The following is a 57,671-nucleotide window of genomic DNA, read 5'->3' as shown; positions in this document are numbered from 1 at the left end:
TTTCGGCGTCGGCTCCGCCCAGGGCCTGGGCCGTCGCGTCCTTCCACGCCATCCAGCTCAGGAGGGCGCACTTGACTCGGGCCGGGTACTTGGAGACGCCCGCGAACGCGACCGCGTCCTCCAGGACCTCCTCCATCGCGTCGTCGGGCTCGATCCTGCCCTTGGACTGCATCAGCTCCAGGAAGGTCTCCTGGATCCTCTGCGCCTCGGCCAGGTCCTTGCCGACGAGCAGCTCGTTCAGTACGGAGGCGGAGGCCTGGCTGATCGAGCAGCCCTGGCCCTCGTACGACACGTCCTCGATCTTCGTGCCGTCGTACTTCACGCGCAGCGTGATCTCGTCGCCGCACGTCGGGTTCACGTGGTGCACCTCGGCGTCACCCTCGCGAAGACCACGCCCGTGCGGGTGCTTGTAGTGGTCCAGGATGACTTCCTGGTACATCGAGTCCAGCTTCACGACCAGCCCTTCAGCCGAAGAAGTTCCGTACGTGCTCCAGGCCGTCGACCAGCGCATCGATCTCGGCCGACGTGGAGTACAGATAGAACGACGCTCGCGTGGTCGCAGGAATTCCGTACCTCAGGCAGACCGGCCGCGCGCAGTGGTGGCCGACACGGACCGCGATGCCCTGCTCGTCGAGGACCTGGCCCACGTCGTGCGGGTGGATGTCACCGAGCGTGAAGGAGATCGCCGCGCCCCGGTCCTCGGCCGTGCTCGGGCCGATGATGCGCAGGTCGGGGACCTCGCCCAGCTTCTTCACCGCGTACTCGGTGAGCGCGTGCTCGTGGGCGAGGATCTTGTCCATGCCGACCGAGTTCAGGTAGTCGATCGCCGCACCCAGGCCGACCGCCTGCGCGATCGGCGGCGTGCCCGCCTCGAACTTGTGCGGTGCCGGGGCGTACGTCGACGAGTGCATCGACACCGTCTCGATCATCTCGCCGCCGCCGAGGAAGGGGGGCAGGTCCTCCAGGAGTTCCTGGCGGCCCCACAGCACGCCGATGCCCGTCGGGCCGCACATCTTGTGGCCGGTGAAGGCCACGAAGTCGGCCTGGAGGGCCTGGACGTCCAGCGGCATGTGCGGCGCGGCCTGCGAGGCGTCGATGCAGACGAGCGCACCGACCTCCTGGGCGCGGCGCACTATCGCCTCGACCGGGTTGACGGTGCCCAGGATGTTGGACACCAGCACGAAGGAGACGATCTTCGTCTTCTCGGTGATGACCTCGTCGATGTTGGAGAGGTCGAGGCGGCCGTCGTCGGTCAGCCCGAACCACTTCAGCTTCGCGCCCGTGCGCTGCGCCAGCAGCTGCCACGGCACGATGTTGGAGTGGTGCTCCATCTCCGTGATGACGATCTCGGTCTCGGAGTCCACGCGGTAGGGCTCGTCGGCCCAGCCCAGCATGTTCGCGACGAGATTGAGCGACTCGGAGGCGTTCTTGGTGAAGATCACCTCGTCGCGGCTCGGCGCGTTGACGAAGGCGGCGACCTTGTCGCGCGCGCCCTCGTACAGCGCCGTGGCCTCCTCGGCGAGCACATGCACACCGCGGTGGACGTTGGCGTTGTAGCGCTCGTAGTACTCGCTCAGGGCGTCCAGTACCTGGCGCGGCTTCTGCGAGGTCGCCGCGTTGTCCAGATACACGAGCTTCCGGTCGTCGTGAACCAGTCGGTCCAGGATGGGGAAGTCCTTGCGGATCGCCTCGGTGTCGAGGAGGCCCGGCAGCTGTGTCACTCGGATGCGCCACCCTTCGTGTAAGCCTCGTAGCCCTCGTTCTCCAGCTTGTCCGCGAGCTCGGGGCCGCCGGACTCGGCGATCCGGCCGTCGGCGAAGACGTGGACGTGGTCGGGCTTGATGTAGCGCAGAATGCGCGTGTAGTGCGTGATCAGCAGGGTGCCGACCTCGCCGGTCTCACGGATGCGGTTGACACCCTCGGAGACGATCCGCAGGGCGTCGACATCCAGGCCGGAGTCCGTCTCGTCGAGGATCGCGACCTTCGGCTTGAGCAGCTCCAGCTGGAGGATCTCGTGGCGCTTCTTCTCACCGCCGGAGAAGCCCTCGTTGACGTTGCGCTCGGCGAAGGCCGGGTCCATGTTGAGGCGCTGCATGGCCTCCTTGACCTCCTTCACCCAGGTGCGCAGCTTGGGGGCCTCGCCGCGGATGGCGGTGGCGGAGGTGCGCAGGAAGTTGGAGACCGAGACGCCGGGGACCTCGACCGGGTACTGCATCGCCAGGAACAGGCCCGCGCGGGCGCGCTCGTCGACGGACATCTCCAGGACGTCCTCACCGTCGAGCAGCACGGTGCCGCTGGTGATCGTGTACTTCGGGTGACCCGCGAGCGAGTAGGCGAGGGTCGACTTGCCGGAGCCGTTGGGGCCCATGATGGCGTGCGTCTCGCCCTGCTTCACGGTGAGGTCGACGCCCTTGAGGATCTCCTTCGTGGCGTTGTCGGCCTCGACGGTGACGTGCAGGTCTCGGATTTCAAGCGTTGCCATGGGTGCCTCAGGACTCCTGGGTGAGGGAGACGAGCACGTCGTCCCCTTCGATCTTTACGGGGTATACGGGGACGGGGCGCGTGGCGGGAAGGCCGGACGGCTTGCCGGTGCGCAGGTCGAACGCGGAGCCGTGCAGCCAGCACTCGATCTGGCAGTCCTCCACCTCGCCCTCCGAGAGCGAGACGTTCGCGTGCGAGCAGATGTCGTGGATGGCGAACACCTCCCCTTCGGTCTGCACGACCGAGACCGGCGTGCCGTCGAGTTCCACCCGCTTCGGGGTGCCCTCCTCCAGCTCGCTCAGTCCGCAGGCGCGTACGAAGGCCATCAGACGGTGGCCTCCAGCTCGGTCTCGATCCTGGCGAGCAGGCGCTCCTCGATGTCCGGGACACCGATCTGCTGGACCAGTTCGGCGAAGAAGCCGCGGACCACCAGTCGGCGGGCCTCGTCGGCCGGGATGCCGCGGGCCATCAGGTAGAAGAGCTGCTCGTCGTCGAAGCGGCCGGTGGCGGAGGCGTGCCCGGCTCCGACGATCTCGCCGGTCTCGATCTCGAGGTTCGGCACCGAGTCGACGCGCGCGCCGTCCGTGAGGACCAGGTTGCGGTTCATCTCGTACGTGTCCGTGCCCTCGGCCTTGGCCTCGATGAGCACGTCACCGATCCACACGGCGTGCGCGTCGTCGCCCTGGAGCGCGCCCTTGTAGACGACGTTGGACTTGCAGTGCGGGACGTTGTGGTCGACCAGGAGGCGGTGCTCCTGGTGCTGGCCGGCGTCGGTGAAGTACAGGCCGAACAGCTCGGCCTCGCCGCCGGTGCCGGCGTAGGTCACGCGCGGGTGGAGCCGTACGACGTCCCCGCCGAAGGTCACGACGACCGACTTGAACGAAGCGTCCCGGCCGATCAGGGCGTTGTGCTGGGCCACGTGCACGGCCTTGTCGTCCCAGTCCTGGACGGAGACGACGGTCAGCTTGGCGCCGTCGCCCAGGACGTAGTCGACGTTGGCCGCGACGACGGCGTCACCGGTGTGGTCGATGACGACGACGGCCTCGGCGAAGGCTCCCAGCTCGATCACCTGGTGACCGAAGGAGGTGCCGCCCTCGCCGTGCACCGCGATCCGGATCGGCTCGGTGAGGACCGTCTCCCTGGGGACGGTGACCACGCCGGCCTTCTCGAACACGGAGTAGGCCTGGGCGGCGACGCGGTCCGCGGGGATGCCCGCCCTGCCGAGGCGCGCGTCGTCACGGTCCACCAGTTCGACGGTGACGCCCTCGGGGGCCTCCACCGTGACCTTCACACCGTCGCCGGTCGCGGTGGCGGTGCCGTCGTGCAGCCCGCGCAGGCGCTCCAGCGGGGTGAACCGCCACTCTTCCTCGCGGCCGTGCGGGACCGGGAAGTCCGCCACGTCGTAGGACGGGGGCGCACTCATGCGCGTGGCGACGGTCGACTCGGCGGCGACCGCGATCGCGCCCGCGGTGGTCGACCCCACGGGGATGTTCTGAGCCTCAGCCATGGCTGTCGTAATGCTCGCTTTCCGTTTACGTAAAGGGCTTGATGGGGGCGAGGACCGGAGTTAACCGACCGCGCCCTCCATCTGCAGCTCGATCAGCCGGTTGAGCTCGAGGGCGTACTCCATCGGCAGCTCCTTCGCGATGGGCTCGACGAAGCCGCGCACGATCATCGCCATCGCCTCGAACTCGCTCAGACCACGGCTCATCAGGTAGAAGAGCTGGTCCTCGGAGACCTTGGAGACGGTCGCCTCGTGGCCCATGGACACGTCGTCCTCGCGGACGTCCACGTAGGGGTACGTGTCCGAGCGGGAGATGGTGTCGACGAGCAGCGCATCGCACAGCACATTGGACTTCGAGCCGTGGGCGCCCTCGCCGATCTCGACGAGACCGCGGTAGGACGTACGACCGCCACCGCGCGCCACGGACTTCGAGACGATGTTGGAGGAGGTGTTCGGCGCCATGTGGACCATCTTGGAGCCGGCGTCCTGGTGCTGGCCCTCGCCCGCGAAGGCGATGGAGAGGGTCTCGCCCTTGGCGTGCTCGCCCATCAGGTAGACGGCCGGGTACTTCATCGTCACCTTGGAGCCGATGTTGCCGTCGATCCACTCCATGGTCGCGCCCTCGTAGGCGACGGCGCGCTTGGTGACCAGGTTGTAGACGTTGTTCGACCAGTTCTGGATGGTCGTGTAGCGGCAGCGGGCGTTCTTCTTGACGATGATCTCGACCACGGCGCTGTGCAGCGAGTCCGACTTGTAGATCGGGGCCGTACAACCCTCGACGTAGTGCACGTAGGCGCCCTCGTCGACGATGATCAGGGTCCGCTCGAACTGGCCCATGTTCTCCGTGTTGATGCGGAAGTAGGCCTGGAGCGGGATCTCCACGTGCACGCCCTTCGGCACGTAGATGAAGGAGCCGCCCGACCACACGGCGGTGTTCAGGGCCGCGAACTTGTTGTCACCGGCGGGGATGACGGTCCCGAAGTACTCCTTGAAGAGCTCCGGGTGCTCCTTCAGCGCGGTGTCGGTGTCGAGGAAGATGACGCCCTGCTCCTCCAGGTCCTCGCGGATCTGGTGGTAGACGACCTCCGACTCGTACTGGGCGGCGACGCCGGCGACGAGGCGCTGCTTCTCCGCCTCCGGGATGCCGAGCTTGTCGTACGTGTTCTTGATGTCCTCGGGCAGGTCCTCCCAGGACTCCGCCTGCTTCTCCGTGGAGCGCACGAAGTACTTGATGTTGTCGAAGTCGATGCCCGACAGGTCCGAGCCCCAGTTCGGCATGGGCTTCTTCTCGAAGAGCTTGAGGCCCTTGAGGCGGAGCTTGGTCATCCACTCGGGCTCGGACTTCTTCGACGAGATGTCCTTGACGACGTCGTCATTGATGCCGCGCTTGGCAGAGGCACCCGCCGTGTCGGAGTCGGCCCAGCCGTATTCGTACTTGCCCAGACCCTCGAGCTCAGGGTGGGCAGTCTCCGTGGGGAGAGTCATGCGGGGTTCCTCCCGGCCGTGCTTGCAGATGCGTTGTGGGAAATCCTGGGGATGAACGTCGTGCAGACGCCGTCGCCGTGGGCGATGGTCGCCAGTCGCTGGACGTGCGTTCCGAGCAGCTCGGCGAAGATCTCCGTCTCCGCCTCGCACAGCTGGGGGAACTGCTCCGCCACATGGGCGACCGGGCAGTGGTGCTGGCAGAGCTGCTCACCCTGTTGCGGGAGGGGCGCGCTGCGCGCCGCAGCAGCGTACCCGTCGACGCTGAGGGCCTTGGCCAGGGCTTCGGCCCGCTTGTCCGGGGTGACGGCCTCGATCGCCTTGCGGTACGCGCTCGCCTGGGCGGCGATCCTGGCGCGGGCGAAGGCGACGACCGCCTCGCTCCCGCCCTCCTGGTCGGCGATCCAGCGCATGGCGTCCGCGGCGAGCTTGTCGTAGGACTGGTCGAAGGCGTCTCGGCCGCAGTCCGTCAGGGCGAAGACCTTGGCGGGCCGACCGCGCGTGCGCGCGCCATAGACGCGCTGCTCACGGGCCTCCACGACATCGTCGGCGACCAGTGCGTCGAGGTGCCGGCGTACGGCGGCCTGGGTGAGACCCAGCCGCGCGGCGAGTTCGGCGACGGTCGAGGGGCCGTGGTCCAGGATGGACCGCGCGACCCGGTTGCGTGTGGAACGCTCTCCGGTCGCGAGCTCCTCCTGCGGGGTCCCTGTAGGGGTCTCCCGAGCCGCTCCGACGTTTTTCACAACGCCATTGTTGCGTAATTCATCTGGGGCGGGCAAGCCGCGCACCGGCCACCCGGCGGTGCGCTGCGTCACTTAGGCAAACCTAATCTGACCTGCGGATACGATCTTTGATCGATCAGAACGGCGGCAGCGCTCACGCGCGGCTCACGCGCGCGTGACCTCAAATCGGTGGCGCCGCCGCACCGCATCCGCGACACTCCCGAACCATGCCCACACCGCCTCCGACCGGCCCTCTTGTCACCCGCGACACCATCGCCGCGCAGCTGCGCGAGGTGGGGGTCCGCAGCGGTGAGACCCTCCTCGCGCACTCCTCGCTCAGCTCACTCGGCTGGGTCTGTGGAGGGGCCGTCGCGGTCGTCCAGGGACTGCTCGACGCCCTCGGTCCCGACGGCACCCTCGTGGTGCCCACCCAGACCGGCGACCTGTCCGACCCGGCGCTGTGGAGCAATCCGCCGGTGCCCGAGGAGTGGTGGGAGCGGATCCGCTCGTCCATGCCCGCCTACGACCCGCTGATCACCCCCAGCCGCGGGGTCGGCGTGATACCCGAGACCGTACGGCGCTGGCCGGGCGCCCTGCGCAGCGCGCACCCGCACACCTCGTTCGCGGCCGTCGGCCCGCGCGCGGCGGAGATCGTCGAGGGCCACGCGCCCGACTGCCGCCTCGGCGAGCGCAGCCCGCTGGGCCGCTTGGAGCGGCTGGACGCCCGGGTGCTGCTGCTGGGCGCGGGCTACGACACCTGCACCAGCTTCCACCTCGCCGAGTACCGCGTCGCGGCCCCCCGCGTCGAGGTGGGGCGGCCGGTTCCCGGCGGCGGCTGGGAGGTGCTGACCGAGGTGTCGATCGACTCCGAGGGCTTCGACGTGCTGGGACACGACTTCGAGCGGGACCGCCCGGTCGTCCGCGGGAAGGTCGGCGCGGCGGACGTACGGCTGTTTCCGGTCAGGGCCGCGGTGGCCTACGCGGAGCGGTGGCTGACGCTGCACCGCCCCCGTGCGGAGGAGATCCTGCACCCGCCCGCCTGAGACGCCCGGCGCGTACCTAGACTCTGGACCCATGCGAACAGAGCCCGTCGTCCAGGCCAGTGCCCTGGTGAAGCGGTACGGCGCGAAGACCGCGGTGGACGGCCTCGACCTGGTGGCCCAGCCGGGCGTCACCGCCGTGCTCGGCCCCAACGGCGCCGGCAAGACGACCACGGTCGAGACCTGCGAGGGGTACCGCAGGCCGGACTCCGGCACGGTACGCGTCCTGGGCCTCGACCCGGTCAGACAGGCCGGCGCGCTGCGCCCCCGGATCGGCGTCATGCTGCAGTCCGGCGGGGTCTACTCCGGCGCCCGGGCCGACGAGATGCTGCGGCACGTGGCCAAGCTGCACGCACGCCCGCTCGACGTGGACGCGCTCATCGAGCGCCTCGGGCTCGGCTCCTGCGGACGCACCACGTACCGGCGCCTCTCCGGCGGCCAGCAGCAGCGGCTCGCGCTGGCGATGGCCGTGGTGGGACGCCCGGAGCTGGTGTTCCTCGACGAGCCGACCGCCGGCCTCGACCCGCAAGCCCGCAGGGCCACCTGGGATCTGGTCCGGGACCTACGCGCCGACGGGGTCTCGGTGATCCTCACCACCCACTACATGGACGAGGCCGAGCAGCTCGCCGACGACGTCGCGATCATCGACGCGGGCCGGGTCATCGCCCAGGGCTCCCCGGAGGAGCTGTGCCGCGGCGGCGCCGAGAACACCCTGCGCTTCACCGGCCGACCGGGCCTGGACGTGGGCTCCCTCCTCAAGGCCCTCCCCGCCGACTCCTCGGCCGCCGAACTGACCCCGGGCTCGTACCGGGTCATGGGCAAGGTCAATCCGCAACTGCTCGCGACGGTCACGTCCTGGTGCGCGCAGCACGGGGTGATGCCGGACCGGATATCGGTGGAACGGCACACCCTGGAGGACGTTTTTCTTGAGCTCACGGGCAGGGAGTTGCGCTCATGATTCCGGTCGGCACATGCCTCTGCCGGGGGCCCGGGGGTTGCCCCCCGGAAGGACACAGCCTCGAGCTCACGGGCAAGGAGTTGCGCTCATGACCGCCACTGGCATCTACACCCCCGAGCCGGGCGCGGCGCCCCTCCCCCGCATGATCGCGGCCCAGGCGGCGCTGGAGACGAAGATGCTCCTGCGCAACGGCGAGCAGCTGCTGCTCACCGTCGTGATCCCGACGCTGCTGCTGGTCCTGTTCAGCACGGTGGACATCGTCGACACCGGATCGGGCGAGGCCGTCGACTTCCTCGCCCCGGGCATCCTCGCCCTCGCCGTGATGTCGACGGCGTTCACGGGTCAGGCCATCGCGACGGGCTTCGAGCGCCGGTACGGCGTCCTGAAGCGGCTGGCCTCGTCACCGCTGCCCCGCTGGGGCCTGATGACGGCCAAAACGGCGTCCGTGCTGGTCACGGAAATCCTCCAGGTCGTCCTGCTCACGGTGATCGCCTTCGCGCTGGGCTGGTCGCCGCACGGCAACCCGGCGGCCGTCCTGCTCCTGCTGATCCTCGGCACGGCCGCCTTCTCGGGGCTCGGGCTGCTGATGGCGGGCACCCTGAAGGCGGAGGCCACGCTGGCCGCCGCCAACCTGGTCTTCCTGCTGCTGCTCGTCGGTGGCGGCGTGATCATTCCGCTGGACAAGTTCCCCCCCGGCGTCCAGGACGGGCTGGCGCTGCTGCCCGTCTCGGCCCTGTCGGACGGGCTGCGGGACGTGCTCCAGCACGGGGCCGGCACACCGTGGGGCGACCTCGGGATCCTCGCCGTGTGGGCGGTCGTGGGGCTCGCGGCCGCCGGGAAGTTCTTCCGCTGGGAGTAGGCATTCCATGGATGAACCCGACCCTCGTGAAAGCATGCACAAGCGGCGGCCTACGATGGACGGCGTGCCAAAGCTGACCCGCGCCGACGCCACAGCCGCCGTGCGCAACCCCCTCGCCTTCATCGCCGCACGCTGGACCCCGGAACCCCGGACGGTCCGACGGGCGGCCCTCGCCGCGCTCCTCATGTCGGTGATCATCGTGGTCACCGGCGGTGCCGTACGACTGACCGGCTCGGGCCTCGGCTGCCCGACCTGGCCCAAGTGCACGGACGACTCGCTGACCGCCACCGGCGCGATGGGCTTCCACGGCGCCATCGAGTTCGGCAACCGCATGCTGACGTACGTGCTGTGCGCGGCCGTCGGCTGGGCGATCATCGCCGCGCGCTCCGAGAAGCCGTACCGGCGCGGTCTGACCCGCCTCGGCTGGGCCCAGTTCTGGATCGTGATGAGCAACGCGATCCTCGGCGGCATCGTGGTGCTCGTGGGCCTCAACCCGTACACGGTCGCGGCGCACTTCGTGGCGACGTCCGCGCTGATCGCGGTCGCCACGGTGATGTGGCAGCGCACGCGGGAGGGCGACGCCGAGCCGCGTGCGCTGGTCAGCAGGTCCGTGCAGCAGCTGGTCTGGTTCCTGGTCGCGGCCGCCGTCCTGCTGATCCTGGTCGGCACGGTCGTCACCGGCGCCGGACCGCACGCGGGCGACTCCAGCGAGGTCGACCGGATGCCGCTGGACTGGGAGACCGTCAGCAAGCTGCACGCCGTCCTGGCGTGGATCGTGGTGACGCTGACCTTCGCCCTGTGGTTCGTCCTCAAGGCGGTCGACGCGCCGAAGGAGCCGCTGGCCCGGACGCGGGAGCTGTTCCTGGTGCTGCTCGCCCAGGGCGTCATCGGCTATGTCCAGTACTTCACCGACCTCCCCGAGGCGCTGGTGGGCCTGCACATGCTGGGCTCCGCCGTGATGTGGATCTGGGTGGTGCGGGTGCTGCTGTCGCTGCGCGAACGCGCGGAGACCACGACGGCCGACCTGCCGAACTCTTCGGCGGAGCCCGCAGTGGCCACGCGCGCGTGAGTCATCCGTACGTCGCCACGAGCCCGTCGATGGCCGGCCCCAGGTAGGTCCGCGCCAGCTCGCCCCTGCGCGCCGTCCACTCCGCCGTGGGCGGCGCCGGATCCGCGTACCGCCGCCTTCGTATGTCGTCGACCACCTCGGCGGGCGCGCCGAGCCCGGGCAGCAGGTCCAGTGCCTCCCGCTTGGAGATGAGGCCGGCGTGGCGCAGGGTGGCGGTGGCGCGGGCGAAGGTCATCAGGCCCAGATCGACCCAGATGTCCTGGCGCCACAGCCGTGCCTTGTCCACGGCGGGCCGCCAGAAGTCCCGCTGATCGCGTACGACGAACTCCTCGAGCTCACGGTCCGGCACGGGCGGGAGCAGCCGGTCCGGGGGCTCACCGTGCAGCACCCGGCCAAAGACGTGCAGCTCGCGCCGGGTGACGGGAGTGACCGGCCGACGCATCACATGCGCGTGCGCCCAGGTCAGGTGCGAGCGCCCCGCGTCGTCCCAAGTGGCCGGCGTGAGGTAGCTGCAGTGCAACGTGGCGGCGAGCGGCTCGGCACGAAGTTCGCGGTGCAGCGCGACCACACGCCGCACGGTGCTCAGGCCCACGGGGCCGGGCAGTACCGCGATCAGGTCCAGATCACTGCGGCCTTCCTGGTAGTCGCCCCCGGCGAGCGAGCCGTGGGCCCATACGGCGACGGGGTCCAGGGCCGCCAGCTCACCGAGGAAACGCGTCAATAAGGCGTCGGTCTTCTGCATACGGCCAGTCTGTACACCTCACTCCAGGCCGTACACCCTGCGCGCGTTCCCCGCCGCGATCAGCCCCGCCACGCGCTGCGCGTCCGCCAGCGACCACGCCCCCTCGGCGACCCAGGTGCCGAGCACCCTGGCGAGGGCCTCGCGGAACAGGCGGGCGCCCACCACGTGCAGCTCCGGCAGCCCCTGGGCGCCGCTGGAGAAGAGGATCTTGCCGAAGGGGGCCAGCTCCAGGATCTCGGCGAGGACGGTGGCCGCGCGGGCGCCGGTGCGCACCAGGGCGGCGCCGGAGTCGGCGTACACGTGCGGGAAGACGCCGGCGAGGTGGGCGGCGTGGCGGTGGTACGGGTAGCCGTGCAGCAGGACCAGGTCCGTGCCGAGGCCCGCCGTCGCGCGGACGAAGTCCGTCAGCAGCACCGGGTCCGTACGGTCGATGCGCAGGCCCGGTGCTCCCAGCCCCGCGTGCAGTTGCAGGGGCAGTCCCGAGGCCACCGCGATCCACAGCAGGTGCCGCAGCAGCACCGGGTCGCTCAGCTCACCGCCGACCCCGCGCCCGGCCAGCCACCGCCCCGCGGCACCGCGCACCTCTCCCGGGCCCGGCGGCTCGGGCGCGAGAGCGAGTCCGTGCCGTACGCCCGCGACGGAGGTGAAGGCCACGGCGTTCGCGGCGGCCCCGTGCACCGACTCGGCGAGGTTGGCGAGGAACGACTCGACGGTGCCGGAGGTGTCGGCGACCTGTTCGGCGAGGAGTTCCAGGCGGACGATCTCGTGAGCCCTCGCGTTCGCGGTGGCCGCGATCTCTGGGGGGCCGGTGAGGTCGCCGGGCAGTCCGGTGTCGACCAGATAGGTCGTGATCCCGCTTCCGCGCAGCAGTCGGCGGCCCGCTTCCAGTACGCCGAGTTCACGACGCCGGGCGAGATAGCGGGCGGGTGGGCAGTGCGGATCCAGGCCGAGGAGTGGGGGGCACCAACGGCGTACGGCGAAGCCCGTCTGGGTGTCGAAGAGGGTGGTGCCGGGTGCGGGTGGGCCCTCGGTGCGGGCCAGCTGGGCCTCGAAGGTGCCGAGGCCCAGCTCTGTTCTCAGTACGCCGTGGCAGTACTGGTCCACGAGGGACGGCGTTTCGATCATCCGGGCTCCCCGTGTCGGACCGTGTTGTTCTAAGGGTCCTAACGGGTGAACCGGGCTGTAGGTGTTGCGTTGCGGTAGTTCTGTGACTGCGGGTCAGTTGCTGGGGCCGCCGATCTGAATGCCGGCCATCCTCGTCCACTCGTACGGGCCCGTCTTCACCTTCGCCGCGAACTCGCCGTCGAAGGACTCGTGGACCGTGATCCCGGACTTCTCCACGGCCTTCTCGGCGATGGCGTGGGAGGGGGCCACGAGGTCGCCCCAGGTGCCGTCCTCGGCGACGAGGACGATGCGGGCGCCGCGCTCCCCGATGTACGCGATCTGGCCCTCGGCCCCGCCGTGCGCCTTGGCGAAGGTGTTGATCTGCTTGGTGAGGCGGGCCACCTTGCGCTCGGCCTTCGCGTCAACCTGCTGCGTGTCTGCCATGGCCAGAATGCTACCGACGGGTAGATCAAACGGCGACGGGCGGGGTGCGTGGCCTTGACCACGCACCCCGCCCGTCGGCGGACGAAAAGAGCGTCAGCGCAGGAAGGGATCCACCGCCACCGCCACGAAGAGCAGCGACACATAGGTGATCGACCAGTGGAACAGGCGCATCTCCTTGAGCTTCACGCCCGTCGCCTCGGCCTTCGCCCGGGCCTGCAGCGCGTGCGCCTCCCACAGCCACCAGCCGCCGGAGACCAGGGCGACCGCGGTGTAGAACCAGCCGGTGTAGCCGAGCGGGGTGAGCAGCAGGGAGACCGCCACCATCACCCAGCTGTAGATGACGATCTGCTTGGCGACCACCTTGTTGGAGGCGATGACCGGCAGCATCGGCACACCCACGCGCGCGTAGTCGTCCCGCACCTTCATGGACAGCGGCCAGTAGTGCGGCGGCGTCCAGAAGAACATCACCAGGAAGAGGACGACCGGCGCCCACGAGAGGGAGTTCGTGACCGAGGACCAGCCGATGAGCACCGGCATGCAGCCCGCGATGCCGCCCCAGACGATGTTCTGCGAGGTACGGCGCTTGAGGATCATCGTGTAGACGACGACGTAGAAGAGGAGCGCGCCGAGGGCGAGCCAGGCCGACAGCCAGTTGACCGTGAGGCCGAACAGCAGCGTCGAGACCACCGCGAGCGCGATGCCGAAGGCGAGGCACTCGCGCGGGCTGACCATGCCGGTGACCAGGGGGCGCTGCGAGGTGCGGTCCATGAGCGCGTCGATGTCACGGTCGATGTACATGTTCAGCGCGTTGGCGCCGCCGGCGGAGAGGTAGCCGCCGACGCAGGTGAGCAGGACCAGACCGAGGTCCGGCACGCCCTGCTGCGCGAGGAACATCACCGGAACCGTGGTGATGAGCAGCAGCTCGATGATCCGCGGCTTGGTCAGCGCCACGAACGCCTTGACACGGGCCCCGAACGGCCGGTCGATCCGGTTCTGGCTCGCACCGAGCACCCCCGCTGGACGGGATTCGACGGCCGTCACGCACACCCCTGACAGAGAACATCCCAGCGAGCCTCCCCTGTGAAGTCCCGGTAAAGGCCCGCGCGTACCACGCCACTGTAGACGTTGCCCAGACCCGGACATTCGCGGGGGTCGGGTCGTGTTGAAAGGCGCACTCCGGGGGGCGTCCGACGTGCGTTCGGGGGCTCGATTGAGCAGTCGGATGAGCGGCTCCGTATTCAGATGCCGAATGCGATCCGTCCCAGTCGGGAGGCGGATCGCGCGTACTCCCGCCAGTCTGGAATGGCTCGAAAAAACGCACGTACTCGCGGGGGTAGGCTCGACAGCGGCCGGTGGGCATCCAGTGCACCGGCAGCCGGTGGGCGCGCGCCCAGAACACCGGTACCCGACATGTGGAGAGGAGCCCTGACCCAGGGTGAGCACCAAGCCGACCACCACAGACCTCGAGTGGACCGAGCTGGACCAGCGGGCCGTCGACACCGCCCGCGTCCTGGCCGCCGATGCCGTACAGAAGGTCGGTAACGGCCATCCGGGTACGGCGATGAGCCTGGCGCCTGTCGCCTACACCCTCTTCCAGAAGGTGATGCGGCACGACCCGGCGGACGCCGACTGGGTCGCGCGCGACCGTTTCGTGCTGTCCGCGGGCCACTCGTCCCTGACCCTCTACACCCAGCTGTACCTGGCCGGTTTCGGCCTGGAGCTGGACGATCTGAAGGCCTTCCGCACGTGGGGTTCGAAGACCCCGGGTCACCCGGAGTACGGCCACACGGTGGGCGTGGAGACGACGACCGGTCCGCTGGGCCAGGGCGTCGCCAACGCCGTCGGCATGGCGATGGCCGCCCGTTACGAGCGCGGCCTGTTCGACCCCGAGACCCCGCAGGGCGAGTCGCCCTTCGACCACTTCGTGTACGTGATCGCGGGTGACGGCTGTCTGCAGGAGGGCATCTCCGCGGAGGCGTCCTCGCTGGCGGGTCACCAGAAGCTGGGCAACCTGGTCCTGCTGTGGGACGACAACCACATCTCGATCGAGGGTGACACGGAGACGGCCGTCTCCGAGGACACCGCCAAGCGGTACGAGGCGTACGGCTGGCACGTGCAGCGCGTGGCGCCGAAGCCGGACGGCGACCTCGACCCGCACGCGATCCACAACGCGATCGAGGAGGCGAAGAAGGTCACGGACAAGCCGTCCTTCATCGCGATGCGCTCGATCATCGCCTGGCCCGCCCCCAACGCCCAGAACACCGAGGCCGCGCACGGCTCGGCGCTGGGCGACGACGAGGTCGCGGCCACCAAGCGCGTGCTGGGCTTCGACCCGGAGCAGAGCTTCGAGGTCGCGGACGAGGTCATCGAGCACACCCGCAAGGCGCTGGAGCGGGGCCGTCAGGCGAAGGCCGAGTGGGAGAAGTCCTTCCAGGAGTGGCGCAACAGCAACCCGCAGCGCGCTGCGGACTTCGACCGCGTCGCCGCCGGTGAGCTGCCCGCGGGCTGGGAGGAGAAGCTCCCGGTCTTCGAGCCCGGCAAGGGCGTCGCGACGCGCGCCGCGTCCGGCAAGGTGCTCCAGGCGCTCGGCGAGGTGATCCCCGAGCTGTGGGGCGGTTCGGCGGACCTGGCCGGTTCGAACAACACGACGATCGACAAGACGTCGTCGTTCCTGCCGGCGGACAACCCGCTGCCGGAGGCGAACCCCTACGGGCGCACCATCCACTTCGGTATCCGCGAGCACTCCATGGCCGCGGAGATGAACGGCATCGCCCTGCACGGCAACACCCGTATCTACGGCGGTACGTTCCTCGTCTTCTCCGACTACATGCGCAACGCCGTGCGGCTGTCGGCGCTGATGCACCTGCCGGTGACGTACGTATGGACGCACGACTCCATCGGTCTCGGCGAGGACGGCCCCACCCACCAGCCGGTCGAGCACATCGCCGCGCTGCGCGCGATCCCGGGTCTGAACGTGGTGCGTCCGGCGGACGCCAACGAGACCGCGATCGCCTGGCGGGAGATCCTCAGGCGCTGGACGAAGGAGTTCGGCAAGGGCGCGCCGCACGGCCTCGCACTGACCCGTCAGGGCGTGCCGACGTACGAGCCCAACGACGATGCCGCCAAGGGTGGTTACGTCCTGTTCGAGGCAGAGGGCGGCGAGGCCCAGGTGGTCCTGATCGCCACCGGCTCCGAGGTGCACGTCGCCGTGGAGGCGCGTGAGCAGCTCCAGGCCGACGGAGTACCCACGCGCGTGGTGTCCATGCCGTCCGTGGAGTGGTTCGAGGAGCAGGACCAGGGGTACCGGGACAGCGTCCTGCCGCCCTCGGTGAAGGCACGTGTGGCAGTGGAGGCCGGTATCGGGCTGACCTGGCACAAGTACGTGGGGGACGCCGGTCGCATCGTCTCCCTGGAGCACTTCGGTGCTTCGGCCGACGGCAAGGTGCTCTTCCGCGAGTTCGGCTTCACTGCCGAGAACGTGGCCGCCCAGGCCCGGGCTGTGCTTGATTCGACTACTGGCCTCGCCGCCGCCCAGCGCTGACGCTCACATACGACACGTAGGAGATGCATTTTCCATGACAGACGCACTCAAGCGCCTCTCCGATGAAGGCGTCGCGATCTGGCTGGACGACCTGTCGCGCAAGCGGATCACGTCCGGCAACCTCGCCGAGCTGATCGACCAGCAGCACGTCGTGGGCGTCACCACCAACCCGACGATCTTCCAGAAGGCCATCAGCAGCGGCGACGGCTACGAGCAGCAGCTCGAGGACCTCGCCGCCCGCAAGGTGACCGTGGAAGAGGCCGTCCGGATGATCACGACGGCGGACGTCCGTGACGCCGCCGACATCCTGCGCCCGGTCTTCGACGCCACCGACGGCCAGGACGGCCGGGTCTCGATCGAGGTCGACCCGCGCCTCGCGCACAACACCCGCGCGACCGTCGCCGAGGCCAGGCAGCTGGCCTGGCTCGTCGACCGGCCGAACACGCTCATCAAGATCCCCGCGACCCGGGCCGGCCTTCCGGCCATCACCGAGGTCATCGGCCACGGCATCAGCGTCAACGTCACGCTGATCTTCTCGCTGGAGCGCTACCGCGAGGTCATGGACGCCTACCTCAGCGGCCTGGAGAAGGCGCGTGAGAAGGGCCTGGACCTCTCCAAGATCCGCTCGGTGGCGTCCTTCTTCGTGTCCCGCGTGGACACCGAGATCGACAAGCGGCTCGAGGCGCTCGGCACCCCCGAGGCCAAGGCGCTGCGCGGCAAGGCCGCCGTCGCCAACGCGCGCCTCGCCTACCAGGCGTACGAGGAGGTCTTCTCCTCCGACCGCTGGAGCGCGCTGGAGAAGGCGGGCGCCAACAAGCAGCGTCCGCTGTGGGCGTCGACCGGCGTGAAGGACCCGGCGTACAAGGACACCCTGTACGTCGACGACCTGGTGGCGCCGAACACGGTGAACACCATGCCGGAGGCCACCCTGCTGGCCACGGAGGACCACGGTCGGATCACCGGCAACACCGTCGCCGGCACCTACGAGCAGGCCCGCGCCGACCTCGACGCTCTCGAGAAGCTCGGGATCTCGTACGACGACGTGGTCCAGGTCCTGGAGGACGAGGGCGTCGAGAAGTTCGAGGCGTCCTGGAACGACCTGCTGAAGTCGACCGAGGCCGTTCTCGAGCGCCTCGCCCCCTCGGAGGGCTGAAATCTTGTCAAGCAGCAACCCGCTGCGTGACCCCGCAGACCGACGGCTCCCGCGTATCGCGGGGCCGTCGGGTCTGGTCATCTTCGGCGTCACGGGTGATTTGTCACGCAAAAAGCTGATGCCCGCGGTGTACGACCTGGCCAACCGGGGACTGCTGCCGCCGGGCTTCTCGCTGGTCGGTTTCGCCCGCCGCGAGTGGGCGCACGAGGACTTCGCCCAGGAGGTGCACGACGCCGTCAAGGAGCACGCCCGCACCCCCTTCCGCGAGGAGGTCTGGCAGCAGCTCATCCAGGGCATGCGCTTCGTGCAGGGCACCTTCGACGACGACGACGCGTTCGAGCGGCTGCGCTCGACGATCGAGGAGCTGGACAAGGCGCAGGGCACGGGCGGCAACTTCGCCTTCTACCTGTCGGTGCCGCCGTCGGCCTTCCCTGTCGTCATCCAGCAGCTGAAGAAGCACAACCTGGCCGACCAGACGGGCGGCTCCTGGCGGCGCGCGGTCATCGAGAAGCCCTTCGGGCACAACCTGAAGTCGGCCGAGGAACTCAACGCGATCGTGCACGAGGTCTTCGCGCCGGACCAGGTCTTCCGCATCGACCACTACCTCGGCAAGGAGACCGTCCAGAACATCCTGGCGCTCCGCTTCGCCAACACCATGTTCGAGCCGATCTGGAACCGGTCCTTCGTCGACCACGTGCAGATCACCATGGCCGAGGACATCGGCATCGGCGGCCGCGCCGGCTACTACGACGGTATCGGCGCCGCCCGTGACGTCATCCAGAACCACCTGCTCCAGCTGATGGCCCTCACGGCCATGGAGGAGCCCGCCTCATTCGACGCCGACGCGCTCGCCGCGGAGAAGACCAAGGTGCTCGGCGCGGTCCGGCTCCCCAAGGACCTGGGCCGCGACACCGTGCGCGCCCAGTACGCGGCCGGCTGGCAGGGCGGCGAGAAGGCCGTCGGCTATCTCCAGGAAGACGGCATCAACGGCAAGTCGAAGACCGACACCTACGCCGCGATCAAGCTGGAGGTCGACAACCGCCGCTGGGCGGGCGTCCCCTTCTACCTGCGCACCGGCAAGCGCCTGGGCCGCCGCGTCACGGAGATCGCGGTGGTCTTCCAGCGGGCCCCGCACTCCCCCTTCGACCACACGGCGACGGAGGAGCTCGGCAAGAACGCGATCGTCATCCGCGTCCAGCCCGACGAGGGCGTCACGGTCCGCTTCGGCTCCAAGGTGCCGGGCACCTCGATGGAGATCCGGGACGTGTCGATGGACTTCGCCTACGGCGAGTCCTTCACCGAGTCCAGCCCGGAGGCGTACGAACGCCTGATCCTCGACGTGCTGCTGGGCGACTCGAACCTCTTCCCGCGCACCGAGGAGGTCGAGCTGTCCTGGAAGATCCTCGACCCGATCGAGGAGTTCTGGGACAAGAACGGCAAACCCGCGCAGTACCCGGCCGGTACATGGGGGCCCGTCGAGGCCGACGAGATGCTCGAGCGAGACGGACGGAGCTGGCGCCGGCCATGAAGATAGACCTCACGGACACCACCGCCAGCAAGATCAACAAGGCGCTGGTCCAGGGGCGGCGCGCCATCGGCACGCCCGCCGTCGGCATGGTGCTGACCCTCGTCGTCGTGACGGACGAGGAGAACGCCTACGACGCTCTCAAGGCCGCGGGCGACGCGTCGCACGAGCACCCCTCGCGCACGCTCGTCGTCATCAAGCGCGTCTCACGCTCGCCCCGGGACCGTACGCAGTCCCGCCTCGACGCCGAGGTGCGGTTGGGCGCGGACGCGGGCACCGGCGAGACGGTCATCCTGCGGCTGTACGGCGAGGTCGCCGACCACGCCCAGTCGGTCGTCCTGCCGTTGCTGTTGCCGGACGCGCCGGTGGTGGTCTGGTGGTCGGTGGACGCCCCGCGCGACCCGGCGGGCGACCCGCTGGGCGCTCTGGGCCAGCGCCGTGTCACCGACAGCTACGCCTCGGAGAAGCCCATCGACGAACTGCGGGGCCGCGCCGAGAGCTACGAGCCGGGCGACACCGACCTGGCATGGGCCCGGATCACCCCGTGGCGCTCGATGCTGGCCGCTGCCCTGGACCAGGTCAGCTGCGAGATCGTCTCCGCCGAGGTGGCGGGCGAGGAGTCCAACCCGAGCGTCGAACTGCTCGCCATGTGGCTCGCCGACCGGCTCCATGTGCACGTCCGGCGCGCGATCTCCGCCGGTCCCGGCCTGACCCAGGTCCGGATGGAGACGACCGGCGGCCCCATCACGCTGCACCGGTCGGACGGGGCGATGGCCACGCTGGCGCTGCCGGGCCAGCCGGACCGCGCGGTGGCGCTCAAGCGCCGCGAGACGTCCGAGTTGCTCGCGGAGGAGCTGCGCAGGCTCGATCCCGACGACACGTACGCGTCCGCCCTGCGGTTCGGCGTGGACCGGCTGGGCGGCATCCAGTCGGCCGCGGAGCGGGCCGAGGCCGCCGCGGCGGCGGCCGCTCAGCCCGTGCCGTCCCTCCCGGTCCGCTCGGTACCGGACGCGGCAGCCGCGGACCGGCCGTCCACGCCGGCGCCGTCGGCCGCGGCCCCCTCGGGCCAGGGCGACGCCGACCGGCCCTCTCCGGCGCAGATGCCCCCGGTCAGGAAAGCGGATCCGCAGTGAGCACTCCCCAGCTGGTCGTGCATCACGACAAGGAACTGATGGCGCAGGCCGCGGCGGCCCGGCTGATCACCAGGATCGTGGACGCCCAGGCCTCCCGGGGCCAGGCGTCCGTGGTCCTGACCGGCGGCCGCAACGGCAACGGCCTGCTGGCCGCACTGGCCGCGGCGCCCGCCCGGGACGCCGTCGACTGGGGCCGCCTGGACCTGTGGTGGGGCGACGAGCGGTTCCTGCCCGAGGGCGACCCCGAGCGCAACGTCACCCAGGCCCGCGAGGCACTGCTGGACTCGGTTCCGCTGGACCCGAAGCGCGTGCACGCCATGCCCGCGTCGGACGGCCCGTTCGGCAGTGACGTGGACGCGGCGGCCGCCGCCTACGCCGAGGAGCTGGCCCGGGCGGCCGGCCCCGAGAACCACGGCGCCGTGCCCACCTTCGACGTCCTGATGCTGGGCGTCGGGCCGGACACCCATGTGGCGTCGCTCTTCCCGGAGCTGCCCGCCGTACGGGAGACCGAGCGCACGGTGGTCGGTGTCCACGGCGCACCGAAGCCGCCGCCGACCCGCGTGACCCTCACCCTCCCGGCGATCCGGGCGGCCCGTGAGGTGTGGCTGCTGGCCGCCGGCGAGGACAAGGCCCAGGCCGCGGCGATCGGGCTCTCGGGCGCGGGTGAGATCCAGGCCCCGGTGGCCGGAGCCCGCGGCCGGGCCCGCACCCTGTGGCTCCTGGACACGGCCGCGGCGTCGCAGCTCCCGCGGTCGCTGTATCCACCGGCGTCACCGTGACGGCGCGGGGCCCGGGGCGTGCATGAAGCCCCGGGCCCCGCTCGTCTCACTTCACCGACCCCGCCATCACGCCCTGCACGAAGTGCCGCTGGAACGCGAAGAACACCGCCACCGGCACGATCAGCGACAGGAACGCCCCCGGCGCCAGTACGTCGATGTTGCTGCCGAACTGCCGTATCTGTGACTGGAGTTGGACGGTCAGCGGCTGGGAGGAGCTGTCGGCGAAGAGCAGGGCCACCAGCATGTCGTTCCAGACCCAGAGGAACTGGAAGATGGCCAGGCTGGCGATCGCGGGGCGCCCCACCGGCAGAACGAGCCGGGTGAAGATGCGCCACTCGCTGCCGCCGTCCATCCGGGCCGCCTCCAGCATCTCCTTCGGCAGCTCGGCGAAGTAGTTGCGCAGCAGGAACACCGCGAACGGCAGCCCGTAGGCCACGTGGAAGAGCACGACACCGGGGATCGTGCCGAACAGGCCCAGCTGCCCGAAGAGTTTGGCGACCGGCAGCAGCCCGATCTGTACGGGCACCACCAGCAGCGCCACCACGCCGAGGAAGATCGCCTCGCGGCCCGGGAAGTCCAGCCACGCGAAGGCGTACCCGGCGAGTGCCGCGACGACGACCACGAGCACCGTCGTCGGGACCGAGATCAGCACCGTGTTCCAGAACGCCTGCGTGATGCCCGCGTTCTTCAGCAGCGCCGCGTAGTTGTCGAAGGACAGCTGCCCCGGGCTGGCGAACACCGTCCACCAGCCGCCCTTCGCGGTGTCCTCGGCGGACCGCAGGGAGGACAGGAAGAGTCCGGCCAGCGGTGTCATCCACACCAGGCCGACGACCACGAGGAAGGCCTGGACGAGCCCGTTGCCCAGCCCGCGCCTGACGGCGTTCATCGCTGACTCCTTCGGAAACGACGGACGTTGAAGACCATGGCGGGGATCACCAGCAGCAGGAGCAGCACACCCAGCGCGCTGCCGAGCCCCTGGTTGTTGCCGCCGCCGAAGGACACCAGCCACATCTGCGTGGCGAGCACGGTCGCGTCCTCCTGCACCGGCCCGGGCGCGATGATGTAGACGAGGTCGAAGACCTTCATCACGTTGATCACCAGGGTCACGAAGACGACCGTCAGGACCGGGGCCAACAGAGGGACCGTGATCCTGCGGAAGATCTGCCATTCGTTCGCGCCGTCGATCCGCGCCGCCTCCAGCGCGTCCCGCGGCAGCGCCGCGAGCCCGGCCCCGATCAGCACCATCGAGAACCCGGTCCAGATCCACAGGTACGCCCCGATGATCGCCGGTGTGACGAGCGCGGGCCCGAGCCAGGAGATCCCCTCGTAGGGCGGGGCGAAGTTCGAGGCGGGCAGCTGCACGGCGTACGAGCCGGCGGCCAGCCCCTCGAAGCGGAAGGAGCCGTCGGAGGCGGTGGTGGCCGTGGCGACCGTCTTCCCGCCGCGCACCGCCTCGACCTTCATCTCCGGCAGTCCGCTCTCCCGCCGGTCGACCCTGCCCTGTTCCCCTCCCCCGCCGGGTGTGAAGTCCAGGTAGACGACCCCGCGGAGCTCATCCGCCGCCGCCTTGTGTCCGGCGGCCGCGTACGCGGGCCGGGCGTCGCCCGGCAGGTCCTGGGGCAGCACCCCGACCAGGCCGAGCGCCACCGCGTCCCCCGGCGCCACGCGCGCGCTCGTCCGGTACGAGCCGTCCGCCCCCTTGGTCAGGCCCTGGCCGTCCCTCGCCCGGGCGGACGGGTAGGACGACGTGCCCTCGAAGGCGTCGTGCACGGAGACGACGGCCGCGTTCAGCACGCCCTTGTCGGGGTCCTCGTCGTAGGCGAGCCGGAAGATGATGCCCGCGGCGAGGAAGGACACCGCCATCGGCATGAACAGCAGCAGCTTGAAGGCCGTCGCCCAGCGGACCTTCTCCACCAGCACGGCGAGGACCAGGCCGAGGCCGGTCAGCAGGGCCGGCGCCACGACCACCCAGATCGCGGTGTTGCGGACCGCGTTGAGCGTGGCCGGGTCGCGGAACATCTCCGTGTAGTTCTCGCCGCCCACGAAGCGGGTGCCGGAGGCGTCGAAGAAGCTGCGGCCGACGGAGAACAGGACGGGGTAGACGACGAGCGCGCCCAGCAGGAGCAGCGCCGGGAAGACGAACAGCAGGGCGACGGTCCGGCCCCGCCGCCGGGTGCGCCGGGCGGGCGCGGCACCGGCGGCCGGGGGGCTCGTCTCTTTCACCAGGGTCGAGGTCATGGTCAGCCCTGGTACGCCTTGGCCGCCGCGGTCTCCAGTGCGGCCGCGGTCCGCTTCGGGTCGGACGGGTCGCGCAGGAAGTCCTGCAGCAGCTTCCACTCGCCCGCGCCCTTGGTGCCACCGAAGGCCGCCGGGGCCTGGTCGGACATGTCGAAGCGGACGGAGTCCCCGGCCGTCACGAGGGACTTGGCGGTCGCGCGGGTGACGTCGTCGCCGTACGAGGCGAGGTCGAGCTTCTTGTTCGGGGACAGGAAGCCGCCCGCCTCGGCCCACACGGCCGCGGCCTCGGGCGTCGCCAGGTACTCCAGGAGCGCCTGGGCGGCCTTCTGGTTCTTGCCGTCCTTCAGGACGACGGCCGCGTCACCGCCGCTGACCACCGGTGCCTTGCCGCCGCCGACCGCGGGGAAGGGGAAGAAGTTCGCGTCCTCGCCGATCTTCCTTCCGAACTGGTCCCCCGCGACCCCGGCCACGAAGTCGCCCTCGTAGACCATGCCCGCCTCCGGCTTGGGCCCGAACACCTTCTCCACCGAGCCGGGGAAGTCGGTGTTCAGGGCCCCCTTCTGGCCGCCCGCGACGAGCTGCTTGTCCTTGAAGAGCTTGCCGAGGGTGGTGAGCGCGTCGACCACGCTCGGGTCGGTCCACTTCAGCTGGTGGGCGGCGAGGGCGTCGTACTTCTCGGGTCCGGCCTGGGAGAGGTAGATGTTCTCGAACCAGTCGGTGAGGGTCCAGCCGTCCTGTCCGGCGACCGAGAAGGCGGCGAGTCCGGAGTCGGAGACGGTGTGTCCGGCCTTCAGCATGTCGTCGTAGGTCTTCGGCGGCTGGACCCCGGCCTGGGTGAGGGCGTCGGGGCTGTACCAGACGGTCGACTTGTGGGCGGCCTTGAAGTACAGGCCGTAGAGGGTGTTGTCGACGCTGCCGTAGTTCTTCCAGACGGGCGCGTAGTTGGCGTCCACGGCCTGCCGGGTCTTCGTGGACAGCGGCTTGAGCCAGCCCTTCTGCGCGAACTGCTTCAGCACACCGACCTGCGGGACCATCACCACGTCGGGGGCGTTGCCGCCCTCGATCTTGCTGCCGACGACAGTGGAGACGTTGTCCCCGGTGGACACGAACTGGGTCTTGGCGCCGGTCTTCTCGCCGAACGCGTCCAGGACCTTCTGGAAGTTCTTCTGCTCGCTGCCGGACCAGACACCGGCGACGGTGATCGTCTGGCCGTCGAGCGCCTTGTCGCCGCCGCCGGCCGTGACGGGTCCGCCGCCGCAGGCGGTCGCGCCGAGCGCCAGGGCGAGGGCCGTGCAGCTCGTGAGGAGGGTGGTACGTCGTCGCATCATCGTTGATGTCCCTTCGAGGGGTCGGAAGTTGACGGGCATGTCAGCGGTCGTTGATCCACCAGGCCGCCGTCGAGCCGGGGAGCACCCCGGCCGGGCAGGGGCCGCTGGACAGCAGGGGGGTGCCGGAGACCGGCGCGGGCGTGGGTGCCGTACCGAAGTTGACGGCGCATACGAAGCCGTCACCGTCGTCGCCGCGGACGAAGGCGAGGACTCCGGGCGGGGCGTCCAGCCAGCGGAGCGGGCCCTCGCCCAACTGGGGCAGGGCGGTGCGCAGTTGGAGGCCGTCGCGGTACAGGTGCCAGAAGGAGCGGGTGTCGGCGAGGGCCCGGTCGGTGGCGTGCTCGGCGAACCACTCGGGTTGCGGCAGCCACGGCTTGGCGCTTTCCGCGCCGGAAGTGAAGCCGAACGGGGATGCCTGACCGGACCACGGCAGCGGCACCCGGCAGCCGTCGCGGATGCGGGCGCGGCTTCCGGTGCGACGGAAGATCGGGTCGGTGAGCACATCATCGGGCAGGTCGACGACCTCGGGCAGGCCCAACTCCTCGCCCTGGTAGATGTACGCGGCTCCGGGCAGCGCCAGCATCAGCAGCGCGGCGGCGCGGGCGCGGGCGGCGCCGAGGCCGCTGCCGCCGGGGGCGGGTTCGCCGTAGCGGGTGACGGTGCGGACCTGGTCGTGGTTGTTGAGGACCCAGGTGACCGTCGAGCCGGTGCCGGCGATGTCCTGCATGGCCTCGGAGATGACCTTGTGGAAGGCGTCGGGGTCCCAGGGGGCGCTGAGCAGGTCGAAGAAGAAGGCCTGGTGGAGCTCGTCCGGGCGGACGTACCGCGCGTGTTCGCGTGCGGTGGGGACGGACACCTCGCCGACCAGGAGCCGCTCGCGGCCGTCGCGTGCCGTGTACTCCTCGCACATCGCGCGCCAGTGCCGCCACACGTCGTGGACCTCGGGCTGGTTCCAGGCGAGCGGGTTGACGGAGTCGCGGGTGCGGGCGTCGGCCTCGGGGTCCGGGGAGTCGGGCAGGTCCGGGTGCTTGAAGAGGCCGGCGGCGACGTCGATGCGGAAGCCGTCGACGCCCCGGTCGAGCCAGAAGCGCAGGGTCCGGTCGAACTCCGCCGCCACCTGGGGGTTGCGCCAGTTCCAGTCCGGCTGTTCGGGCGTGAACATGTGCAGGTACCACTGGCCGGGACGGCCGTCCGCCTCGGTGACCCTGGTCCAGGCCGGGCCGCCGAACATGGCGTGCCAGTTGTTGGGTGGCTCGCAGCCGTCCGGGCCGCGGCCGTCGGCGAACTGGAAGCGGGCGCGGGCCGCGCCGCCGGGGGCCGAGTCGAGCGCCTCCCTGAACCACGGGTGCTCGCTGGAGCAGTGGTTGGGGACGATGTCGAGCAGCACCCTGATGCCGAGCCGCCGGGCGGCCGCCACCAGCAGGTCGAACTCGGCGAGGTCGCCGAAGAGCGGGTCCACGTCGCAGTAGTCGGCCACGTCGTAGCCGTGGTCGTGCTGCGGTGAGAGATAGAAGGGGCTCAGCCAGATCCCGTCGACGCCCAGCTTCTTCAGGTACGGCAGTCCGGCCCTGGCCCCGGCGAGATCGCCGATGCCGTCGCCGGTGCTGTCCAGAAAGCTGCGGACGTACACCTGGTAGATCACCGCGTCGCGCCACCAGTGGTACTTACTCAACATGCATGCATGTTAGGTAGGCGTGTCGCGAGGGTGTCAACGAAAAGAACGCCCATCAAGGCCAGATGAGACCTAGGCGTTACTTAACAGGTAACTAGGAGAATTAGCGGTGAGAGATGGCGGCGAGCTCCCGCGCCAGCCGTCGCACCGCTGCCGCGGGCGTCTCGCGCCCCGTCATCGCGTCGTGCACGACCGCCTGCACCACCAGGCTGACCTGGTCGTAGCGCGGGCTCTTGGGGCGCGGGGCGGCCGCGAGCACGCCGGAGCGCAGGGTCGGCAGGTACGGGAACTCCCGCACCAGCTCGGGGTCCTCGTACAGCGCGGCGCGCACGGGCGGCAGCGCGCCCCGGGTGAGGACCTGCCGCTGGACGGGCTCACTGGTGAGATACGCGATCAGGCGCGCGGCCGAGTCGGGGTGCCGCGCATGGGTGTTCACGGCGAGGTCGGAGCCGCCGAGGACGCTCGTGCCGGGCCCGTCGGGGCCGGGCAGTGGCACGGCCCCGATCCTCCCGGCGACCGGTGAGCCCTTGGCGGAGGCGCCGACGTACGCGTACGGCCAGTTGCGCAGGAAGAGCAGGTGGCCGTCCTGGAAGGCCTGCTTGGACTCTTCTTCCTTGTACGTCAGCGCCGCCTTCGGGATCCAGCCCTCCCGCACTCCGCGCGCGAGGAATCCGATGCCTTCGCGGGCGGCTGCCGAGTTCACGGTGACGCGCGCGCCCTCGTCGCCGAGGATCGAGCCGCCCGCCGAGTAGACCGCCTCGGCCGCGTTGACGGTGAGGCCCTCGTACGGCAGGAACTGGCCCGCGTAGCCGTCGAGCCCGTACTTCGGCGCGATGGTCCTCGCGTCGTGCTCCAGCTCGGCCCAGGTGCGCGGCGGCGGGACGCCCTCCTTGGCGAGGATGTCCTTGCGGTAGAGGAGCAGGCCGGCGTTGGTGACGTACGGGACGGCGTACAGCCGGCCGTCGTAGGTCGCCGTGTCCACGACCGGGGGCAGGAAGGTGTCGAGCGGGAAGCGGTCGCGGGGCAGCGGCCGTATCCAGCCGGCGGCCGCGAACTCCGAGGTCCAGTTGACGTCGATGTTGAGGACGTCGAAGCGGCTCCGGTCGCCGCCGCGCAGGTCGGTGGTCATCTGCGCGTGTGTCTCGTCGGCGGAGTCCGGGAGTTCGACGAGGGTGACCTTCTCACCGGGGTGGGTGCGGTTCCAGCCCTCCAGGAGGGGGCCGAGATAGCCGGTGAGGTCGCCGGCGGTGGCGAGCGTCAGAGGACCCCGGCCGCCTGCCGTCTGCTCGTCGGCGCGGGCGCCCGAGGCGACGTAGCCGGTCATGACCACGACGAGGACGAGAAGGCCCCTACCGGCGGCGCGTATCCACCGCATAGGTTCCTCCCTGTACACCTGGCGCCGAGCACCTTCGCCCGGGACCGCAGCCGGCCAGAGGCCATGTATACCTGTTAGGTATGGGCGATACTAGGGCCTGGAGCACATTACGCAGACTAGGAGGACAGCACGAGTGCGCCTGCCCCTCCTGGCTCTCCTCGCGCGCGGCCCGGCCCATGGCTACGAGCTCAAGCAGGACCTTGAGCAACTGCTGGGCTCCGCGTACCCTCAGCCGAATGTCGGCCAGGTCTACGTGACCCTCGGCCGCCTCGAGAAGCAGGGACTGATCGAGGGCGAGGACGTCGAGCAGTCCAGCCGGCCCAACAAGAAGGTCTACCACCTCACCGACACCGGGCGGGAGGCGCTGCGCGCCTGGTTCGAGGATCCCGAGGACGAGCCGCGGGTGCGGGACGAGTTCTTCATGAAACTGGCCCTCGCTCCGCAGACCGGTCTCGCCGAGCAGATCGCCCTCATCAACAGACAGCGGCGCCAGTACCTCAACACCATGCGGCACCTGTCGAAGCTGGCCGCCGCCGAAGACCGCGACAACCGCATCGCCCAGCTCCTGATCGAGGGCGCGATGCTGCACCTGCAGGCCGACCTCGACTGGCTGGAACGGTGCCAGGAAGAGCTGGAGGAGCTGGAGTGAGCGACGAGCGTCCCACTCCTGTGCTGCGCGCCGCCGGGCTGGTCAAGACCCACTACGGCGAGGGCGCGCCCGCCCATGCCGTGCGCGGCGTCGACCTGGCTGTGGCGCCGGGCGAGTTCGTGGCGATCACCGGCCCGTCCGGCGCCGGAAAGTCGACGCTGCTGCATCTGCTGGGCGGCTTGCAGCGGCCGGACGGCGGCAGCATCTGGCTGGACGGCGAGTGCACGGACGCCTACGGCGAGGCACGCTGGGCGGTGGAGCGCCGCAAGCGCATCGGAATCGTCTTCCAGTTCTTCAACCTGGTCTCGAACCTGTCGGTCGCCGACAACGTGGAGCTGCCCGCCCTGCTCGCCGGGGTCTCTCCCCGGCAGGCGCGCGCCGAGCGGCAGGAGCTGCTGGCCGAGCTGGGCCTGACCGGCAAGGAGCGGAGCATGCCGGGCGAGCTGTCCGGCGGTGAACAGCAGCGGGTCGCGCTGGCCCGGGCCCTGGTCAACCACCCGCCGCTGCTGCTGGCCGACGAGCCCGCGGGCAGCCTGGACAGCAAGGGCACCCGCGAGGTGATGCGGCTGCTGTCCCGCTTCCACCACCGCGGGCAGACGATCGTACTGGTCACCCATGACGCACGGCTGGCGAGCGCCGCGGACCGGGTGATCAGCTTCTTCGACGGGCGGATCGCCGACGACGCGGAACTGGACGGCACGCCGACCCGCGGGACCGGGATATCCGGGGTGCTGGAGCTCAGGGACTGACATGCGGTTCCACGACGTCTTCGGGAAGGGCTGACACGGTGCGGGCCACCCTGCGCTGGGCGCACTCCGATCTGCGCACGCACCGCGGCGAGGCGCTGTTCCTCGTCCTCGCCACCGCGGGCATCGTCGTCTCGCTGCTGCTGGCCACGGCGCTCTTCGGATACGCCACCAACCCCTGGCAACGCGTCTTCACGCAGGCGCGCGGCGCGCACGTGTGGATCCACACCGACCCGTCCGCCCAGGTGCGGAAGCTGGCGGAGCTGGACGGCGTCGAGTCCGTCGCGGGCCCCTACCCCACCGCCTCCGCCACCCTCGCCGCCCGCGGCACCCGCGCCTCGGTCGAACTGCGCGGCACGCCCGAGCGGCCCGTCGTCGGCCGCCCGTTGATCACGTCCGGGCACTGGCTGGACCCGGCGACCCCCGACGGCGTGGTCCTGGAGAGCCGCCTCGCCCGCGCCCTGCTCGCCGAACCCGGCGACCCCCTCACCCTGCCCGGCACCACCCGGAAACTCACCGTCCTCGGCATCGCCGACAGCGCCGAACCCCGCTACCGCGCGGGTGAACAGCCGGGCCTCGTGTGGGCGCTCCCGTCCGCCGTGGGCGCCCCCGGCGGCCAGGTCATCGGCCTGCGCCTGACCGACCCCGCCGACACGGACTACGTCGTCCAGCGCGCCGTCACCCTCCTCGGTGCCGGCGCCATCGGCGAGGTCTCCACCTGGCAGCAGGCGCGCGCCGAGGCCCAGGGCGACAACCGGCTGCTGGGGCAGGTGCTGGGTCTGTTCGGGCTGGGCGCGCTGGTCGCCGCCGGGCTCGCCGTGCACGGGGCGATCGCCACCCGCATCCGCGGCCACCTGCGGGACATCTCCGTGCTGAAGGCGATCGGCTTCACCCCGGGCCAGGTCGTGCGTGTCTTCCTGCTCCAGCACACCGCGTACGCGCTGCTGGGCGCCGTGGCCGCGGCTGCGTTCACGCAGGCGGTGGGCAGCCGGATCCCGGGGCGGCTCGGGGACGCGGTCGGCGTCTGGCAGGGGCTGCCCGGGCACACGGTGGCGCTGTTCGCGGTGCCGGTGTGCGCGGTGCTGTTCATCGGCGCGACCACCGGGCTCGCGGCCTGGCGGGCGGGGCGCGTGCCCCCGGTTCCCGTGCCGCGACCCGCGCTCTCGCCCGGGGGGCGGCTGTCGGGCGTGACGCGCCGGGCGCTCGGACTGCGGTTGCCGCCCGGCCTGGTGCTGGGCTGTCACACGGTCGTCACCCGCCGCCTGCGGTCGCTGTCGACGGTGGCCCGGCTCGCGCTGCCCCTGCTGCTGATCGTGGTCGCGATGAGCGCCTGGACCACCATGGACCGCTTCCACAGCAGGCCCGAACAGGTCGGTCTCCCGACCGCCCTCACCGTCCACGCGGACGCGGGCCTGAGCACCCGGGACGTCCGGGCCCTGCTGGAGCGCGACCCGCAGGTCGCCGCCGCCTACCCGGGTGTCGAGGTGGCCGCCCTGGTCCCGGGGCAGACGGCCACGATCGCCCTGCGCGGCCTCGGCACCCGCCAGGAGCCGTACCCGTACGCCCTGGCCGAGGGGCGCCTCGCCCGCGATCGCGACGAGGCGGTCGCCGGACAGGGGCTGCTCGACCTGCTGGACGTACGCGTCGGCGACTGGGTGCGGATGACGGTGGGCGACCAGCCGCAGATCCTGCACATCGTGGGCCGCAGCATCGAGCCCGAGAACGCCGGCCGGGTCATCTCCACCTCGCTCGACACCCTCCGCGAGAACGACCCGCGCCTGACGCCCGGCCTCTACCAGCTGCGGCTGCGCCCCGGCGCCGACCCGCACGCGGTCGCCGGCCGGCTGGCCACCGCCGGGCACGGACACCTGGACGTGCACACCGTGACCAACCCGGCCGACGGGCTCTCGCCACTGCGCGGGGTCGTCGTCGGCCTGATCGCCGTGCTGGCCCTCATCGGGCTGATCGAGCTGCTCACGGCGATCGGCGCCACCGTGCGCGAGGGTGAGCGGGACCTGCTCGCGCTCAAGGCCATCGGCCTGTCCCCGCGCCAGATCACAACCGTCACCGTCACGGCCACCGGCTGCACCGCCCTGGCCGCGGTCCTCGCCGGTATGGCACTGGGCCTGCCCCTCGCGCACTGGCTGATCGACGCCCAGGGCAGGTCCAGCGGCATCGGCCCGGGCATCGCCCAGGGGCCGTCGCCGGCCCTGCTGGTGCTGTTCGGCGCGGCCGCGGTGCTGGGCGCGGCCGCGCTCGCCGCCCTCCCCGCGGCCCGTGCGGCACGGCGTCGGCTCGCCGACACGCTGAGCGCGGTGACCTGACGGGTGCCGGGGGACTCCCGGAGAACTCGGGGCGGGCTCGCGGCGGGCTCCGGGAGCTTCCCGGGGTCACTGCCTGCCGCGCAGCTCCCGGTACGTGGCGACCAGGGCCTTCGTCGACGCGTCCAGGCCGGGGACGTCGGCGCCCTCGGTGAGCGCGGGCTCGACGCGCTTGGCAAGGACCTTGCCGAGCTCGACGCCCCACTGGTCGAAGGAGTCGATGTTCCAGACGGCTCCCTGGACGAACACCTTGTGCTCGTAGAGGGCGATGAGCTGGCCGAGGACCGACGGGGTCAGCTCCCGCGCGAGGATGGTGGTCGTCGGGTGGTTGCCCTTGAACGTCTTGTGCGCGACCAGTTCCTGCGGCACCCCCTCCGCGCGTACCTCGTCGGGCGTCTTGCCGAAGGCCAGCGCCTGGGTCTGGGCGAAGAAGTTGGCCATCAACAGGTCGTGCTGCGCCTTGAGTTCGTCGCTCAGCTCGGCGACCGGCTCGGCGAAGCCGATGAAGTCCGCCGGGATCAGCTTCGTGCCCTGGTGGATGAGCTGGTAGTAGGCGTGCTGGCCGTTGGTGCCCGGGGTGCCCCACACGATGGGCCCGGTCTGCCAGTCGACCTCGCGCCCGTCCCGGCCGACGTACTTGCCGTTGGACTCCATGTCCAACTGCTGGAGGTACGCGGCGAACTTGGACAGGTAGTGCGAGTACGGCAGCACCGCGTGCGACTGGGCGTCGTGGAAGTTGCCGTACCAGATGCCCAACAGGCCGAGCAGAAGGGGAGCGTTGGACTCGGCGGGCGCGGTCCGGAAGTGCTCGTCGACGAGCCGGAAACCGTCGAGCATCTCGCGGAAGCCGTCCGGGCCGATGGCGATCATCAGGGACAGGCCGATGGCGGAGTCGAAGGAGTAACGTCCGCCTACCCAGTCCCAGAACTCGAACATGTTCGCCGTGTCGATGCCGAACTCGGAGACCTTCTCGGCATTCGTCGACAGCGCCACGAAGTGCCGGGCGACGGCGGCCTCGTCACCGAGCGCGTCCACCAGCCAGGTGCGGGCCGAGGTGGCGTTGGTGATCGTCTCGATCGTGGTGAACGTCTTGGAGGCGATGATGAACAGCGTCTCGGCCGGGTCGAGGTCACGGATGGCCTCGTGCAGGTCGGCGCCGTCCACGTTGGAGACGAAGCGGACCGTGAGGCCGCGGTCGGTGTAGCTGCGCAGCACCTCGTACGCCATCGCCGGGCCGAGGTCGGAGCCGCCGATGCCGACATTGATCACGTTCCTGATGCGCCGGCCGGTGTGGCCGGTCCAGGCGCCGGAGCGGACGCGGTCCGCGAAGTCGGCCATCTTGTCCAGGACGGCGTGCACGGCGGGGACGACGTTCTCCCCGTCGACCTCGATCACCGCGTCGCGCGGGGCGCGCAACGCGGTGTGCAGCACGGCGCGGTTCTCGGTGGTGTTGATCTTCTCGCCGCGGAACATGGCGTCCCTGAGGCCGAAGACGTCGGTGGCGGCGGCGAGCTCGCGCAGGAGCCGCAGCGTCTCGTCGGTGACGAGGTGCTTGGAGTAGTCGATGTGCAGGTCCCCGACCTGCAGGGTGTACCCGCCGCCGCGTCCGGGGTCGGCGGCGAACAGCGCACGCAGCCGCACCTCCCCCAGTTCCTCACGGTGCTTGGCCAGAGCGGTCCACTCGGGCGTCTGGTTGAGCCTGGCACGGCCGTCTGCGTTCATCTCGGACTTCAGCCCTCTTTCCTAGCTGTCCCTGCTGCGTACCTTGCCCCGCTGCCCGTCCCAACCTAGTTGATCAGCGCGTGACATGAGCTGGCGTGGCGTCGTCGTGCGGTGCAACAACAGGTACGTCGGAGCGGCGCGCGGGTATCAGCGCGGCGACGGCGAGAACGAAGAAGGCGGCCGTGAGCAGCGGAGGGGTGTTGAGGCCCCACGCGGTGGCCACCGCCCCGCCCAGCAGGGCACCGAGGGGCACTCCGGCGTAGGCCAGGGTCCGGAAGGCCGAGCTGACCCGGCCGAGCAGTTCCACGGGGCTGCGCTGCTGCATCAGGGTCGTCGTGTTGACGTTCCACACCATGCCCATGAGCCCGAAGACGGCGAGGGCGGCGACCAGCGCGGCAAGGCTGCGTACGGTGCCCATGACGACGAGCGTTGCGGTCTGCACCGTGCCGGCGAGAAGCACGGCCCGGATGGAGCCGATGCGTTGGACGAGCCGGCCGTTCAGCAGTCCCCCCGCCAGGTTGCCGAGGGTGACCGCGGTGCCCGCCGCCGCGTACCCCACGGGGCCCGCGTCCAGCCAGCCGGTCACCAGGACGACCAGCGTGGCGAGCTGGGCGCCCATGCCGATGTTGCACAGGGCCGTGGCGGCACACAGGCCCCGCAGGGGACCGTCCCGCCACAGGTGGCGCAGCCCGTCCGCGATCTCTCGGCGCAGGGTGCTGCCCGCCGCTCTCGGCTCCCGCTCGGGCCCGGCGGTCCGCAGCGAGGCCACCAGCGCGGCCGCCACCAGGAAGGTCGCCGCGTCGACGGCGAAGGGGAGGGCCGCGCCGGCGGCGATCAGCAGCGGCACGACCGGCGCGCCCACCAGACCGCCGGCGATCCGCTGGCCGGTCATGAGGCGTGCGTTCGCGCTGCTCAGCGCCTCGCGGTCCACCAGGGCGGGCAGCAGAGCCGTGGAGGCGTTGTCGAACAGGGTCTGGAGTGCGGTCAGGGCGAAGGCCAGCACGATCAGCAGGGCGATCGAGGCGTGGCCGAGCGCTACGGCCACCGCGAAGCCCGCGACGAGCAGTCCTCGTGCCGCGTCCACCGTCCACATGGCGCGCCGCTGGTCCACGCGGTCGGCGACGGCACCGCCGAGCAGCCCGAAGGCGATCCAGGGCAGATAGCCACAGGCGGTCACCGAGGCGATGAGCAGGGGCTCGTCGGTCAGCGAGGCAGCCAGCAGCGGCAGCGCCGCCGCACGCAGGGCGTCACCGAAGCTGGACAGCACAGCGGCGCTCCACAGCCGTCCGAATCCCCCACGCCACGCGGGCGCGCCCCCGCCCGCCGCGTCGACCGTCGTCACAACTCCCCCTCCCGGTCTGCCATTCACAAACCGTAGAGGGCGCCACTGACAACCGGTCCGCGTGCGGCCGCACGTCTGCCGGGAAAACAGCTCCGGCCAGGCACCCTCAGGCGCCCGGCCGGTCCTCACTTCCTAGATTTCGCCCCGCAGTTTGGCGAGCGCCTCGGCGAGGATCGCCTCGCCGTCCGCGTCGCTGCGCCGCTCCCGTACGTACGCCAGGTGCGTCTTGTAGGGCTCGGTACGCGGCGGGTCCGGCGGGTTGTCCCGGTCCTGTCCGGCCGGGAAGCCGCAGCGCGGGCAGTCCCAGGTATCGGGCACCTGTGCGTCGCTGGCGAAGCTCGGCTGCGTCTCATGCCCGTTGGAGCACCAGAAGGAGATGCGCAGACGCGGCGCGGACTCGCCGCGCTCGGCCTCGCCCATCGGCCCCGCCCCGACCCGGCTTCCTCGGATCGCGTTGCCACTTGCCACGGTCGTAACTCCCTGCGTGATGGTGCCGCGAAGCGAGTCGGCGTTTCGCTTCGTTGCGAGCGCCTCAGTCTACGTAAGGCCCAACGCGCGTCCAGTGATTGGAGTTACAACCCTCACACCTAGACGCAAGCCCCATGATAGGCCGCGCTCAGCTGCGCGTACCGAACATGGGGCCTTACGTACGGAATGTGCGTATGTGCGAACCGTGGATCAGCTGTTCGTCTTCATCAGGAGACCGAGGACGATGATGCACGCGAACCACAGCAGACCGATCACCACGGTGATGCGGTCGAGGTTGCGCTCGGCGACCGAGGAGCCGCCGACCGAGGACTGCATGCCGCCACCGAACATGTCGGAGAGGCCGCCGCCCTTCCCCTTGTGCATCAGCACCAGAAGCATCATCAGCAGGCTGAAGACGATCAGGGCGATCGAGAACCCCAAAACCACGGCTGGACCAACTTCCTCGGATCTGGATGGACGACGGGGCCCAGCAGACACTGCTGGACCCCGCAAGGGTACGACGGATCGCCGCTACCGCATACTCACAGCTCGGCTCACTGGTCGCGGAAGCGCACGATCTTGACGAACTCGTCGGCGTCCAGGGAGGCGCCGCCGACCAGGGCGCCGTCGATGTCGGCCTTGGCCATGATCTCGGCGACGTTTCCGGCCTTGACGGAGCCGCCGTACTGGATGCGGACCTGGTCGGCCAGCTCCTGCGTGTACAGCTCGGCGATCTTGCCGCGGATGGCGGCGCAGACCTCCTGGGCGTCCTCGGCGCCGCAGACCTTGCCGGTGCCGATGGCCCACACCGGCTCGTAGGCGATCACGACGGTCTCGGCCTGCTCGGCCGGGAGGTCCTTCAGACCGCCCTCGACCTGGGCGAGGGTGTGGGAGACGTGGTTGCCCGCCTCACGGACCTCCAGCTCCTCACCGACGCACAGGATCGGGGTCAGGCCGTGCTTGTAGGCGGCCTTGACCTTGGCGTTGACCAGCTCGTCGGACTCGTTGTGGTATTGCCTGCGCTCGGAGTGGCCGATCGCCACGTACGTGCACTTCAGCTTGGCGAGCATCGAGCCGGAGATCTCGCCGGTGTACGCGCCGGAGTCGTGCGCCGACACGTCCTGGGCGCCGTACTTGATCTTGAGCTTGTCGCCGTCGACCAGGGTCTGCACGGAGCGCAGGTCGGTGAAGGGCGGCAGGACGGCGACCTCGACGGCATCGTAGTCCTTGTCGGACAGGGCGAAGGCGAGCTTCTGGACGTGGGCGATGGCCTCGAGGTGGTTGAGGTTCATCTTCCAGTTGCCGGCCATCAGCGGCGTGCGCGTGCTCATAAAGGGTCAGTCCTCCAGTGCGGCGAGGCCGGGGAGCGTCTTGCCCTCGAGGTATTCGAGGGAGGCGCCGCCGCCGGTCGAGATGTGGCCGAATGCGTTCTCGTCGAAGCCCAGGATGCGGACGGCCGCGGCGGAGTCGCCGCCGCCGACCACCGTGAAGCCCGGGGAGTCGAGGAGGGCCTGGGCGACCGCCTTGGTGCCCTCGGCGTAGTCGGGGTGTTCGAAGACGCCCATGGGGCCGTTCCAGAAGACGGTGGCGGCGTCGGTGAGCTTCGAGACGTAGAGCTGGCGGGACTCCGGACCGATGTCCAGGCCCATCTGGTCGCCCGGGATCGCGTCCGCGGCAACGGTGGCGGGGTTCGCCGGAGCCTTGGTCTTCAGGTCCGGGAACTCGGGGCCGACCAGCGCGTCGACGGGCAGCACCAGCTCGACACCGGTCTTCTCGGCGCGCTCGATGTACTCCAGGACCGCCGGGATCTGGTCCTCCTGAAGGAGGGACTTGCCGATCTCGTACCCCTTGGCCTTGAGGAACGTGTAGGCCATGCCGCCGCCGATCAGGATGCGGTCGGCCTTGCCGAGCAGCTGGTCGATGACGGCGAGCTTGTCGGAGACCTTCGCGCCGCCGAGGGCGACGACGTAGGGGCGCTTGACGTCCTCGGTGAGCTTCTTGAGGACGGCGACCTCGGCGGCGATGAGGTAGCCGGCGGCGTGCGGCAGCCGGGCCGGGAGGTCGAAGACCGAGGCGTGCTTGCGGTGGACGGCGCCGAAACCGTCGCTCACGTACACGTCCGCGAGGGCGGCGAGCTGGTCGGCGAAGGCACCGCGCTCGGCGTCGTCCTTGGAGGTCTCGCCGGCGTTGAAGCGCAGGTTCTCGATGACGGCGACCTGGCCGTCGGCGAGGCCGCCGACGGTGGACTTGGCGGACTCGCCGACCGTGTCGGTCGCGAACGCCACCTCACCGCCGAGGAGTTCACCGAGGCGCGCGGCGGCCGACGCGAGCGAGAAGGCGGGGTCCGGGGCACCCTTGGGGCGGCCCAGATGCGAGGCGACGACCACCCGGGCGCCCGCTTCGGCGAGGGCCTTGACGGTGGGCAGGACGGCGCGGATACGGCCGTCGTCCGTGATGGTGGTGCCGTCCAGCGGCACGTTCAGGTCGGCGCGGACAAAGACCCGCTTGCCGCCCACACCTTCGGCGAGAAGTTCGTCGATCGTCTTCATGGAGGGAACTCCTGGAGAGTGCTCGTGAGGCTCGTGATCGTGAGAGGGCTGATCTGTACGCGAGTCAGGGCTCGGGCAGCGCGTCCCTGCGCTGCCCGAGCCCTGACTCACACCGAAGTGCCTGCTCTGTCGATCAGAGCTGGTTGCCGACGAAGACCGTCAGGTCGACGAGGCGGTTGGAGTAGCCCCACTCGTTGTCGTACCAGCCGATGATCTTCACGCTGTTGCCCTGCACCATGGTCAGGGAGGAGTCGAAGGTGCAGGAGGCCGGCCAGTTGACGATGTCCGAGGAGACGATCGCGTCCTCGGTGTAGTCCAGGTAGCCCTTCAGCTCGCCCTGGGCGGCCTTCTGGAACGCCGCGTTGACCTCTTCCTTGGTCACCACGCGCTCCGTCTCGACGACCAGGTCGGTGACGGATCCCGTCGGGACCGGCACCCGCATCGCCATGCCGTTGAGCTTGCCCGCCAGCTCCGGGATGACCAGGCCGAGGGCCTTGGCCGCGCCGGTGCTCGCCGGAATGATGTTCTCGGCGGCGGCGCGGGCGCGGCGCAGGTCCTTGTGCGGGAAGTCCTGGAGACGCTGGTCGCTGGTGTAGGCGTGGACCGTGGTCATCAGGCCCGAGACGATGCCGAAGTTCTCCAGGAGAACCTTGGCCATCGGCGCCACACAGTTGGTGGTGCAGGAGGCGTTGGAGATGATGTGGTGGTTCGCCGCGTCGTACTTCTCTTCGTTGACGCCAAGCACGATCGTGATGTCCTCGTCCGAGGCCGGAGCCGAGATGAGGACCTTCTTGGCGCCGCCGGTGATGTGCTTCTCGGCGTCGGCCTTCTTCGTGAAGATGCCGGTCGACTCGATGACGATGTCGACGCCCAGCTCGCCCCACGGGATGTCGGCCGGGTTGCGCTCGGAGAGGACCTTGATGGTCTTGCCGTCGACGGTGATCGTGTCGGCGGTGTGCGACACCTCGGCCTTGAGGCGGCCCAGGATGGTGTCGTACTTGAGCAGGTGAGCGGTGGTCGCGGTGTCACCCAGGTCGTTGACAGCCACGATCTCGATGTCAGCACCCTGCTCCAGCAGCGCGCGGAAGTAGTTACGACCGATGCGGCCAAAGCCGTTGATGCCTACGCGGATCGTCACGAACCGATCTCCTCGTTGGTACGCCGGCTGTGAGACCGGCGAGCTGTATTGGGATGTCCCCGACCGCCTACGACCCTACCTCCCTGAAGCCTCCGGGGTGACATTGAGTCGCCCCATACACGGCACGGCGGTCCGTACCCGCCAGTAGGGGTACGGACCGCCCGGACCGGAAGGCCCTCTCACTCGATCCGGTTACAGAACGCCAGTTGCCGTTGACCGCGTGTCACTCGTGGAGGGCGGCGAGCGCCTTCCTGACCAGGGCCGTGCGGTCGGCCGCCGTCGCGAGGTGCTCCAGACCGAAGCCCAGCAGCACGGTGTCGTCCGTCGTGACGGCGCCGTACGTCTGGAACAGCGCTCCGGAGCGCCCCCAGTCCGTGACGACCGCGGGGCTGCCCGCGGGCGGGCCCGGAGTGCTCCACGCGCCGAGCGACGTCTCGAAGCCCTCGGTCTCGACGGCGTTGCCGCCGATGACGACGGACGCGTTGTCGGCGAGGACGCCACGGCCGCCGGAACCGGGGTCGGTGATGTAGCTGAGGGAGACCTCGACCTTCTTGCCTGCGTACGCGGAGAGGTCGAAGGAGACCTCCTGCCAGCCGGCCGACGCCCCGGTGAAGCTGTTCCAGGAGCCGCTGGTGCCGGTGGCGGTGCAGGCGTTGCCGGAGAACGTCAGGTACCGCGTGAGGGCGGGGTGCGCCTGGACGAAGAACCCGGCCTCACAGTCGGCGGGCACGGCCGTGCTCGTGGCGCCGCCCTTCTCGGGGAGCGTGGTCCAGTCGTCGGCGCCTGCGGTGCGCGCCTCCAGGACCGCGTGGTCGTAGCCCTTCTCGGTGTCCCACAGCAGCCGGGTGCGCAGCGTGGGCGTGTCGGAAGCGCTCACCGAGGTGAGGTCGACGGTGCGGGTGAGGCGGTTCCAGGCGAAGTCGCTGTGGGTGACCGCCGCCATGGAGGCTCCCTCGTACGGACCGTAGGGATTGGCGGTGCCGGGGTAGCGGCCCGCTCCCGCGCTCGCGAACTGCGGGTGGGTCCGCGGTGACAGGGTGTCCGAGGTGACGCTGTAGGACCCGGCGGCGTCCAGCGGGTTGCCGGGCGCGGCGCCGAGCGCTCCGGTGGCTCCGGCGAGGTCGCCGGTGCCCTCGAAGGCGGTGGTGCCGGGCAGCGACGTACGGGTGTAGGCGCCCAGGTAGTACTGGCTGAAGTCGTCCGACGGGGTGCCGTCGCCGAGGTCGACGCTGCCGCCTGCCCGCTCGCCCGCCTCGATGAGCTTGCCGCCCTCGTTGAGGTGGGCGCGCAGCTGGAGCTGGGTGGGATTGCCGGGGACACCCGCGCCCGTGTAGTGGACGACGGTCCTGAAGTGCTTGAGCACGCCGAGCGCGTCGGGGGCGCCCTGGGTGGCGACGTCCCAGACCACTGCCTTGCGGCCGTTGGCCTTCAGCGCGTCCACGTACTTCTGGGCCTGGGTGGCCTTCACGCCCTCCTCGGCGACCACGAGGGTGTCCGCGCGCGGGCGTTCGGCGACGGTGTAGGTGAAGTGCTCGCTGGAGACCTTCTTGCCGCCCCTGGCCCTCCCGGTGAACCACACCTCGACCTTGTCGCCCGGATCGCCGTCACGGACCTTGGCCCGGTACTCGTCGAAGTGGACGTTGTCGTCACCGCCGTACGTCTCGCCGCCCTTCCACGACCTGAGCGCCGTGTCCTTGGTCCGGCCGCCGTTGACGCGGTACTCGAGCTCCTTGTCGCGGACCGACTTGCGGACGACGACGGAGACCTCCTGGTCGGCGCCGCGGGAGTACGACGTGGCGAAGGGCGCCGGGGTGAAGTCGGCGGCCTTCAGGCCGAGCGAGGACTTCGGCTGATCGGGGTGGGCTGCGGACTCGGCCACGGAGAGCGCGAACGGGATGTTCTTGGCGAACTCCTGCTGGATCAGCTTCTCGTCGTCGGGGAAGTTGAAGCCCGACTGGCAGTCGGCCGCGTTCCAGGCGTCGTTCGGGTCGAGGTTCGACGCGGTCTCGCAGGTCGACATCTCGGGGGTGAACATCGCCATGCCGTTGACGTTGGCCGCGTGGCCGTCCGCCTCACCGTTGGTGGTGTACAGCTCCGAGGAGACCTGCGGGTGATAGCCGGGGACCGCGGGGTTGTCCGGGGTGCCTGCGAGGGCCTTGTAGAGGACGTCGTCCGGGCTCGGGGTGGCGACCTGCCAGCCGACGCCGTAGAGGATGAGTTCGGCGGCGGAGTGGTAGTTGATGCCGTAGTCGAAGCCGATGCGCCGCTCGAAGGCGTCCAGCGCCCGCGTCTCGGGCTCGGACTTCGGGGCCGCGCCCCGGTAGGTCTCGCTGGTGGGGTTGGGGGACGAACCCTCGTCGTCGTAGCCCCACTTGTAGGCGAAGTTGCGGTTGAGGTCGACGCCGTCGCCGGTGCCGATGACGCCGTCGGCGTTGACGTCCCGCAGGTTCTTGCGCCACAGGCGGTTGTCGGAGTTCTGGAAGGTGTAGTCGTAGCCGTCGGGGTTGGCCGAGATCACGAACCACAGCTCGGTCGAGTCGACGATCTTCTTCACGCGCCGGTCGCTCTTGTAGTTGTCCACGTAGTAGTGGAGCAACCGCCTGGTCATCTCCGGCGTGATCCACTCGCGCGCGTGCTGGTTGGACATGTACAGCACGGAGGGCTTGCTGCCGTCCTTGGACTTCTTCGCGTTCCTGGTCAGTTTGAGGGCGAGGATGTCCTGGCCGTTCACGGTCCTGCCGAGGGAGACGACCTTGGTGAGGCCGGGGTGCTGCGCGCCGGTCCTGACGATCTCTTCCTTGATGCCGCCGCTGCCGCTGTACGGGCGGTACACGCCGTCGGCGGCGGCCTCGACGCGGTTCTCGGCACTGGCCGAGAGGGTGTGCTCCTTGAGGTCGACACCCTGCTTCTCGAGCTTCTCGGCCTGTTTGTCGGTGAGGTAGACCTCGACGGTGGCCGTGCCCTTCTCGGGCGCCTGCTCACCGAGTTCGTGGCCGTCCTGCCCGGCGGCCAGCAGCAGGGGTACCTGCTTCTTGGTGACCTCGGCACGGAAGACCTTGACCTCGTCCGCGTCGGAGTCCGCCGGACGACCGGGTTGTGCTTGGGCGACGGGTGCGATGCTCGCTCCGCCGATCAGGAGCGCGCCGACAGCGAGGATCGATCTCGCTCTGTGTCTCATGTACCCCCCTAGCGGTGGTCCGCCACAGCAGCGAACTGATGCCAGGCTCATGACAGTCCATGATCGAGTCAAGGGTGCCTCGAGGGGCGTCAACACGCCGGTGCCCCCACCCCAATGGGGCAGGGGCACCGGCGTGTTGACGGATCGTCGGTCAGCCGACGAGGTTGTCGGCCAGCTCCTCGGAGAGGTTGGCCTCCGTGCCCGGGATGCCCAGATCGGAGGCCCGCTTGTCGGCCATCGCCAGCAGTCTGCGGATCCGGCCGGCGACGGCGTCCTTCGTCAGCGGCGGGTCGGCGAGCGCGCCGAGCTCCTCCAGGGAGGCCTGCTTGTGGTCCATGCGCAGCCGGCCGGCGGCCGCGAGATGCTCGGGGACCTCGTCGGCGAGGATCTCCAGGGCGCGCTGGACGCGGGCTCCGGCGGCGACGGCCGCGCGGGCGGAGCGGCGCAGGTTGGCGTCGTCGAAGTTGGCGAGACGGTTCGCCGTGGCGCGCACCTCCCGGCGCATCCGGCGCTCCTCCCAGGCCAGCACGGACTCGTGCGCTCCGAGGCGGGTGAGGAGGGCGCCGATCGCGTCGCCGTCGCGGACGACGACCCGGTCGACCCCGCGGACCTCACGGGCCTTCGCCGCGATCGACAGCCGACGGGCGGCTCCGACCAGGGCGAGCGCCGCCTCGGGGCCCGGACACGTGACCTCCAGGGAGGAGGAACGGCCGGGCTCGGTGAGCGAGCCGTGCGCCAGGAACGCCCCGCGCCAGGCCGCCTCGGCGTCGCAGGTGGCCCCCGAGACCACCTGCGGGGGCAGGCCGCGGATCGGACGGCCGCGGCCGTCCACCAGGCCGGTCTGACGGGCCAGCTGGTCACCACCCGCGACAACGCGCACCACGTAGCGCGAACCCCGGCGCAGCCCGCCGGGCGCCATCACGATCAGTTCGGAGCTGTGGCCGAAGATCTCCAGGATGTCCCGCTTGAGGCGGCGGGCCGCCATCGCGGTGTCCAGCTCCGCCTCGATCACGATGCGCCCGCTCACCAGGTGGAGGCCGCCGGCGAACCGCAGAACGGCGGACACCTCCGCCTTCCGGCAGCAGGTCCGGGTGACGGGGAGCCGGGAGATCTCGTCCTTCACCGCTGGCGTCATCGCCATGGGCCGATCCTTCCATGCATCCGAAAAATACGGTCGTACGCGGCGGCAAGGAGCTCCGTGTCGTGCCTTGGGCTCCCGTCGGTCCGGGCCACCGGCGCCAACTCGACCGCGGCCCCGAACCGCTTGGCGGCGTCGGTGAGGAGGTCACGGTCGGGCACGGCGGCCTCGTCGGCCAGCACCACGTCCAGGGCGAGTTTAGGGGCGTGTCGCCCCAAAACCTCCAAATGACGCTGCGGGGAGAAGCCCTCGGTTTCTCCGGGCTGCGGGGCGAGGTTCAGGGAGAGTACCCGGCGCGCCTTCGTCGCGATGAGCGCGTCCAGGAGTTCCGGCACCAGCAGGTGCGGAATGACCGACGAGAACCAGGAGCCGGGGCCCAGCACCACCCAGTCGGCGTCCAGGACCGCGGCGACGGCCTCGGGGACGGCGGGCGGGTCGTGCGGCACGAGGTGCACGGACTGCACCTCTCCGGGGGTGAGGGCGACGGTCGCCTGGCCGCGGACGGTGTCGACGCCGTCGGGCCGGTCCGGGTCGTGCCCCTTGACCAGCGCCTGCAGCTCCAGAGGTACGGCGGACATGGGCAGCACCCGGCCCTGGGCGCCCAGGAGCTTGCCGACCAGGTCGAGAGCCTGGACATGGTCGCCGAGCTGCTCCCACAGGGCGACGATCAGCAGGTTGCCGACCGCGTGCTCGTGGAGGTCGCCCTTGGACTGGAAGCGGTGCTGGATGACACGGGCCCAGGTCTGGCCCCAGTCGTCGTCGCCGCACAGCGCGGCCAGCGCCTTGCGCAGGTCGCCGGGCGGCAGGACGCCCAGTTCGTCGCGCAGGCGTCCGCTGGAGCCGCCGTCGTCGGCCACGGTGACGACGGCCGTGAGGTCCCCGGTGATCCGGCGCAGTGCGGCGAGCGAGGCGGACAGGCCCATGCCGCCGCCGAGGGCGACCACCTTGGGCTGGGTGCCCCGGCGGCGCGGCCTGGCTCCGCGCGCCTCGACGGGCCTGCCCGTGCGGCCCTCGGGGGTGACTCGGCGCAGCCGGCTCAGCCGCGGTGTACGTCCGGTCACTCGCGCCCCATGTCCCGGTGCACGACCACGGTCTCCACGCCTTGGGAGACCAGGCGTGCGGCCAGCTTCTCGGAGGTGGCGACCGAGCGGTGCTTGCCGCCGGTGCAGCCGACCGCGATGGTCACGTACCGCTTGCCCTCGCGGCGGTACCCGGCGGCGATGAGCTGGAGCAGCTCGGCGTAGCGGTCGAGGAACTCCTTGGCGCCGGGCTGGTTGAAGACGTACGCCGAGACCTCCTCGTTGAGGCCGGTGAAGGGGCGCAGCTCCGGGACCCAGTGCGGGTTGGGCAGGAAGCGCATGTCCACGACCAGGTCGGCGTCGACGGGGAGGCCGTACTTGAAGCCGAAGGACATGACGGTGGCCCGCAGCTCGGGCTCCTCCTCGCCCGCGAACTGGGCGTCCATCTTCGCGCGCAGCTCGTGCACGTTCAGGCTGGAGGTGTCGATCACCAGGTCGGCGTCCCCCCGCAGCTCGCGCAGCAGCTCGCGCTCGGCGGCGATGCCGTCGACGATGCGGCCGTCGCCCTGGAGGGGGTGCGGGCGGCGCACGGACTCGAAGCGGCGCACCAGGGCGTCGTCGGAGGACTCCAGGAAGACGATCCGCCGGGTGACGCTCTTCGCCTCCAGGTCGGCGAGGGACTCGCGGAGGTTGTCGAAGAAGCGGCGGCCGCGGACGTCGACGACGACCGCGATCCGTGCCACGTTGCCCTGGGAGCGGGCTCCGAGCTCCACCATGGTGGGGATCAGCGCGGGTGGGAGGTTGTCGACGACGAACCAGCCGAGGTCCTCCAGACACTTGGCGGCCGTCGAGCGCCCGGCGCCGGACATGCCGGAGATGATCACCAGCTCGGGGATGGCCGCGTCGGGGATCCCGGGCGGCGTGCTGTCCGTACTCACCTGTGCTCCGTGTTCGTTGCCCTCGGTGCCCTCGGGGGCTGCCGTGGGCACCTGATCTCGCTGTGCTGGGTGCTGTGTGTCGTGCTCGCTCATGTCTCCTGCCCCCGTCGTTCTTCTGGGGCGTCCGCTGTCGGGGACTCCTGCGGGGAACCCGTCGTCCCGGGCGCCCCGTCTTCCACGTCATCCATGATCTCTCCAGTCGCCGTGTTGACGGCGGGTGCGGCCGGGGCCGCCTGGGCGAAGGCCACGGCGATCGTCTCGGCCGTCTTGCGACCTATGCCCGGAACCTCGCAGATCTGGTCGATCGTCGCGGACCGCAGCCTCTTCACCGAGCCGAAGTGTTTGATCAGTGCCTGCTTGCGGGTCTCGCCGAGGCCCGGTACGTCGTCCAGGGGGCTCGAGCGGAACCGCTTGGCGCGCTTGGTGCGCTGGTAGGTGATCGCGAAGCGGTGGGCCTCGTCACGGACGCGTTGCAGCAGGTAGAGGCCCTCGCTGGTGCGGGGCAGCACCACGGGGTCGCCCTCGTCCGGCAGCCACACCTCCTCCAGGCGCTTGGCGAGGCCGCACACGGCGATGTCGTCGATGCCGAGCTCGTCCAGGGCCTTCCTGGCGGCGGCGACCTGCGGCTGTCCGCCGTCGACGACGACGAGCTGGGGCGGGTAGGCGAACTTCCTGGGGCGGCCGTCCTCCTCGGTCAGCGCGTTCTCCCCGTCGGTCCACTCCCCCGTCTTCTCCTTCTCGGCGAGGTAGCGCCTGAAGCGGCGGGTGATCACCTCGTGCATGGAGCGGACGTCGTCCTGGCCCTCGAAGCCCTTGATCTGGAAGCGGCGGTACTCGCTCTTGCGCTGGAGGCCGTCCTCGAAGACGACCATGGAGGCGACCACGTCGTCGCCCTGGAGGTGGGAGATGTCGTAGCACTCGATGCGCAGCGGGGCGCTGTCCAGGTCGAGGGCGTCGGCGATCTCCTCCAGGGCACGCGAGCGCGTGGTCAGGTCGGAGGCGCGCTTGGTCTTGTGCAGCACGAGCGCCTGCTGGGCGTTGCGCTCCACGGTCTCCATGAGGGCCTTCTTGTCGCCGCGCTGCGGAATGCGCAACGAGACGTTGGAGCCGCGGCGCTCGGTCAGCCACTCCTGCACGGGCTCCACCGGCTCGGGCAGGGCCGGGACGAGGACCTCCTTGGGGACGGCGTCCCCGGTCTCCTCGCCGTAGAGCTGCTGGAGGGCGTGCTCGACGAGGGCGCCGGTGGTGATCTCCTCGACCTTGTCGGTCACCCAGCCGCGCTGGCCGCGCACGCGTCCGCCGCGGACGTGGAAGATCTGGACGGCCGCCTCCAGCTCGTCCTCGGCGACCGCGATCAGGTCGGCGTCGGTCGCGTCCGCGAGCACGACCGCGTTCTTCTCCATGGCCTTCTTCAGGGCCTCGATGTCGTCGCGCAGGCGGGCCGCCCGCTCGTACTCCATCTCGTCGGCCGCCTCCATCATCTGCTTCTCCAGCCGGCGCAGATAGGTGCCGGTGCGGCCGGTCATGAAGTCGCAGAACTCCTCGGCGAGTTCGCGGTGCTCCTCGGCGGAGACACGGCTCACACAGGGCGCGGAGCACTTGCCGATGTAGCCGAGCAGGCAGGGGCGGCCGGTGCGGGCGGCGTTCTTGAAGACGCCCGCCGAGCAGGTGCGCACCGGGAAGACGCGCAGGAGCAGGTCGACCGTGTCCCGGATGGCCCACGCGTGCGCGTACGGGCCGAAGTACCTGACGCCCTTCTTCTTGTGGCCGCGCATCACCTGCACACGCGGGTACTCCTCGTTCATCGTCACCGCGAGGTACGGGTAGCTCTTGTCGTCGCGGTACTTGACGTTGAACCGGGGGTCGTACTCCTTGATCCAGGAGTACTCCAGCTGGAGAGCCTCGACCTCCGTGGACACCACCGTCCACTCCACCGACGCGGCCGTGGTGACCATGGAGCGCGTGCGCGGGTGGAGGCCCGCCAGATCCTGGAAGTAGTTCGCCAGGCGCTGGCGCAGGCTCTTCGCCTTTCCGACGTAGATCACCCGGCGGTGCTCGTCGCGGAACCTGTAGACCCCGGGGGTGTCCGGGATCTGTCCCGGCCTGGGGCGGTAGCTGGAGGGGTCGGCCATGTCTCACACCCTACTGGCGAGGACCGACACTCCGACCGGCCTGTGGACAACGCCCGGGGGCTCGGGACTCGACTGTCGACGGCCCGGGCGGCGGCGGGCAGCCGGGGCGGGTGGGGAGGAGACGGGGCCGGTGGAGAGGAGGCCGGGAGGAGACGGAGAGCAGCTGGGGAGGAGGTGGCGGGCGGTCCGGAGGGCCTTGGCGATCCGCTCCCGCAAAGGGGCGGTCACTCCTTCGGCCGCCACCGTTCGAGGCGGCGCCCTCCTCACACGTCCACACACCGAACTCGGCCACGAGTGCGCGCCCGTTGGACGTAGGTGTTGTCGGGACTTGGTCAACACGCTTCAATGCGGGGGAACTCGGGGCCGTGAAAGACGGCGTACGGATGTGCGGACGCCCCGGCGCCGACGGGGGCCCCGACCACCCACGTGAACGGTCTGACCAGCCGTTGTGCTCCTTCACAGAAAGGCCCCTGCATGCCGTACGCCACACAGCACGCGGACGCCACCGCCGCGGAACTGGACACGGCCCTGCGCGGCGGCCCCTTCCACGTCGCACTGCGCGCCGCGATCGCCGCGCGCGGACTGCCGCTTCAGCGCGTGCAGCACCACCTGTCGCGCCACGGCGTGAAAGTGGGCGTGACGAGCCTGAGTTACTGGCAGCAGGGCGCCCGCCGCCCGCAGCGTCCCGAGTCGCTGCGGGCCGTGCGGGCACTGGAGGAGATCCTCCAGCTGCCGGAGGAGTCACTGATCCGGCTGCTCTCCGACGCCGACGGGGTCGCTACGGCCGGGCGTCCCGCGGGCCGCTCCTACCGTTCCTTCGTGGAGGCTTCGGGCGTCCTGGAGCGGCTGCTGGCCGAGCTGGAGGCGCCGCTCGACGGTGGGTTGCACACCCTGGGCCACCACGAGCGGGTGCGCGTGGGCGCGCGACGTGAGCTGCTGGGGCGCGAGTCGCAACACATCGTGCGCGCGCACCGCGACGGCGTCGACCGCTTCGTCGCCGTGCACCACGGCGACCCGGGGTGCGCACCGGAGCGCATGACGGTGCGCGCCCTGGAGAACTGCCGCACCGGCCGGGTCCGTTGGCACCACGACACCGGCGTACTCGTGGCCGAGCTGCTCTTCGACCTCCGGCTGCGCGCCGGCGACACGTTCCTCTTCCGCTACGACATCGAGGACGGCACGGCCGGCGTGTCCCACGAGTACGTCCGCGGCTTCGGCCTCGCGGGTGGCCAGTACGCCCTTCAGGTCCGCTTCGACGAGGGCGCGCTGCCGGTGCGCTGCCACCGGTTCACCCAGCACTCGGCGGCGGCACCGCGCAGCGGCCGTCAGGAGCTGGCACTCAGCCACCGGCACCACTCGGTGCACCTCGTCGAGCCCCGGGTGCGCTCAGGCATGGTGGGCATCGGGTGGGACTGGGAGTGAGAGCGGCTCGGTGGCGGGCTCCGGAGGCCGCGTAAACGCTTGCGCAAGCGTTTACGTACGCTCCCGAATGGGATACCTTCCCGGCCAGAGGAAGGTGCCTGGGAAAGGAGACCCGATGCCCACCATGGCCGACGTCGCACGGTGCGCCGGGGTCTCCGTGGCCACCGTCTCGCACGTCCTGAACGACACCCGCCCGGTACTCCCCCACACCCGCCAGGCCGTACTCGACGCCATCGACGAACTCGGCTACACGCCCAACACCCTCGCCCGCTCCCTGGTGACCTCCCGCACCCGCTCCATCGGGCTCGCGGTCTCGGCGATCAGCAACCCCTACTTCACCGAGATCCTCCAGGGCGTCGAGGCCGGCGCCCTGGAACACGGCTACAGCCTGCTCATCGCCGACCCGCACGACGACCCGGAGCACGAGCGCAAGGTGGTCCAGCTGCTGCACGAGCGGCGCGTGGACGGCATGATCGTCGCGCCCTCCGCCGACCCGCCCGACCTCCTCGCCTACCTCACCCGGCACGACGTACCGGCCGTCCTCCTCGACCGCGTGATCGACGACCGGGCGGACGGCGCCCCCCGCTTCGACCAGGTCTGCGCCGAGAACGCCGAGCCCATGGCCCTGCTGGTCGCCCACCTCGCCGACCTCGGCCACCGCCGGATCGCGCTGGTCGCGGGCCTGCCGGGGCTCAGCACCACCAGCGAGCGGATCTCCGGTTACCGCCACGGCCTCGCGGCCGCCGGGCTCCCCTGCGACGCACGGCTCCTGGTCCACGGCGACTCCGCGACGGCCGGCGCCGAACGGGCCACGGAAGCGCTTCTCGCCCTCGCCGCCCCGCCCACCGCGCTCGTCACCGGCAACAACGCGATGACCATCGGCGCTTTGCGCGCCCTGCGCGAGCGCGGCATGTCGGTGCCCGACGACATCGCCCTGTGCTGCTTCGACGACTTCGCCTGGGCGGATCTGTTCGCACCCCGACTCACCGCGATCGCCCAGCCCAGCAAGGAGATCGGCGCCCGGGCGGTCCAGGTGCTTCTGGACCGGCTCGCCACGCCGGACCGGCCCCCACGGACCGTGCGGCTCCCCTGCGCCTTCGTCCACCGCACGTCGTGCGGCTGCCCCGAACAGCCCGCGCGGCCCAAGACGCTCCAGTCGCCCGAGAAAGGAACAGCCCCGTGATCGTCGTCGCCGGTGAGGCCCTGATCGACCTGGTACCGCAGGGTGCGGGCGCCCTCGCGACCCTGCGCCCGGCGCTGGGCGGCGGCCCCTACAACACGGCCGTGGCCCTCGGCCGCCTCGGCTCGCCCACCGCCTTCTGCTCGCGCACGTCCCACGACGCCTTCGGCGAGGCCCTGCTCGACGGGCTGCGGCAGGCGGGCGTGGACGTGTCGGCGGTGCAGCGCGGCACGGAACCGACCACCCTCGCCGTCGCCACGATCGACGAGACCGGCTCCGCCGCCTACTCGTTCTACGTCGACGGCACCGCCGACCGCCTGTTCACCGCCCCCGCGCAGCTGCCCGCCGGAACGCGCGCGGTGTCCTTCGGCACGTGCTCACTCGTTCTGGAGCCGGGCGCGAGCGCGTACGAGGAGCTGATGCGGACAGCGGCCGCACAGGGCGTGTTCACCGCGCTCGACCCCAACATCCGGTCGGGGCTGATCCCCGACGCGGACGCCTACCGGGCCCGGTTCAAGAGCTGGTTGCCGTCGGTGTCGCTGCTCAAGCTGTCCGCGGAGGACGCGCAGTGGCTGGGCGGAACCCCGAGCGAATGGCTGGCCTCCGGTCCCGCGGCGGTCGTCGTGACGCGGGGCGGCGACGGACTGACCGTCTTCACCCGGGACGGCGGCGAGCACTCCGTGCCGGGTGAGAAGGTCGACGTCGTGGACACCATCGGCGCCGGCGACACCGTGAACGCGGCCCTCCTGCACGGCCTGTCCACACGCGACGCCCTCTCCCCGGCGGCCCTCGACACCCTGGGCCCCGACGGCTGGACCCGACTCCTGCGCTACGCGGCCCGCGCCGCGGCGATCACCTGCTCCCGCCCGGGCGCCGAGCCGCCGTACGCGGCCGAGGTGGGCGAGGTGGGCGAGGTCTAGAGCGTGCGCTCCTGCTCGACTGTGACGGTGGCCTACGAGCGGTGACCTGCTGTGCAACGGACGGCGCCCCGCGGGGAGTTCCCGCGGGGCGCCGCGCTTGCCGGACTTGTCGGGCCTTGATACCGGAGAGCCTCAGGCCGTGCGCGCCCGCGTCGTCTTCTTCGCGGGTGCGGCCTTCTTCGTGGCCCCGGCCGCCTTCTTCGCGGCCGTGTTGTCGGCGGCCCGCGTCGTCTTGGCGGTGGCCGTCTTCTTCGCCGTTGACTTGGCGGCGACCGTCTTCGCGGCCGCCCTGCTCCGCGGCACCTTGACCGGTTCCGCGTCACTGATCCGGTCCGCGCCGAGGATCTCGCGCAGGAACTTGCCCGTGTGGCTGGCCGGAACTCCCGCGACCTCCTCGGGGGTGCCCTCGGCGATGACGAGGCCGCCGCCGGCGCCGCCCTCGGGGCCCATGTCGACGACCCAGTCGGCGGTCTTGATCACGTCGAGGTTGTGCTCGATGACGATGACCGTGTTGCCCTTCTCGACCAGGTCGCCCAGGACGGTCAGCAGCTTGCTGATGTCCTCGAAGTGCAGACCGGTGGTCGGCTCGTCCAGGACGTAGACCGTGCGGCCGGTGGAGCGGCGCTGGAGCTCACTGGCGAGCTTCACACGCTGTGCCTCACCGCCGGACAGGGTCGTCGCGGACTGGCCGAGCCGGACGTAGCCGAGACCGACGTCCTTGAGCGTGTTGAGGTGACGGGCGATCGCGGGGACGGCCTCGAAGAACTCCGTCGCCTCCTCGATCGGCATGTTCAGGACGTCGGCGATGGACTTGCCCTTGTAGTGGACCTCCAGGGTCTCCCGGTTGTAGCGGGCGCCGTGGCAGACCTCGCACGGGACGTACACGTCCGGGAGGAAGTTCATCTCGATCTTGATCGTGCCGTCGCCCGCGCAGTTCTCGCAGCGGCCGCCCTTGACGTTGAAGGAGAAACGGCCGGGCATGTAGCCGCGGACCTTCGCCTCGGTGGTCTCGGCGAACAGCTTGCGGACGTGGTCGAAAACGCCGGTGTACGTCGCCGGGTTCGAGCGCGGAGTGCGGCCGATGGGCGACTGGTCGACGTGCACGACCTTGTCGACGAGGTCGTCGCCGTCCACGCGCGTGTGGCGTCCGGGCACGTTCCTCGCGCCGTTCAGCTCGCGGGCCAGGTGCGTGTACAGGATGTCGTTGACCAGCGTCGACTTGCCCGAGCCGGACACACCCGTGACCGCGGTGAACACGCCCAGCGGGAACGACACGTCGATGTCCTGGAGGTTGTTCTCGCGGGCTCCGTGCACCGTGAGCTGCCGGGACGGGTCGAGCGGGCGCCGGATGTCGGGCAGCGGGATGGACTTCCTGCCGGACAGGTACTGGCCGGTCTGCGACTCGGCGTTGGCGAGCAGTTCCTTCAGGGAGCCGCTGTGCACGACCTTGCCGCCGTGCTCACCGGCGCCGGGGCCGATGTCGACGATCCAGTCGGCGACCTTGATGGTGTCCTCGTCGTGCTCGACGACGATGAGTGTGTTGCCCATGTCGCGCAGTCGGACGAGGGTCTCGATCAGCCTGTGGTTGTCGCGCTGGTGCAGGCCGATGGACGGCTCGTCGAGGACGTACAGGACGCCGACGAGTCCGGAGCCGATCTGGGTGGCCAGGCGGATGCGCTGCGCCTCGCCGCCGGAGAGCGTGCCGGCCGCGCGGTTGAGCGAGAGGTAGTCCAGGCCGACGTCGACCAGGAACCGCAGCCGCTCGTTGACCTCCTTCAGCACCCGCTCGGCGATCTTCTTGTCGCGGGCGTTGAGCTTCAGCTCACCCAGGAAGTCCGCGCAGTCGCTGATGGACATGCCGGAGACCTCGGCGATGGACTTCCCCATGATCGTGACCGCGAGGACGATCGGCTTCAGGCGCGTGCCCTGACAGGTGGGGCAGGGCACCTCGCGCATGTAGCCCTCGAAGCGCTCGCGGCTGGCGTCGCTCTCGGCCTCGCTGTGCCGGCGCTTGACGAAGGGGACGGCGCCTTCGAAGGGCGTGGTGTAGAGGCGCTCGCGTCCGTAACGGTTGCGGTAGCGGACCTCGATCTGCGTCTTGTGGCCGTGGAGAAGGGCCTTCCTGGCACGCTGCGGCAGACCGGCGAAGGGGATGTCGGTCCTGAACCCCAGGGCGTCCGCGAGGGCGCCGATCAGGCGGCCGAAGTAGTCCTTGGTGTGGCCGTGCGACCAGGGGTGGATGGCGCCCTCGTCGAGGGACTTGTCCTCGTCGGGGACGATCAGCTCGGGATCGACCTCCATGCGCGTGCCGATGCCGGTGCAGTCGGGGCAGGCGCCGAAGGGCGAGTTGAAGGAGAAGGAGCGGGGCTCCAGCTCCTCGAAGGACAGGTCGTCGTACGCGCAGTACAGGTGCTCCGAGTACATGCGCTCGCGCTCGGGGTCGTCCTCGGGGAGGTCGACGAAGTCGAGCACGACCATGCCGCCCGACAGGCCGAGGGCGGTCTCGACGGAGTCGGTGAGGCGGCGCTTGGCGGAGTCCTTCACCGTGAGGCGGTCGACGACCACCTCGATGGTGTGCTTCTCCTGCTTCTTCAGCGTGGGCGGGCTGGAGAGCTGGATGGTCTCGCCGTCGACCCGCGCGCGGCTGTAGCCCTTGGTCTGGAGGTCGGCGAAGAGGTCGACGAACTCTCCCTTGCGCTCGCGCACGAGCGGCGACAGCACCTGGAAGCGGCTCCCCTCCGGCAGCTCCAGGACCCGGTCGACGATGGCCTGCGGCGACTGACGCGAGATCGGACGGCCGCACTCGGGGCAGTGCGGCTTGCCGATGCGGGCGAAGAGCAGCCGGAGGTAGTCGTAGACCTCGGTGATCGTGCCGACCGTCGAGCGCGGGTTGCGGGAGGTCGACTTCTGGTCGATGGAGACCGCCGGGGAGAGGCCCTCGATGAAGTCGACGTCCGGCTTGTCCATCTGGCCGAGGAACTGGCGGGCGTACGAGGAGAGCGACTCCACGTAGCGACGCTGGCCCTCGGCGAAGATCGTGTCGAAGGCCAGGGAGGACTTGCCCGAACCGGACAGGCCGGTGAAGACGATGAGCGAGTCCCTGGGCAGGTCGAGCGAGACATTCTTCAGGTTGTGCTCGCGCGCGCCACGGACGATGAGACGGTCGGCCACGCCGGTCCGCACCTTTCTTGAGAGAAGTGACAGGGGCGGGGCCCCCGTGCTTTCTCAGACTAGGGGGAGCCACTGACAACGCCGGTCGGATTCACCGAGTGACAACAATCCCCGACCATCCAGCATGCCCGACGCCGTCACCGACCATATAGCACGCGCATTCGATTTGCGGTCCCGGTCTGCCGCCTTCACCCGAAGGAGTGGCGGGGCTAGGGTCGGCACCATGATTGATCACGCGCATGACCTGGCGTCTGTACGTGACGCGACGGAGCGGCTGCTCACCGCAGTCGCCAAACTGGACAACGCGTCCGTCTCCGAACCGTCACTCCTGCCGGGTTGGAGCCGCGGCCACGTCCTCGCCCACGTGGCCCGCAACGCGGACGCCCTCGTGAACGTCCTCGGCGGCCGCCCCATGTATGTCACCGCCCACGCGCGGGACGCCGACATCGAGCGGGACGCCCCACGCCCCCTGAGCGCCCAGCTCGTGGACGTGCGCGAGAGCGGGGCACGCTTCCAGGAGGCGGGGGCCGTGTCCGCGGACTGGTCGCGCACGGTGACCCTGCGCAACGGGGTCACCGACTCCGCATCCCGGGTGCCCTTCCGGCGCTGGGCCGAGGTCGAGCTGCACCATGTGGACCTCGGCATCGGCTACGAGCTGAAGGACCTGCCGGCGGAGTTCACCGAGCGGGAGATCGACTTCCTCGCCGAGCGGTTCACCGGGCACCCCGACGTGCCGCCCACCCGCCTCACGGACGGCACGCGCGCGTGGAGCACGGGCAGGGAGGCGGACGAGCCCGGGGGCATCGTCACGGGGAGCCCGGCCGAGCTGCTCGGCTGGCTCGCCGGCCGCCGTGACGGCTCCGGCCTGACCGTCGACGGCGGACCGCTGCCGGCCCTCCCCCCGCTATAGGCTGACCGCCATGACGTACAGCGGAGAGGTGACGGTCGGCGGCCCGGCTGACGTGCACGAGCTGAAGGACCTGATGATCAGCAAGATCGCGGTCGGTCCGATGAACAACAACGCCTACCTGTTGCGCTGCCGCGCCACGGACGAGCAGCTGCTGATCGACGCGGCCAACGAGGCCGACACCCTGATCGGCATGATCGGCGGCGACGGCATCGCGTCCGTCGTGACGACCCACCAGCACGGCGACCACTGGCAGGCGCTCGCCGACGTCGTGGCGGCCACGGGCGCCCGGACGTACGCGGGCCGGGACGACGCCGAGGGCATCCCCGTACCGACCGACGTTCTCGTGGACGACGGCGACGTGATCCGGGTGGGGCGCGTGGAACTCACCGCACGCCATCTCGTCGGCCACACACCGGGCTCGATCGCCCTCGTCTACGACGACCCGCACGGACATCCCCATGTGTTCACGGGGGACTGTCTCTTCCCGGGAGGTGTGGGCAACACCCGTAAGGATCCGAAGGCGTTCGCCAGCCTGATCCACGACGTCGAGACGAAGGTCTTCGACGTGCTGCCGGACGAGACCTGGGTCTATCCGGGACACGGCAACGACACCACGCTGGGCGCGGAACGGCCGCATCTGCCGGAGTGGCACGCGCGCGGGTGGTGAAGGCTCCCTCCGTAGGGGGCGCGCGCCACTGAACGCGCGCCCCGTGTGAATTGCGTGCACGCGCCCGTGCCTTGTGCGCGCTCCCGGCCCAGATGGTTGCGCGGTCAACTGGTCTTTGCCCCGCGCAGGATGACGGCTCCTGCACGGTATGGGCCGCCGGTCACCGATCCCCGCCCTCGGCCGGCGGCCCAGGCGAATGACCTCCTTCGCCAAACGCGTTCACGAGATTGCAACACCCGTTCCCACATTGCGGACGAATACCGGTGTGACCTCGACAAACACCGCTTTCGCTGCCACTCTCGCGCCATGCATCCTGCCCCGCGCGTCCTGCGCCGTGCCCTCGCCGCGGCCACCGTAGCCCTCCTCACCACCGCCGTCGGCTGCGCTCCGCAGCCGGAGGAGAAGGCGGCCGACACGCCGTCCGCCTCGGCCGGGAACACCTGCGCCCAGGGCAAGTTGGCCACTCAGGCCTCCGGCAAGCTGACGATCGCCACCGACGAGCCGGCGTACGAGCCGTGGTTCAAGGACGACAAGCCCGCCAGTGGCCAGGGCTACGAGTCGGCGGTCGCGTACGCCGTGGCGAAGCAGCTCGGCTACGACAAGAGCGCCGTCGTGTGGCAGAGCGTCCCCTTCAACAAGGCCTTCGCGCCCGGCGAGAAGACCTTCGACTTCGACATCAACCAGGTGTCGATCAGCCCGGAGCGCAAGAAGGCCGTGGACTTCTCCTCCGGCTACTACGACGTGCGCCAGGCCGTCATCGCGCTGAAGAACTCCAAGGCGGCGAAGGCGACGAGCATCGCGGACCTGAAGAACGTCAAGCTGGGCGCCCAGGTCGGCACCACCAGCCTCGACTACATCAACGACGTGGTGAAGCCGAAGCAGGCGGCGGCCGTGTACGCCAAGAACGACCAGGCCAAGTCGGCGCTGAAGAACGGCCAGGTCGACGCCATCGTGACCGACCTGCCGACCGCGTTCTACATCACCGCGGCCGAGGTGACCGACGCCAGGATCGTCGGCCAGTTCGAAAACCAGGGCGGGACCCCGGAGCAGTTCGGGCTCGTGCTCGACAAGGGCAGCGCGCTCACCTCCTGCGTCACGAAGGCCGTGGACGCGCTGCGCGCGGACGGCACACTCGCGGACCTGGAGAAGCAGTGGCTCTCCGACGCGGTCGACGCCCCGGTGCTCAAGTGACGGTCACGAAGGACGAGTCCGGCCACGAAGGCGCAGACGACAAGGGTGACATGTCCGGCAGTGAGGGTGCCCCGCCGGGCGCCGGAGACGGGTACGTCCCCTCGCAGCGGCGCCTGGAACGCGAGCGGTACAAGCGCCTGCGTGCCCGCCGCGCCACAGGGGTCGCCGCGCTCTCGACCCTCGTCACGGGCGTCGTCCTCTACCTGGTCGTCGTCAGCGCGCCCGGCTGGCCGCGCACCAAGGAGACGTTCTTCAGCGGGCAGTACGCGCGCGAGGCGTTCCCGAAAGTTCTCGAGGGGCTGTGGCTGAACGTCCGGCTGCTGCTGATCTGCGGCGCCGCGGTGCTGGTCCTCGGCATGCTGATCGCAATCGCCCGTACGCTGCGCGGCCCGGTGTTCTTCCCCCTGCGTGTGCTGGCCGCGGCGTACACCGACTTCTTCCGCGGCCTTCCGCTGATCATCAACCTGATGATCGTGGTCCTGGGCGTCCCGGCGCTGCGGCTCCAGGGCGTCACCGTCGATCCGGTGCTGCTGGGCGGCACGGCGCTGACACTGACGTACTCGGCGTACGTCGCCGAGGTGTTCCGCGCCGGCATCGAGTCCGTCCACCCCTCACAGCGCGCCGCGGCCCGCTCGCTCGGCCTCACCAACCGCCAGGCACTGCGGTACGTCGTCCTGCCCCAGGCGGTGCGGCGCCAGGTGCCGCCGCTGCTCAACGACCTGGTGTCGCTGCAGAAAGACACCGGGCTCGTGTCGATCGGCGGCGCGATCGACGCCGTGCGCGCCGCGGACATCATCGTGGGCCGCAGCCTCAACTACACGCCGTACATCGTCGCCGGTCTGGTCTTCGTGGCATTGACCATCCCGATGACCCGCTTCACGGACTGGGTGACGGCCAGAATGGACCGTCAGCGGGCCCAGGGAGGATCCCTATGAGCGACGCGCCCGTGCTCCGCATGGAGTCCGTCCGCAAGACCTTCGGCGACTCGGTCGTCCTGCGGGACGTCGACCTGGAGGTCGCCCCGCACACGGTGACCGCGCTGATCGGTGCCTCCGGCTCCGGCAAGTCGACGTTGCTCCGGTGCGCGAACCTCCTGGAGGACATCGACGACGGCGCGATCTGGCTGGACGGCGAGGAGATCACCGACCCTCGTGTGAACCAGGACGCGGTGCGGCGCCGTATCGGCGTGGTCTTCCAGGCGTACAACCTCTTTCCGCACATGACCGTCCTGGAGAACATCACGCTCGCCCCGCGCCGCGTGCACGGAGTGGCCCGCGCGGAGGCCGAGAGGCACGCCCGCGAGTTGCTGGAGCGGCTCGGGCTCGGCGGGAAGGCGGGCGAGTACCCCGACCGGCTGAGCGGCGGCCAGCAGCAGCGGGTCGCGATCGTGCGCGCCCTGGCCGTACGACCCCGGCTGCTGCTCCTCGACGAGATCACCGCCGCCCTCGACCCCGAGCTCGTGGGAGAAGTGCTGAACGTCGTCCGGGACCTGAAGGGCGACGGCATGACCATGGTGCTGGCCACGCACGAGATGGGCTTCGCCCGCGAGGTCGCCGACCAGGTTTGTTTTCTGGACGGAGGTGTGGTGCTGGAACACGGCACCGCCGAGCAGATCTTCGCCGACCCGCAGCAGGAGCGCACTCAGCGCTTCCTGCGACGGATCGTGGAGGCGGGACGGCTGTAGGAGCTGTAATAGCCGCCCGCCCAGGACATCGGTCCTT

49 protein-coding genes and 1 pseudogene (2 of these 50 running past the window's edge) are annotated in these 57,671 nt (G+C 70.4%); 20 read left to right on the top strand and 30 right to left on the bottom strand.

Going from position 1 to position 57,671, the window contains the following annotated elements:
• The 7 genes in view from sufU to ACFYWX_RS41615 are tightly spaced (at most 60 nt apart) and all read right to left on the bottom strand, a layout consistent with a single transcriptional unit that may run on beyond the window.
• A protein-coding gene (gene sufU, locus ACFYWX_RS41645) for a Fe-S cluster assembly sulfur transfer protein SufU (protein ID WP_389430394.1) crosses the window boundary here: on the bottom strand, positions 1-454 show its 5' portion. 14 nt of this gene lie to the left of the window's left edge; only the first 454 of its 468 coding nucleotides appear in the window; its start codon is at positions 452-454; the stop codon falls past the left edge of the window.
• 10 nt (positions 455-464) lie between these two features.
• Positions 465-1,721, bottom strand: coding sequence for a cysteine desulfurase (locus ACFYWX_RS41640; RefSeq protein ID WP_389430393.1), 1,257 nt, complete (start codon positions 1,719-1,721; stop codon positions 465-467).
• Positions 1,718-2,482, bottom strand: a complete 765-nt coding sequence (sufC, locus tag ACFYWX_RS41635; RefSeq protein ID WP_389430392.1) for a Fe-S cluster assembly ATPase SufC — start codon at positions 2,480-2,482, stop codon at positions 1,718-1,720. The genes ACFYWX_RS41640 and sufC overlap by 4 nt, the downstream gene beginning before the upstream one ends.
• Before the next feature lie 7 nt (positions 2,483-2,489).
• Entirely contained in the window at positions 2,490-2,807 is a 318-nt protein-coding gene (locus ACFYWX_RS41630; RefSeq protein ID WP_389430390.1) for a bifunctional 3-phenylpropionate/cinnamic acid dioxygenase ferredoxin subunit, read from the bottom strand.
• A complete protein-coding gene (sufD, locus tag ACFYWX_RS41625) occupies positions 2,807-3,988 on the bottom strand; it encodes a Fe-S cluster assembly protein SufD (protein WP_389430389.1) in 1,182 nt (393 codons plus the stop codon). The genes ACFYWX_RS41630 and sufD overlap by 1 nt, the downstream gene beginning before the upstream one ends.
• A 60-nt stretch (positions 3,989-4,048) precedes the next feature.
• Complete coding sequence (sufB, locus tag ACFYWX_RS41620) at positions 4,049-5,470, bottom strand: Fe-S cluster assembly protein SufB (RefSeq protein ID WP_389430387.1); 1,422 nt, start codon at positions 5,468-5,470, stop codon at positions 4,049-4,051.
• Positions 5,467-6,210 (bottom strand): helix-turn-helix transcriptional regulator, encoded by a 744-nt coding sequence (locus ACFYWX_RS41615; protein WP_389430386.1) that lies wholly within the window; start codon positions 6,208-6,210, stop codon positions 5,467-5,469. The genes sufB and ACFYWX_RS41615 overlap by 4 nt, the downstream gene beginning before the upstream one ends.
• Before the next feature lie 206 nt (positions 6,211-6,416).
• Between ACFYWX_RS41615 and ACFYWX_RS41610 the strand changes: the two genes are divergently transcribed.
• From ACFYWX_RS41610 to ACFYWX_RS41595, 4 genes and pseudogenes are all read left to right on the top strand, one after another.
• The gene (locus tag ACFYWX_RS41610) at positions 6,417-7,232 is read left to right on the top strand and encodes an aminoglycoside N(3)-acetyltransferase (protein ID WP_389430384.1); all 816 of its coding nucleotides are present in this window, start codon (positions 6,417-6,419) and stop codon (positions 7,230-7,232) included.
• A 31-nt stretch (positions 7,233-7,263) separates the two neighbouring features.
• Entirely contained in the window at positions 7,264-8,187 is a 924-nt protein-coding gene (locus ACFYWX_RS41605) for an ABC transporter ATP-binding protein (RefSeq protein WP_389430383.1), read from the top strand.
• An 88-nt stretch (positions 8,188-8,275) separates the two neighbouring features.
• Entirely contained in the window at positions 8,276-9,046 is a 771-nt protein-coding gene (locus ACFYWX_RS41600) for an ABC transporter permease (protein ID WP_389430381.1), read from the top strand.
• 55 nt (positions 9,047-9,101) lie between these two features.
• Positions 9,102-10,162 (top strand): annotated as a pseudogene (locus tag ACFYWX_RS41595) (heme A synthase).
• On the opposite strand, the gene ACFYWX_RS41590 reads toward ACFYWX_RS41595, so the two are convergent.
• From ACFYWX_RS41590 to ACFYWX_RS41575, 4 genes are all read right to left on the bottom strand, one after another.
• Positions 10,117-10,857 carry a nucleotidyltransferase domain-containing protein gene (locus ACFYWX_RS41590; RefSeq protein ID WP_389430380.1) on the bottom strand — a complete coding sequence of 247 codons (741 nt, stop codon included), beginning with the start codon at positions 10,855-10,857 and terminating at the stop codon, positions 10,117-10,119. The pseudogene ACFYWX_RS41595 and the gene ACFYWX_RS41590 sit on opposite strands and share 46 nt — an antisense overlap.
• An 18-nt stretch (positions 10,858-10,875) precedes the next feature.
• Positions 10,876-11,982, bottom strand: coding sequence for an amidohydrolase family protein (locus ACFYWX_RS41585; protein WP_389430379.1), 1,107 nt, complete (start codon positions 11,980-11,982; stop codon positions 10,876-10,878).
• Between the two features lie 93 nt (positions 11,983-12,075).
• Positions 12,076-12,405, bottom strand: coding sequence for a hypothetical protein (locus ACFYWX_RS41580; protein WP_389430378.1), 330 nt, complete (start codon positions 12,403-12,405; stop codon positions 12,076-12,078).
• Positions 12,406-12,498: 93 nt separating this feature from the next.
• Positions 12,499-13,452: a heme o synthase gene (locus ACFYWX_RS41575; RefSeq protein ID WP_389430377.1), complete on the bottom strand. Its 954-nt coding sequence runs from the start codon at positions 13,450-13,452 to the stop codon at positions 12,499-12,501.
• A gap of 388 nt (positions 13,453-13,840) precedes the next feature.
• Here ACFYWX_RS41575 and tkt point away from each other — a divergent pair, with 388 nt between their 5' ends.
• The 5 genes from tkt to pgl are packed head-to-tail and all read left to right on the top strand — an operon-like array spanning position 13,841 to position 20,536.
• Positions 13,841-15,946 (top strand): transketolase, encoded by a 2,106-nt coding sequence (gene tkt / locus ACFYWX_RS41570; protein ID WP_389430376.1) that lies wholly within the window; start codon positions 13,841-13,843, stop codon positions 15,944-15,946.
• Between the two features lie 34 nt (positions 15,947-15,980).
• On the top strand, positions 15,981-17,099 hold the full coding sequence (gene tal / locus ACFYWX_RS41565) for a transaldolase (protein ID WP_389430375.1): 1,119 nt from the start codon (positions 15,981-15,983) through the stop codon (positions 17,097-17,099).
• Positions 17,100-17,103: 4 nt separating this feature from the next.
• Positions 17,104-18,627, top strand: a complete 1,524-nt coding sequence (zwf, locus tag ACFYWX_RS41560; protein WP_389430373.1) for a glucose-6-phosphate dehydrogenase — start codon at positions 17,104-17,106, stop codon at positions 18,625-18,627.
• The gene (gene opcA, locus ACFYWX_RS41555; RefSeq protein WP_389430371.1) at positions 18,624-19,757 is read left to right on the top strand and encodes a glucose-6-phosphate dehydrogenase assembly protein OpcA; all 1,134 of its coding nucleotides are present in this window, start codon (positions 18,624-18,626) and stop codon (positions 19,755-19,757) included. Before zwf ends, opcA begins: the two co-directional genes overlap by 4 nt.
• Positions 19,754-20,536 carry a 6-phosphogluconolactonase gene (pgl, locus tag ACFYWX_RS41550; RefSeq protein ID WP_389430369.1) on the top strand — a complete coding sequence of 261 codons (783 nt, stop codon included), beginning with the start codon at positions 19,754-19,756 and terminating at the stop codon, positions 20,534-20,536. Before opcA ends, pgl begins: the two co-directional genes overlap by 4 nt.
• A gap of 46 nt (positions 20,537-20,582) precedes the next feature.
• On the opposite strand, the gene ACFYWX_RS41545 is transcribed toward pgl, so the two are convergent.
• From ACFYWX_RS41545 to ACFYWX_RS41525, 5 genes are all read right to left on the bottom strand, one after another.
• Complete coding sequence (locus ACFYWX_RS41545) at positions 20,583-21,422, bottom strand: carbohydrate ABC transporter permease (RefSeq protein WP_389430368.1); 840 nt, start codon at positions 21,420-21,422, stop codon at positions 20,583-20,585.
• Positions 21,419-22,774 (bottom strand): ABC transporter permease subunit, encoded by a 1,356-nt coding sequence (locus tag ACFYWX_RS41540; protein ID WP_389430367.1) that lies wholly within the window; start codon positions 22,772-22,774, stop codon positions 21,419-21,421. Before ACFYWX_RS41540 ends, ACFYWX_RS41545 begins: the two co-directional genes overlap by 4 nt.
• 2 nt (positions 22,775-22,776) lie before the next feature.
• Positions 22,777-24,102 (bottom strand): ABC transporter substrate-binding protein, encoded by a 1,326-nt coding sequence (locus ACFYWX_RS41535; protein ID WP_389430365.1) that lies wholly within the window; start codon positions 24,100-24,102, stop codon positions 22,777-22,779.
• Between the two features lie 40 nt (positions 24,103-24,142).
• Positions 24,143-25,777 carry a glycoside hydrolase family 13 protein gene (locus tag ACFYWX_RS41530; RefSeq protein ID WP_389430363.1) on the bottom strand — a complete coding sequence of 545 codons (1,635 nt, stop codon included), beginning with the start codon at positions 25,775-25,777 and terminating at the stop codon, positions 24,143-24,145.
• A gap of 100 nt (positions 25,778-25,877) precedes the next feature.
• Positions 25,878-27,149 (bottom strand): ABC transporter substrate-binding protein, encoded by a 1,272-nt coding sequence (locus tag ACFYWX_RS41525; RefSeq protein WP_389430361.1) that lies wholly within the window; start codon positions 27,147-27,149, stop codon positions 25,878-25,880.
• A gap of 133 nt (positions 27,150-27,282) precedes the next feature.
• Between ACFYWX_RS41525 and ACFYWX_RS41520 the strand changes: the two genes are divergently transcribed.
• From ACFYWX_RS41520 to ACFYWX_RS41510, 3 genes are read left to right on the top strand one after another with little or no spacing between them, the layout of a single operon-like run.
• Positions 27,283-27,798, top strand: coding sequence for a PadR family transcriptional regulator (locus ACFYWX_RS41520; protein ID WP_389430359.1), 516 nt, complete (start codon positions 27,283-27,285; stop codon positions 27,796-27,798).
• Positions 27,795-28,547: an ABC transporter ATP-binding protein gene (locus tag ACFYWX_RS41515; RefSeq protein WP_389430357.1), complete on the top strand. Its 753-nt coding sequence runs from the start codon at positions 27,795-27,797 to the stop codon at positions 28,545-28,547. Before ACFYWX_RS41520 ends, ACFYWX_RS41515 begins: the two co-directional genes overlap by 4 nt.
• A 38-nt stretch (positions 28,548-28,585) precedes the next feature.
• The gene (locus ACFYWX_RS41510; RefSeq protein ID WP_389430356.1) at positions 28,586-30,868 is read left to right on the top strand and encodes an ABC transporter permease; all 2,283 of its coding nucleotides are present in this window, start codon (positions 28,586-28,588) and stop codon (positions 30,866-30,868) included.
• A 66-nt stretch (positions 30,869-30,934) separates the two neighbouring features.
• Here the strand turns inward: ACFYWX_RS41510 and pgi are convergent, their stop codons facing one another.
• The 12 genes from pgi to uvrC form a co-directional block, all read right to left on the bottom strand.
• A complete protein-coding gene (gene pgi / locus ACFYWX_RS41505) occupies positions 30,935-32,587 on the bottom strand; it encodes a glucose-6-phosphate isomerase (protein WP_389430354.1) in 1,653 nt (550 codons plus the stop codon).
• A 73-nt stretch (positions 32,588-32,660) separates the two neighbouring features.
• The gene (locus tag ACFYWX_RS41500; RefSeq protein WP_389430353.1) at positions 32,661-33,929 is read right to left on the bottom strand and encodes an MFS transporter; all 1,269 of its coding nucleotides are present in this window, start codon (positions 33,927-33,929) and stop codon (positions 32,661-32,663) included.
• A gap of 132 nt (positions 33,930-34,061) precedes the next feature.
• Positions 34,062-34,397, bottom strand: a complete 336-nt coding sequence (locus ACFYWX_RS41495) for an RNA polymerase-binding protein RbpA (RefSeq protein WP_003957010.1) — start codon at positions 34,395-34,397, stop codon at positions 34,062-34,064.
• Between the two features lie 210 nt (positions 34,398-34,607).
• Positions 34,608-34,838: a preprotein translocase subunit SecG gene (gene secG / locus ACFYWX_RS41490; protein ID WP_389430418.1), complete on the bottom strand. Its 231-nt coding sequence runs from the start codon at positions 34,836-34,838 to the stop codon at positions 34,608-34,610.
• 113 nt (positions 34,839-34,951) lie between these two features.
• A complete protein-coding gene (gene tpiA, locus ACFYWX_RS41485; protein WP_389430352.1) occupies positions 34,952-35,728 on the bottom strand; it encodes a triose-phosphate isomerase in 777 nt (258 codons plus the stop codon).
• Between the two features lie 6 nt (positions 35,729-35,734).
• Positions 35,735-36,946 (bottom strand): phosphoglycerate kinase, encoded by a 1,212-nt coding sequence (locus ACFYWX_RS41480; protein WP_389430351.1) that lies wholly within the window; start codon positions 36,944-36,946, stop codon positions 35,735-35,737.
• A 133-nt stretch (positions 36,947-37,079) separates the two neighbouring features.
• Complete coding sequence (gap, locus tag ACFYWX_RS41475) at positions 37,080-38,084, bottom strand: type I glyceraldehyde-3-phosphate dehydrogenase (RefSeq protein WP_389430350.1); 1,005 nt, start codon at positions 38,082-38,084, stop codon at positions 37,080-37,082.
• A gap of 223 nt (positions 38,085-38,307) precedes the next feature.
• Complete coding sequence (locus ACFYWX_RS41470) at positions 38,308-41,262, bottom strand: M14 family zinc carboxypeptidase (protein ID WP_389430349.1); 2,955 nt, start codon at positions 41,260-41,262, stop codon at positions 38,308-38,310.
• Between the two features lie 151 nt (positions 41,263-41,413).
• On the bottom strand, positions 41,414-42,403 hold the full coding sequence (gene whiA / locus ACFYWX_RS41465; RefSeq protein ID WP_389430348.1) for a DNA-binding protein WhiA: 990 nt from the start codon (positions 42,401-42,403) through the stop codon (positions 41,414-41,416).
• Positions 42,394-43,461, bottom strand: a complete 1,068-nt coding sequence (yvcK, locus tag ACFYWX_RS41460; protein ID WP_389430347.1) for a uridine diphosphate-N-acetylglucosamine-binding protein YvcK — start codon at positions 43,459-43,461, stop codon at positions 42,394-42,396. Before yvcK ends, whiA begins: the two co-directional genes overlap by 10 nt.
• Entirely contained in the window at positions 43,458-44,450 is a 993-nt protein-coding gene (gene rapZ / locus ACFYWX_RS41455) for an RNase adapter RapZ (RefSeq protein ID WP_389430346.1), read from the bottom strand. The genes yvcK and rapZ overlap by 4 nt, the downstream gene beginning before the upstream one ends.
• Entirely contained in the window at positions 44,447-46,489 is a 2,043-nt protein-coding gene (gene uvrC, locus ACFYWX_RS41450; RefSeq protein WP_389430345.1) for an excinuclease ABC subunit UvrC, read from the bottom strand. Before uvrC ends, rapZ begins: the two co-directional genes overlap by 4 nt.
• A gap of 474 nt (positions 46,490-46,963) precedes the next feature.
• On the opposite strand from uvrC, the gene ACFYWX_RS41445 reads away from it, so the two are divergent.
• The 3 genes from ACFYWX_RS41445 (at position 46,964) to ACFYWX_RS41435 (ending at position 50,011) form a co-directional block, all read left to right on the top strand.
• The gene (locus ACFYWX_RS41445) at positions 46,964-47,911 is read left to right on the top strand and encodes a hypothetical protein (protein ID WP_389430344.1); all 948 of its coding nucleotides are present in this window, start codon (positions 46,964-46,966) and stop codon (positions 47,909-47,911) included.
• A gap of 115 nt (positions 47,912-48,026) precedes the next feature.
• Positions 48,027-49,094, top strand: a complete 1,068-nt coding sequence (locus ACFYWX_RS41440; protein WP_389430343.1) for a LacI family DNA-binding transcriptional regulator — start codon at positions 48,027-48,029, stop codon at positions 49,092-49,094.
• Positions 49,091-50,011, top strand: coding sequence for a carbohydrate kinase (locus ACFYWX_RS41435; protein ID WP_389430342.1), 921 nt, complete (start codon positions 49,091-49,093; stop codon positions 50,009-50,011). Before ACFYWX_RS41440 ends, ACFYWX_RS41435 begins: the two co-directional genes overlap by 4 nt.
• 132 nt (positions 50,012-50,143) lie before the next feature.
• On the opposite strand, the gene uvrA is transcribed toward ACFYWX_RS41435, so the two are convergent.
• Positions 50,144-53,182 carry an excinuclease ABC subunit UvrA gene (uvrA, locus tag ACFYWX_RS41430; protein WP_389430341.1) on the bottom strand — a complete coding sequence of 1,013 codons (3,039 nt, stop codon included), beginning with the start codon at positions 53,180-53,182 and terminating at the stop codon, positions 50,144-50,146.
• A gap of 223 nt (positions 53,183-53,405) precedes the next feature.
• Between uvrA and ACFYWX_RS41425 the strand changes: the two genes are divergently transcribed.
• From ACFYWX_RS41425 to ACFYWX_RS41405, 5 genes are all read left to right on the top strand, one after another.
• Positions 53,406-54,092 carry a maleylpyruvate isomerase family mycothiol-dependent enzyme gene (locus ACFYWX_RS41425; RefSeq protein WP_389430339.1) on the top strand — a complete coding sequence of 229 codons (687 nt, stop codon included), beginning with the start codon at positions 53,406-53,408 and terminating at the stop codon, positions 54,090-54,092.
• Positions 54,093-54,102: 10 nt separating this feature from the next.
• Positions 54,103-54,759 carry an MBL fold metallo-hydrolase gene (locus ACFYWX_RS41420; protein WP_389430338.1) on the top strand — a complete coding sequence of 219 codons (657 nt, stop codon included), beginning with the start codon at positions 54,103-54,105 and terminating at the stop codon, positions 54,757-54,759.
• Between the two features lie 306 nt (positions 54,760-55,065).
• On the top strand, positions 55,066-55,950 hold the full coding sequence (locus ACFYWX_RS41415; protein ID WP_389430337.1) for an ABC transporter substrate-binding protein: 885 nt from the start codon (positions 55,066-55,068) through the stop codon (positions 55,948-55,950).
• Positions 55,947-56,885 (top strand): amino acid ABC transporter permease, encoded by a 939-nt coding sequence (locus ACFYWX_RS41410; RefSeq protein ID WP_389430336.1) that lies wholly within the window; start codon positions 55,947-55,949, stop codon positions 56,883-56,885. The genes ACFYWX_RS41415 and ACFYWX_RS41410 overlap by 4 nt, the downstream gene beginning before the upstream one ends.
• Positions 56,882-57,634, top strand: coding sequence for an amino acid ABC transporter ATP-binding protein (locus tag ACFYWX_RS41405; protein ID WP_389430335.1), 753 nt, complete (start codon positions 56,882-56,884; stop codon positions 57,632-57,634). Before ACFYWX_RS41410 ends, ACFYWX_RS41405 begins: the two co-directional genes overlap by 4 nt.
• Positions 57,635-57,669: 35 nt before the next feature.
• Here the strand turns inward: ACFYWX_RS41405 and aroQ are convergent, their stop codons facing one another.
• On the bottom strand, positions 57,670-57,671 hold a 2-nt sliver of the coding sequence (aroQ, locus tag ACFYWX_RS41400) for a type II 3-dehydroquinate dehydratase (RefSeq protein WP_389430334.1). Its footprint extends 472 nt past the window's final position; only 2 of the gene's 474 nt are visible here; the start codon falls outside the window, past its right edge; only part of the stop codon is in view: it crosses the right edge, with 2 bases visible at positions 57,670-57,671.

This window comes from Streptomyces sp. NPDC002888 (assembly GCF_042888465.1).
In the GTDB taxonomy this organism is placed as follows: domain Bacteria; phylum Actinomycetota; class Actinomycetes; order Streptomycetales; family Streptomycetaceae; genus Streptomyces.
The sequence above is the reverse complement of the archived record's forward strand: the minus strand, read 5'-3'. Positions and strand labels throughout refer to the sequence as shown.

Excerpts from the sequence above, each read along its gene's own strand:
- ACFYWX_RS41545 (WP_389430368.1), bottom strand. The coding sequence starts at position 21,422 with ATGAACGCCGTCAGGCGCGGGCTGGGCAACGGGCTCGTCCAGGCCTTC.
- ACFYWX_RS41445 (WP_389430344.1), top strand. The coding sequence starts at position 46,964 with ATGCCGTACGCCACACAGCACGCGGACGCCACCGCCGCGGAACTGGAC.
- ACFYWX_RS41580 (WP_389430378.1), bottom strand. The coding sequence starts at position 12,405 with ATGGCAGACACGCAGCAGGTTGACGCGAAGGCCGAGCGCAAGGTGGCC.
- whiA (WP_389430348.1), bottom strand. The coding sequence starts at position 42,403 with ATGGCGATGACGCCAGCGGTGAAGGACGAGATCTCCCGGCTCCCCGTC.
- ACFYWX_RS41480 (WP_389430351.1), bottom strand. The coding sequence starts at position 36,946 with ATGAAGACGATCGACGAACTTCTCGCCGAAGGTGTGGGCGGCAAGCGG.
- sufB (WP_389430387.1), bottom strand. The coding sequence starts at position 5,470 with ATGACTCTCCCCACGGAGACTGCCCACCCTGAGCTCGAGGGTCTGGGC.
- ACFYWX_RS41630 (WP_389430390.1), bottom strand. The coding sequence starts at position 2,807 with ATGGCCTTCGTACGCGCCTGCGGACTGAGCGAGCTGGAGGAGGGCACC.
- ACFYWX_RS41540 (WP_389430367.1), bottom strand. The coding sequence starts at position 22,774 with ATGACCTCGACCCTGGTGAAAGAGACGAGCCCCCCGGCCGCCGGTGCC.
- opcA (WP_389430371.1), top strand. The coding sequence starts at position 18,624 with ATGAAGATAGACCTCACGGACACCACCGCCAGCAAGATCAACAAGGCG.
- ACFYWX_RS41525 (WP_389430361.1), bottom strand. The coding sequence starts at position 27,149 with ATGCGGTGGATACGCGCCGCCGGTAGGGGCCTTCTCGTCCTCGTCGTG.
- ACFYWX_RS41605 (WP_389430383.1), top strand. The coding sequence starts at position 7,264 with ATGCGAACAGAGCCCGTCGTCCAGGCCAGTGCCCTGGTGAAGCGGTAC.
- tpiA (WP_389430352.1), bottom strand. The coding sequence starts at position 35,728 with ATGAGCACGCGCACGCCGCTGATGGCCGGCAACTGGAAGATGAACCTC.
- ACFYWX_RS41530 (WP_389430363.1), bottom strand. The coding sequence starts at position 25,777 with ATGTTGAGTAAGTACCACTGGTGGCGCGACGCGGTGATCTACCAGGTG.
- rapZ (WP_389430346.1), bottom strand. The coding sequence starts at position 44,450 with ATGAGCGAGCACGACACACAGCACCCAGCACAGCGAGATCAGGTGCCC.
- ACFYWX_RS41535 (WP_389430365.1), bottom strand. The coding sequence starts at position 24,102 with ATGATGCGACGACGTACCACCCTCCTCACGAGCTGCACGGCCCTCGCC.
- ACFYWX_RS41585 (WP_389430379.1), bottom strand. The coding sequence starts at position 11,982 with ATGATCGAAACGCCGTCCCTCGTGGACCAGTACTGCCACGGCGTACTG.
- uvrC (WP_389430345.1), bottom strand. The coding sequence starts at position 46,489 with ATGGCCGACCCCTCCAGCTACCGCCCCAGGCCGGGACAGATCCCGGAC.
- ACFYWX_RS41470 (WP_389430349.1), bottom strand. The coding sequence starts at position 41,262 with ATGAGACACAGAGCGAGATCGATCCTCGCTGTCGGCGCGCTCCTGATC.
- ACFYWX_RS41415 (WP_389430337.1), top strand. The coding sequence starts at position 55,066 with ATGCATCCTGCCCCGCGCGTCCTGCGCCGTGCCCTCGCCGCGGCCACC.
- ACFYWX_RS41405 (WP_389430335.1), top strand. The coding sequence starts at position 56,882 with ATGAGCGACGCGCCCGTGCTCCGCATGGAGTCCGTCCGCAAGACCTTC.
- ACFYWX_RS41590 (WP_389430380.1), bottom strand. The coding sequence starts at position 10,857 with ATGCAGAAGACCGACGCCTTATTGACGCGTTTCCTCGGTGAGCTGGCG.
- tal (WP_389430375.1), top strand. The coding sequence starts at position 15,981 with ATGACAGACGCACTCAAGCGCCTCTCCGATGAAGGCGTCGCGATCTGG.
- sufC (WP_389430392.1), bottom strand. The coding sequence starts at position 2,482 with ATGGCAACGCTTGAAATCCGAGACCTGCACGTCACCGTCGAGGCCGAC.
- ACFYWX_RS41420 (WP_389430338.1), top strand. The coding sequence starts at position 54,103 with ATGACGTACAGCGGAGAGGTGACGGTCGGCGGCCCGGCTGACGTGCAC.
- sufD (WP_389430389.1), bottom strand. The coding sequence starts at position 3,988 with ATGGCTGAGGCTCAGAACATCCCCGTGGGGTCGACCACCGCGGGCGCG.
- pgi (WP_389430354.1), bottom strand. The coding sequence starts at position 32,587 with ATGAACGCAGACGGCCGTGCCAGGCTCAACCAGACGCCCGAGTGGACC.
- ACFYWX_RS41600 (WP_389430381.1), top strand. The coding sequence starts at position 8,276 with ATGACCGCCACTGGCATCTACACCCCCGAGCCGGGCGCGGCGCCCCTC.
- ACFYWX_RS41610 (WP_389430384.1), top strand. The coding sequence starts at position 6,417 with ATGCCCACACCGCCTCCGACCGGCCCTCTTGTCACCCGCGACACCATC.
- ACFYWX_RS41440 (WP_389430343.1), top strand. The coding sequence starts at position 48,027 with ATGCCCACCATGGCCGACGTCGCACGGTGCGCCGGGGTCTCCGTGGCC.
- ACFYWX_RS41425 (WP_389430339.1), top strand. The coding sequence starts at position 53,406 with ATGATTGATCACGCGCATGACCTGGCGTCTGTACGTGACGCGACGGAG.